This window comes from Gordonia terrae (assembly GCF_051789125.1).
Taxonomy (GTDB): Bacteria; Actinomycetota; Actinomycetes; order Mycobacteriales; family Mycobacteriaceae; genus Gordonia; species Gordonia terrae_A.
This window is the reverse complement of record NZ_CP196527.1, coordinates 1-56,658: the sequence shown is the minus strand read 5'-3', so window position 1 is coordinate 56,658 and position 56,658 is coordinate 1. Positions and strand designations below refer to the sequence as shown.

Sequence of the window (56,658 nt, the reverse complement as noted above, 5' to 3'; positions counted from 1 at the left end):
GTGTCATGGTGCGCCTTTCCTCGGTGGGTGTTGTGCTGGTGTGGTTGAACATTCGGTGTTGTCGTCGGGTGCGCGGATGGAGTCGGTGGTGGGCCGGTGACGTAGTCGAGGCTGCCTGTCCCATTCACCACTGCCCGTCGAGGTAGACCGTCGCCCGGTGCTGCACGCCCAGGCGCGGGTCGCGGTAGGTGGTCAGGGTGTGGGTGAACACCTCACACCGTCGCCTCGAGTTGAGCGCGTAACCGGTCGACTTCGGCCGGGTTCTCCTGCCGCCACCGCTCCCACGAGCTGTCGGTGAGCTTCCATTCCACCCATTCGGCCACATCAGGTGTCGGGTCGAACGGCGCTTCGCGGGCGGCGCACCGCGCGCAGACGCACGCGAACGCATCGTCATCGGCATCCGGTGCGTCTTCCTCCCCTTCGCCGAAGTAGACGTAGGTGCGGTGGGTGTCGCAGAAGAACAGGCCACAGCCGTACTCCCCACCACCGGGAGCGTCGCCGCAGATGAAAGAGATCCCCCGATTGATGTTCTCGGCGCACCCGGGGTGATCGCACCCGGCTGGTACTCCATAGCCGACGTCGCGGCCGTTGATAACTCCGAGTGACCATCCCATGGGTTATCTCCTCCTATGTGCAGTCGATGTGTGCTGAGAGGTGGAATTGCTGGCCGGGCCCGTAGGGGGAGGTCCAGGTGTCGGGGACGATGGCGTGTGCGGCGATGTCGACCTGGTTGGGTTGGGACCAGTCGATCTGTGGTGTGGGGGTGGGGATCTTGGCGGCGTCGAGGTCGGCGTCGAGACCGCGGTCGGCGTTTTCGACGCGCATCTGCTGAGATCCGTGGGCCAGCAGGATTTTCCAGCCGTTGGTGTCGGTGATCTTGACCTTGAGCTGGTCGTCGCGGCCGGTGCAGGTCACCTCGAGGTCCTCGGGTGTGGGGTGGGTGATCTCGTTCGGGTCGAGTTTCTGGCCCCAGCCGAGCACGATCGCGTCCAGATCGGCCTCAGTTGAGGGCACCGTCGACGGGCTGATCGCCTTGGCGCTGCGGCTGTCTGGCGCGTCGTCGCCGCATCCGGCCACCAGCACTATCGCCACCGCAGCAGCGGCGCCGAGTGTGGCGGTGTGTACTCGCCTCATGGTTGGCACGTCGTGATGTCCTTTCGTGTGCAAACACTGTGGGGGTGGGCGTCTTTCGTCGCGGAGGGGAACGAGTGGATGCCGAGGCCCGAGCCGCAGGTGGCGGCTCGGGTTCCCCGGCATCCGTGGTGCGCCCGCACCCCTCGATTACTGGCGGGCGTGTCTGGGACCGGGGTTGGCCGGCTTCTTTTCCTGGGGCCAGGCGACGTCGATGCCGGGCACGACCTGCTTGAGCTGGTCACTGGCCTGGCGGGTCCACTGGTTGATCGTCTTCTCGGCCTGGTCCTTCGCCGCACCGAGCGCGGCATACGGGGCGCGGGCCTGCTCGCCGCTCCAGTTCGCTTCCAGGTTGCGGCCACCAACGTTGACCTGCGCGTTGACATCTCCGCGCATGTTGACCTGGTAATGCACGGCCGGCAGACCGGCTTTGGCCGCCTGGTCGGCGGGCAGATGCACCTCGTACTGGTTGGCGCCGGGGTTGTCGATCACAACCTGCTGCTGCGGCTTGCGCGGCTGAGGGCGGACCGGTTCGGGCTCCCCCGGGAGTCGAGGGCGGTCCGGGCGTGCACCGGGGTCACCAGCGCCCAGGGCGTGTGCGATCACGCCGCCGGCGACACCTCCGACCACACCACCGGCGATCGCTGCGGGGATGCCCAGCAGCGCAGCACCGGCCGCAGCGCCGATACCCGCGCCCGCGGCGGTACTGACTCCGGTCTGCGGACCCGGTACGGGGACAGAGCCGACAGCGAAACCGATGCCGGCGCCGATCGCGGCGCCACCGAGACCGCCGACGACCGCGGCGGGGATGCCCGCGGCTGCTGCACCGGCGGTGCCGCCGAGCGCGACGCCGATGATGGTGGCCGCGGCCTGGCGGGACGCCTCATCCTCCGGGACGCCGACCGAGATCAATCCTTGGGCGATCTTGGCTTCGCCGTAGGCCGCCCAGGCGTTGATCGAGTTGCGCTGGGCGTTGGTCAGCCACGGTGCGTCGCGCTTGAGTTGGTCTTCCTCGACAACGATGTTGCCCACGCGCAGCGTCTTGGGCGGTGGGGCGATCGGGCGGACCGGTGCGACCGGGCGTGGCAGGGTGTAGGCCCGCGGCGGGGCCGGGTTGTAGGCCTGGTCGTAGGTGGGCTCGTTGTAGACCTGCGGTTCGACGTAGGGCTGGTACGGCGCTTCCTGCGGGGGTGCGGGGATCACACCCGGGCCTGGGTTGTAGGTGGGCGGGGCTTGCGGCGGCGGCGACACCGGGGGCGGTGTGACCGGCGGCGCTTCGGGGGTGACCCCACCCTGGTCGGGCGTGGATTCCGGGATCACGCCGCCCTGTTCGGGATCGGCCAGCGCGGGCGCGGCCGAGAGCACGGCGCCGGCCAGCGACGCGGCGACTGCGGTGGAGGCGATCGTGGTGCGCAGTGCCCGCCGCGCGGCACGCGGCGGTGGTGCTGCGTGGGCGCGCGTCGCGGCGCGGTCCTCGGTCAGGGTGTTCATCATCGGTGGGGTTTCCTTTCGCGGGAATGGTGTGTCTGAGGGACGGTTTCAGGGTTTGGGGGTGTCTTTTTCGATGGCGGCGATCCAGAATTTGCCGCCGATTTCGGTGGTGGTGATCTTCTGGTTGATCACCCGGGGCTCCCCGATGGGCGGGATTTCGGTGAGTTCGACGCCGTAGACGCCGCGGCCGCGGTCGGTGATGGACAGGCAGTAGCGCAGGTCCTGGTCGAGGACGTCGATCGCGGACTGGATCTGGATGGCGGGGGCGACTTTGCCGTCCGAGGACACCATCGCCCGCGCGGCGGTGCCCGAGCGCCAGGTGTAGTAGGCGTAGTCGAAGGCCTTGATGACGTTGGCGCCTGAGGTCTGATTACCGGGGTCGCGGCCGGTGGTGGTGGCGCCCTCGGTGCGGGTGGGGCATTCGACGGCGTCGGAGGTGGGGTCGGGGGTGGCCATTGCCTCGACCGGATCGGTCGGGGCGGTGGAGTCGCCGCTGGAGAACAGGCCACCGGCCAGTAGCCCTGCGGCCACGGCGAGGGCCAGCACCGCGCCGGCGATCACCAGGATCGGTCGGCGGTGGTTGGCCCACACCTGACCCAGCCGACCGGCCCGTCCCGCGTCGTGCTCGGCCGGGGCGGGAGCGGATCGCGGTGGGCGAGGCACGTGCGGACCCGCACTGCGTTTCCCGGCGGGCTTGGGGCGGGGTGGGCGGGGGGCTTGTGTGGGTTCGGGACGGGCCTGCGGCGCGTCGAACCCGTGCCCGCCGCCGGGAACTTCTGCGGCGCCGCCGGTGGGCACCTGTACCGGTCCGGTCGGTGTGGTGGCGGGCCGGGGGCGCGGCGATGCCTGAGGGGCCGGCGGCGGTGCGATTGGTTCGGGGGCAATGGGCTGGGTGGGGATGGGCTCAGTGGGTGCGGGGTCGTTGACGGTGAAGTCAGCGGTCTGGGTGACCTCGTCGTGGATGGCGTCGTTGTGGGAGGCCTCGTCAACCACCACATCCTCGAGGAGCGTTTCGACGTCGTCGACGACCGGTTCGGTGGTCTCGGTCAGGAAGCCGTCCTCCCGTAGCTCGGTGGCGGGCACGACGGTGCCGTCATCGGTGAGGACCATCTCGGTGGCTTGCCGGTCGCCATCGACGAGCAGAAGACTGCCGGCGGCGCCGTCGCCGCGGCTGGTACGCACCAGCACCGGTGTCTCGAACAGACGCGCTTGCTCGGCGACGTAATCACCGACCGCTGCTCCGAGATCGCCGTCAGTGGTGACGGTCAGCTTCCTCACCACGCGGCCTTGCGGCGTAAGCACATCGGCGCTCAGATCGTCGTGGATGACGACATCGATCGTGGGGGTGGCCATCGCCTACGTGCCTCCTTTCCGTGGTCGTTGTCTGTGCCGGCGCCGGTCAGACGGTGACGCCGTTGTGCTGGTGGTGCTCGCCGGCCTGGTGAGCACCGCGCTCGCCGGGGCCGAAGTTCAACTCCGCGAGGAGCTTTTTGGCGGCGTCGGCGGCCTCGGTCGCCGCGGCGTGGGCCTTGTTGCGGTGCTCCCCTTCCGGCAGGTGCGTGAGGGTGGCGGCCTTGGTCTCGGCGGCGTCGATGATCTCCTGGAGGCGGTCGGCGGCGATCCCACCGCCGTCGCGGGCTTTGCCGATCCACGCCGGACCCGCGTAGAGCACCTCGCGTAGCTCGGAGATCAGCGGGTCTTTGGCGCCCTGGCGACGGAACGGGGTCTCCATGGCCTCCCACTCCTGCTCGGTGGGGTTGATGGTGAGGTTCAGACGTTCAGACATTCACGTGCCTTTCTCTAGGGTTGGTTGGACGGAAAGCGGTGGGTAGCTCGGCAGCTATGCGGGGACGGTGGCGGTGGTGTCGGCGGCGGCGAGGAACGCCGGCTCGTGTGGGCGGTAGCGTTCGGTCACCACTTGGCGGGTGCCGGCGATCTGGGCGCGAATTTCGGTGGCGCCGGTGTCGGTGGTGGTGACGGTCAGCACGGTGGCCTCGGTGAGCTGGCCGTCGATGTCGACGAGGATTGCCGTGCCCTCGGTGAGCTGGTTGGCCGGTAGCGCATCGGGCAGATCGTCGGGCGTGGTGTCCAGCGAGCGACCGCCGATCAGCATCGGTTCCGGTGCAAACTCTTTCTGCATCGACATCTGTTGCTCGTCACGCAGCAGCTCGGCGAGTTCGCTTGAGTAGCAGGTGACCGAGGGACCTTCGTCGGGGGTGAGGCTGGTGATGAGCGCCTGGTCCTTCGCGCTCATGCGGTTCCATTTGTTGGGGTGGCGGTCGAGGTTGGGTGTCCACCACACCTGCGCATCCATCGGGTTGCCGTCGAGTTTGGTGGCGGTCGCGCGACCGGGGACCGAGGCGTCGACGTTGCGGCCGACCTGCGCGTCGCCCCACAGCATCATCGCGCCGTCTTGGGACAGCGAGGCCAACGAGGCGCGGGTCTTAAAGTTGTCGCGCACCGAACCCGAGTTGGCGCCGAAGATCTGGGCGTCGGGACGCTGCACCCCGACGAGCATGCGGATACCAGAGGACCGCGACAGCGCTCCCAGTTCGGCGATCGCGCCCAGCGGGTCGAGGCTCTTGAGGAGGTCCTTGGTTTCTTCGTCGCCGGACTTGAGCATCCGCTGCCAGGCTGCGGACAGGATGAAGAACTCGTCGAGGACCACCACGAGCATCGGTAGCTCTTTGGCTTCCATTTTGTTGATGCGCACGTAGTCCATGCGTGCGTGCATCTCGGTGCACAACGCCCGCACCAGCATCGCCGCCCGGACCGGGTTGATGATGACCGCGGCGACGCCGGGATGGTCATGGATGCCGTCGAGTTCGATCTTCTTCGGATCGACCCCGATGACGGGCACGTTGCGGCGGACGAGTTCGGTGATGACCGACAGGATCAGGGTGGTCTTACCGCCACCGGTCGGGCCGATGACGAGCATGTGCGGGGCCGAGGACGAGGTGGAGATGTTCCACACCGCCAGCTGGCCAGCCTCACCGGTCGCGTACGGCACGTGCAGCCGCTCATCATCGGCGATGTCGAGGGGATGGTCCACCCGGGTGGGCAGCGGCGCTTTGAGTCCGAGGTCGACATAGCCGCGGTCGACCCGCCACGTCACATCCCACAGGTGCCCGGACTCGTGGACACCGGCCAGGGTCACCAACGCGTCAGCGACTGTGTTCTGGTAGGACTCGTTGCCCGTCTTGAGGTTCGGAGTGAACGCGATCCGATACCCACTCTCATGCCCGGCCTCGTCATGGCCCAGGACCGCGACCGCAGCATCGGGCAGGATCGAGTTCGCGTCCAACGCCGCCTGCAACGTGCGCTGCCGCTGCGACCGGGTATCGGGCACCACCGGCGTACGCGTGATGAACAACCGATCCCCGCGATGGGTGACGGTGTACTCCCACCGATGATTCTCGTAGCGGTGTTTGACCGCCGCGGTGAGCCTGCCCATCGGGGCGTCGTCGATCACCGAGCCCGCGACGAGCTTAATCCGCGCCGACACCAACCGTCCGGGGCGTACCCACCACGGCACCCGCACCCACACCGGCTGCTGACGAGTGGCCTGCCAAACCATGCGGTGCACCGCGCGGCGATGACGAAACGCGTTGAACCGCAACCCATCGATAATCGCTATCGCAATCAGCGCAGCGATCACCAACGGCTGATGGGCGATCACCCACGCCACCACCGGGTGGGCGAGAACGCTCGCCAGTACGGGGATTGGAGCGCTGATTCCAGCGGTGTAGCGGAGCAGCCCGAACACAACCGCCGGGACCACTGAAATCGGGATGAAGCGTGCGTTGTCGACGCCGTTTTGGCTATCGGTTCCAGCGTTGTTCGGAGCCTTCGACGACGAGGGTCCAGCCGAGAACATGTCGCGCACAGTCGCTTCTATCTCACGCGACACCGGATCGGTCACACCCACTCCTCATCAGATCGGTCGAACTGATGTGAAAAGTAGCTTGGCTTTCAGGTTTTGCAACGAGCACTCGGTGCGCTCGCACAACCGCCGAAACCTGGCGCGCTTGAAGCCTCATCCGCCCGCGTGTTTTGGCGCGTGAGGGCGTGCCTCCGGAGGCCATCGAGCGGCGGCGATTTCCCCCAGAACAGGCCCGCCCCCCTACGGGGGGCGGGCCTGATCCCCGAAGGGGTTGGTGCTCAACGCTTTTGAAAACCTCGTCGCGACTCACTCTCCCTCGACCCCTCATCGAGCACCCCAAAACCGCTCGTTGCAAAACCCAAAATCCGGGTTAGCGTTCGCAACGAGAGGCTGCTTCCGGACCCATTCCCCGGCCGGGCCGGAAAGTCCCACCGCCGCAGCGCACCCCCGAACGATTGGACCGTGATGATCGAAACGCTTCCCGATGCAATGGTTTTCCTCGCTTCTGCGCACGCACCTTCCGGTGGTGGTGCAGGCCTAGCGGTTCACAGCACCGATTCGCTACTCCTGGCGGCCGAGGGCGAGGTCGGCACGCAGACGCTGACGTCGTGGATCAAAGAGAACGTGTTCGCGGTGATCATTCTGGCGATTGCGTGCGTCGCTGGTGTGGGCGCTATGCGGTCAAACGCCTCGAAAGTACTCACCGTAGCGGTGTTGACCGTGGTGGTCCTGATGATCGTCGGTATCGCCGGCAGCGCCGCGACCCAGCAGACGGTGATGTCGTGGGCGCTGAGCATGTTCGGGCTCTGAGGACGGCGCTGCGCGATGTATCACACCGATGATCTGCTGCACCGGGTCGATCGCATCTACCTTGGCCCGCCGGGGAAAACCGCTCCGGTCAAGATTCGCTACACCGCCTACGGTGTCGGCGCTCTGGTGTTCGTGACCACCACTGTTTTCCTGCGCGGCCTGCTGTCGATCCCCTGGTCGTCGAGTTCGACGCTGATCCTGTTCGGAATCACGATCTTCATCACCGCCCGGCTGATGCGCTTCATCACCGGCGATGTGACCGTGCGCTCGGTACTGACCGCCGCCTTCAACGACCTCGTCGCACCGCGCCCACCCAAGACCGGAATGGCAGTGCCGGTGGCGCCACTACCTGCCCATCGGATGCGCCATTTCGGCACCAACGACCCCAACGCACCTGCCGACTTGTGGAGTGATGCCGCGTGAGTGACGATTTCGCCGATCTCTTCGACCCCGCCCGCCGACGGCCGGCGCCACCGAGTGGTCTGCCGCCTCGCGAGCTGGCGGTCACGCTTCCGCCGTCGTGGCGCGATGCAGAGAAGCGCAAACGCGCCCAGGAACGCGAACAAGAGCAGGCTGCTGCCATGCAGTCGCCGAACGCGTCAGCGTCGCCGCGGCATTCGGTAGACGAACCGGTCGAGGAATCGTTGACCGTCGTCGGGGAGTGGACGACCGCCGGCCATGATGGCGCCGAGGATGTGTACGCCGGTGACGACCTCGAGATGTACGACGAGGTCCCCGACAACGAGGCCGATGCGGCGTCGCCTCGCCGACGCCGGTGGGGTCGACGGGGCGGGTCGAGCAAGGCGACGGAGAAGTCCTCGGGCGCAGTGCGTAAGCGCCGTCAGGCCGATGTCGCCGACGCTAGCGACTACCAGGTGGCGCCCGGTCGGCGAGCGTTGAAGCCGAAGATGACCGGCACGCTGGGCCACGTCACGTTCTCCAAGACCGAGGCGATCGCGTGGTTCGTCCAGCCCCCGGGGGCGTGGACGATGCGTGAGAACGCCCGCCAGCGCCAGATGATCGACACCGAAGCGCGGGTGATGGCACGACTGGCGGACCTCGGCGTCGAGCAGCTGCACCGCCGGACCGTACGCACCACCTGGCCGGTGCAGCAGTGGGCGCGTCAGCACAACAACTGGGCCTACGGCCGCGACCCGCACTCCGATGCCGGCGAGCCCGGGGCCCAGGAGCTGTCCTCGCCGCTGCCCGATGTCGCCGGCGCCCTCTCGTGGGATGAGTACCTCGCCGGGCAACAGACCGCCCTGCTGTATGAGCACCCGACGGTCAAACTGCGGTTCTGGGGGATCTACCTACCCACCCGACCGACGACGTCACGGATGGTCGAACGCGCCGCCGCCGCGACCGGCCAGCGGCACGGTTTTGGGGCGTTCGCCTGGCTTCGGCGTTTCGCTGACAGCGTCGCCGACACCGAGTTGCAGTCCCGTCGCGAATACCTCGCCGAGATCGAACGCGTCATGGCCGCCAGCGGGTTCGGTGCACGCCCGGCCCAGCCCGGGCAGCTCGACTATCTGCTGCGCCGCTCGGCGAGTCTGGGATTGCCGCTGGAAGCGCCGCCGAGCCGGTCGGCCGGCACCGCAGGGGATTGGTCGGTCAACGATGTCGCCGCGCTCGCTGATCTGGCCGATCTCGCGATCGTGCCCGGTGACGACTACGTGCAGGTGAGCGGAACGGTCAACGGCCGGCGCCACACCGGGTTTGTCATCGTGGTCACCGTCGGCCGCATGGGTGCGCTGCCCATCCCTGAACGCATGCTGCCCTGGCAAGTTCTCGGCGATGGAGTCGACGCCACCCTGGAATGGTCCGAGCGGGTGCGGTTGCTCGATGCCGGTGAGGCCCGAAAGGTCATGCAGCGCCAGGCCGACAAGATCAAAGCCCAGTTCGATCACTACACCGTCGAACACGACGAAGACCCCCCGCAGGCGCTGCGGGAGCAGTACCAGATGAGCAAGCAGGTCATCGAAGAGGCCGATCACGATCACACCGGGTTCGTCACCCGGGTGCACGGCTGGTGGCGCATCGCTGTCGTGGGTTCCTCCCCGGAAGAGGTGCGCAACAAGGTCGCCCGTTTGCGGGAAGTGTACGAACCGACGATCGAGCTGCACGTTGAGCACGGCCAGGTGCAGCTGCTGCGCGAGTTTCTGCCGTGCGAGCCGCAAGCCAACACCGCTCACCAGCGCCGCATGCCGGTCCGCACCGCCGCCTCCGGGATGGCCGCCGTGGGTGACCGGGTCGGTGACCGTACCGGCATCATCCTCGGCCGCACCGCATCGATCGCGGCACGGCCGGTCGCCTGGAACTCGTTCGCCGCGATGGAAGATCCCCTGATCCAGAAGTCCGGTCTGACTCCGATTGTCGGCGGTCTCGGCTCGGGTAAGACGTTCATGGCCGCGATCTGCGTCTACCAGATGGTTCGGGCCGGGGCGCACGGCGTCATCCTCGACCCCTCCGGGCCGCTGTCGCGGCTCAAGCTCATTCCGGAGCTCACACCGTTCACCCGCGTGTACGAACTCACCGGCGCGCGTTCACAGCCGGGTGCGCTCAACCCGTATCACGTCATCCGCGACCCTGACCCCGAGGACTGGGACTACAACCCCGACAACGACGAGAACTTCGGCACCGAACCCGACTGGGACTCCCGGGTGGCCGCCGCGCGTAACCGCCTCGCAGCCGACCGTCACGCCGCCGAATCCGAACGGATTTCCACTGTCGTCACCGTGTTCCGGATGATGCTCACCCCCCAAACCCGGGGACTGCGCACCACCAACCAGGTGTTGCAGCGTGCTGCGACCGAGGTCGGCGGCAGGATCGATCACTCCGCGCTCGAACCCTTGGAGATGATCGGGTGCTACGCCCAGGACCTCAGTGGATCGACGAGTGAGGAATTTCGGGAGGCCGCCCGCGCGATCTTCGACGAGCTCGAGGCGATGCGTCAGTTGCCGTCGGCCCGAGTGCTGTTTCCGCCGTCTGGGTCGACCGGTCGCGTTCCCCAGGCCCACGGCAGCGACCGTCTGACCATCCTGACGATGCCGGGTTTGCAGCTGCCCTCGGATCGCATCCCCGAGGAGCAGTGGTCACCCGAGCAGCGCATGGCCGGACCGTTGATGCACCTGGCGGCGTGGCTGGCCAACCGGATGATCTACGACATGCCGCGCTGGGTGCGCAAAGTGCTGTTCCTCGATGAGAACAAGTACCTCAAAGAGACCGGCGCCGGGGCCACCCTCAACCAGCGCATCAACCGCGACACCCGCAAGTTCAACGTCCGCGCGCTCGTCGGTTCCCAGCTCGCCGATGACTTCCTCGGCCTCACCGACGGCGGCGACGATCAATCCGCCCTGGCCTACGAGGTGTTCGTCGGCGACGTCGGCTCCAGCGAGACCGCGATCGCCGGCGCCCTCAAACTCCTCGGTCTGCCTGTCGGGCAAGGTTATGAAGCGGTGCTGCGCGGGATCGGTGGCAGTGAGGATCAAACCCACGACGAGGATGTGCGCGCCGCCCGCCGCCAGGGCGACCGGCCACGCCAGTTCGTGGTGAAGATGGGTGACGATATCGAGCTGATTACCGCCGACTGGTCCAACTTCACCCACCTCGCCCACGTCTTCGACATCCTGCGCTCGGACCCCACCGCCTCGCGCACCGCACGGCCCACCACCGCGCGTGGAGTTGCCTGATGCCGCGCCGCCAGATCCGGCCACGCCCCACCACCAGCACGTCACGCGTGGGCTGCCGAGTACCCGTGGCGCAACGGATGTCGCGGTGGGTGCGGTTGGTGCTGGTGGTCGGGATTCTGGCGATGACGGTGTTCGGCCCTCAGGCCTCGGCGAACGCGATCCCGAATCCACTCGACGCGTTGAAGTCGGGCTATGAGTGCAAAGAGTCCCCGCGGCCGCAGATGCCGCGCGAACCCAATGAGGCGTGGTTCGACGAACAATCCAAGTCGCGCAATAACTCTGGCAACGGCGACCCGCAGCATCCCTACGAGGTGTACGGGTGGGCTGGGCTGAGCTGGCACACCTACGACCTCGGATGCGGCCCTGATCCCACCCGCGCTCCCGATGCCGTGGCCGACACCAAGCTCGGCAACGGATTCCTCTCGATCGGTAAGCACCTGATGGCGATGGCGTTCTGGCTCGATGACCAGGCCGCCACCCCCGCCGAGGCCCAGGCCCGCGGGATCACTCCGATGTGGAAGAACTTCGACAACATCGTCACCGCCGTGGCCACCACCCTCAAGGACCGGGTGTTCAGCCCGTGGGTGGGGCTGGCATTGCTGATCGCCGCCTGTGTCGCCGGATACCGTGCCCTGCAACAGAACACCGCAGCGGTGATGAAGGTCGTCATGCTGTGCGGGGCGACGATGCTGCTCGGCGGGCTCATGATCGGCGCGCCCCAGAAAGCCATCGGAATCGCCGATGACACTTTCGCGTCCCTGATCACCGACACCCAGTCGACGATCTTGCAGGTCGGCGGCGGCATCACCGCTGATGACCCCCGCAACGTGATGATCGAAAACGTCCTACTCCCCGACTACTACAAAGGCTGGTTCGGCCCCAACCACGACCCTTCCTCCACCGAGGGGCAGGCCATCGATAAGGCGTTACGCGAGTCGTTGGCGTTCAGCTACGACGAGCAGCGCGAGGTGTTGAAAACGGGCACCAACTCCATCGATGGGGAGAAAGCGAACGAGAAGGCGAACAAGAAGGCAGAAGACTTCGGCAAGATCGCTACGACACTGGGCGAGAGAGACACTGGCGCGTATCGGCAGTTTCAGGGCAAAGAGTCCGGGCGCACCAGCACTGGGTTCATGGCGATGGTCAAGACCGGTATGCCGTCGTTGGTGTGGGCCGGCGGATCGCTGTTGAAGATCCTGGGCCTGCTGGTGATCCGGTTTGCGATCCTGTTCGCCCCGATCTGGGTGCCATGGGTAGCGATGTCGGGTGGGCTGCTCGAGCGGGCGTTCCGCATCATCATGGGCGCCTGGCTGTGGGCGATCGCCGCCGCCGGCATCCTCGGTATCTACCTGGTCGCGCTGGTGCGCCTGTATTCCGGAGTCACCCCAGGTATCGACGGCGCATGGCGGTTGTGGTTCCTGCTGATCATGACCGTCATCGCCTGGTCGATCATGCGGCCATTCAAACGGATCTCGACCGTTGCGCGCAGCGACGCCACCTCCATCACCCAGAAGACGTTGCGCCGCGGCCGCGGCGCCGGCAGCAAGCTATGGAAGGGCGCTCAGTGGGCCGGCGGCCCGATCCAGGGCGCCGCCGAAGGCCTCGGCAACGCGATCGGCGACGAAGTCGGCAACGTGAAACAAGGTTTCAAGGTCATGGGCGGCTACCAGCCGTCGGCGCCGTCGACGTGGCGCCCCGAAGGCCAATTCGACCGGATGCGGCTGTCCCAGGGCGAGACCAACCAGGGCTACATCAACTCGGTCAACAACCCCGACTCGGTCTGGAACAAGACCGGCCGTAGTGGACCGCGTATCGACGACCCGGTCATCGTCGACGGCGAAGTGCTCTCCTCCCACCTCGGCGGATCAGGGGGGATGTCGGCCGACGAACATGCCGGCGGGTTCACCAACACCGCAGTCCCCCACCGCGACCGAATCGACACCCACACACCAGCACCCGTGCGGGCACCGGATGTGTGGGACGGCGGCGACGACTCCCCCATCGCCCCAATGCGCCTCTACCGACCCTCCCAGGACCAGCTACAACTCCCGGCCGGCAGTCCGGCCCCATCGGGCGCCACCTCGTCGGCAACGCCACCGGCACGGCTGCTGCCCACCATCTCCATCAACCGCCCCGCACGGGAGGCCTCGGCCCCTCGCCCGCACGTCTGGGACAACTCGACGCTGACCGATCGAGGACACCTCGATGGGTAGCAGCCGCCGCACCCACAGCGGCTCGCACGCGATCCTGACCCCGATCCGACGCTGGGTGCTCTACTCCCCCAAACGCCTGATCGGCCTCGCCGCCAGCCTCATCGGGGTATGCATCCTCATCGGCCAGCTCATGCCCGACCCCGCGCCCGGCGCTCTCAGCAGCGCGACCGCAGCCGACGGGGCGGCCACGAGCACCACCGCCACCCGGCAAGTCCTCAAAGCCGGCGATGAAGTGACCCGCGACGATGCGCTCGCCGTCACCGACGACACCCAGGCACGCAAGAGCCCGCAGATCGTCGCGATGAAGTACGCCATCGCCTACACCGACCTCGACGCCACCACCGGCGAATGGATCACCGCGCTGTCGGCGTTCGCGGCACCGGGTGCGGTGGCCGGGGAGGTCGTCGCCGCACGACCCGTCGTCCCGATCGCGATCTCCGGACCCACCTCGAGCAACTCCCGCGGCGAACTGGTCATCGTGCCCACCAGTGCCGGCCAGCTCACCGTCAACCTCGAATCCACCGCCGCCGGTTGGCAAGTCACCACCCCACTGCCCCAACTCGACCTTCCTGAGTACACCTCGACCACCACTGAGGACGCCGTCCCCGAGACCACCGAGGCGCCCACCACCACCTCCTCGGCCGAACCGTCGCCCTCGACACCGGCCACACCGCCGCCGACGCCCACGTCCACAACGCCGGCCCGCCCGGCTGATCCCACCCCACAAACCGGGCCCATCCCCATCCCACAGCTCGAAGGCCCATTGCCTGGGCGCCGCTGAACCCCACTCCGTTGAGCAAAGGAGCCGACATGGCCACCCCCTCCACCACCTCCTCGGCCCGGCGTCTGCTGCGGTGGATCTACACCACGGCGGCCTCCGCGGTACTGGTCCTCGCCGCTCTCGCGGCCGTGCTGGTTCTGACGACGACGAGCCCCGCCGACGCCGAACCACCGCTCGATGTCCCGGCCGCGTTCACTGCACCACTGACCGAGTACGGAACACTCTGCGACGGTGTTGATCCGGCGCTCCTGGGCGCCCAAGTGCACATCGAGAGCAGCTTCGAGAAAGGTCACGTGTCGGCAGCCGGCGCCACGGGCTACGCACAGATGCTGCCGCGGGACTGGGCACAGTACGGCCACGGCGGTGACCCCAACAACCCGCGTGATGCCGTGCGGGCGCTCGCCGAGCTGGACTGCTCGCTGCTGGCCGTCGCCCACGCACGCGGATGCCTGGGCGAGGATGCGGTCCGGGTGATGCTGGCCCTGTACTACGCCGGTGAGGCCGCGGTCCGCGGCTGCACGGTCCCGGCCAACGGCGAAACCGACCGCTACGTCGCGCGGGTGCTGGCGCTGCGATGACCCACCTGTCCCGGCCCTCGCGCGCCACCCGCCTCGCGCAGCTGCTCGCCGCGCTGTGTGCGGTGCTGATCCTGGCCGGCTGCACCAGCGGTGTGGTCGTCATCCGGGACAACGCTGAGGGCAACGGTGGCGGTGGGGCTGGCGGCGGGCTGAACACCGCGGCGGTGCCGGCCGAGTTCGTCGGACCGCTGACCGAGTTCGGTTCCATGTGCGAGGGCATCAGCCCACCCCTGCTGGCCGCGCAGATCAAAGCCGAGTCCGGATTCCGCAAAGGTGCGGTCTCGCCTGCTGGTGCGATGGGATACACACAGTTCATGCCCGGCACCTGGGCGGCCTACGGGGATGGTGGAGATCCGAACAACCCCCGCGACGCGGTGAAGGCCCAGGCCAAATACGACTGCGCCATGCTCAAGATCGCCGCCGACCGCGGCTGCACAGGTGAGGCCGCGGTCAAGGTCATGCTCGCCATGTACAACGCCGGCCCCGGCGGTGTCTCCGGGTGCGAAGTGCCGGCCAACGGCGAAACCGAGATCTACGTCCCCCGCATCCTGGCCTACGTCGAAGAGTTCACCGCCGCCGACGGCGGACTCACCGGCAACGCCGAAACCGGCAGCCCCCGCGGCCCGTTCCGCTACGACCAGTCGAAGACACCCGGGCAGAACGTCGTCTTGGCCGCCATGTCTCAAATCGGCTTGCCCTACGCCTGGGGAGGCGGCTCGCTGACCGGACCGTCGAAAGGGATCACCGACGGAGGCACCGCCGACAGTCACGGCGACTACAACAAGATCGGATTCGACTGCTCCGGACTGAGTCGCTATGCCATCTACCAAGGTTCACGCGGAAAGATCGAGATTGGCCGCCACACCAGCGCCCAAGAGGCCGGCGGCACCCCCGTTCCCCTCGACCAGCTCCAAGCTGGCGACCTCATCCTCTGGCCCGGGCACGTCGCGATCGCCCGCGGCGACGGCAAGACCATGGTCGAAGCCCAACAATCCGGGACGCTCATCAAAGTCTCCCCACTGCGTCCCGGCGGCGTCGGCCGCCGCTACGTCGGCACCGGCACCAACGCCGGCCATCAAGACGCTGCCTAGCAACCGTGTTTCGAGAAAGGACACCGCTCTCATGATCCGCACCCGCATCACCCAGATGGTGGCGGCCACCGTAACCGCGGCCGCACTCCTCGCCGGCTGCGGCGCCGGCAGCGACGACACCGATCAGTACCCCTCAGTTGTGACCTCTACACAGGTGCAGGTCGAAGGCAGTGTCACGCCCTCCGCAGGGCCGAAACCCTCAGCCGCGAAACCCGACTCGTGCGCGAAGCTGCCTGAACCGTTCACCGATGTCGATGCCTGCAATGAGGAAGCCGTCGCGCTGACCGCACTACGCACCATGTACTCGACCAACCCCACCCGCGACACCTCCACCCAGGACGCCGTCCTGCGCGCAGTGCCGCTGCTCTCCTCAGCCATGATCGGCCGAATCGTCGCCCCCACCAAGGGCGCCCAGAACACCGAATGGGCCAACTTGAAGGCCTCCCGTAAACGAGTCGTGGCCACCGTTACGATCCAAACCGAGAACCAGTCGACCTACTACCAAATCAGCAGGAAGGCGGTGCCCGTTGGAGCAGACAATGACGCACCCGGAACCACCCTCGACACCATCGCCGTCTCAGCGACCCTCACCGTCGTCGACGGCATGGGCTACCGCCTCGACACCCTCACACCAATCACCTAGACCCGTGCGTGCCATCACCTGGGCGGCCGCAGCGACCGCCACCGTCGCTCTCGCCCTCACCGGGTGTGGAACCTCTAACTCAGATGGAGGAATCGGCGGAAACAGCGGGAACGGGGACAGCTACGCCGGGGTCGTGTCGACACTTGACCCTGATGACCGGGACCAGGTTCTCGTCGGCGTAGGTGATGACAGCCATCTCCCCCCGCCTTACCTCACGATCACCGCAGGAAGCAAGGTCGCAGCCACCTGTCACGGAGTGAAGGGGGCGCCACCGAAATCTGTCACCGTCGTCACGACAGACGGGTGGAAGATCGAGCTCACTCGCGGCTCGCAGACCTTCACCGCTGAAAATCCCTCTATCGAATTTCCCGCCGGCCAAATCACGATTCCTCCTCAGTCGACTAACGAGTATCTGGAGGAAGTCGGCATCGTGACAGGTATCAACTGGGACTACCCCAGTTCTGGACACGTCGACGTGGACATCACCGTGCACGAGGACAAACTTCCCTCAGAGTGGGACCAGACCCCTGAGTTCAAAATGGACATGCATATCAACTGTGGCGGCGGTGAGTGATTCGGCCTAGGCGATTCGAAAGAATCGGGTTTCACCAGGTCAATCGCCCCGCCGCGCGTTAGCCGCGTCGCCTGGAATCGATGGTTCGAATCGACACCAGGTAGGTTGTCGTGTCGGCACATGCAAGGTCCTTGCATTTAGTACGACTTACATGATGGTGGGAGCGCAGCGTGTGGGGCAGCACACATCGACAACGACTTAGGGGGTCAGCGTGGTGGTGAAATGGCTGCACGAAATTGCGGAGTCCTTTACGAGAGTCCCGGGGAGGAACGATGCACGTTCTGCCGAACAGGCGAGATGCAGCAGCGTGATCACACGGGCCAGCAGTGTGGATCTGACCCAGCCGCCGCTGAAAGTGAGCACCCCGACCCCGATCGATTTCCGGTTGGAGCCGTTGCTCTACGACGATCAGCGTGCGTGGGCACTGGCCCACACCGTGGATGTGGTGTGGCGACCGGTCTTGACCTCGGTGGGCATCGGGGTACGCGCGGACCTGTTCTTCCAGGCCTCTGCGGTCGACCCTGATGTGTTTGTGGCGATTGTGACCGGTGCCCGCAAAAGTCGAAGGTCATGGCGGCGAGCTGATCTCGAGCAGATGGCTACCACCACCGGCATTCCGGTCGCGACGATTGCCGCGTTGAACAAGCACATGGCGGGCCGCTGGAATGACGTCGTGAATGGACGCCAGTTAGACACAGACAGGCCCGAGTAGGTCGAAACAACCAGCGCGCGGCGGTTCGCTGGTCAGATCTCGGAGTCGCACGCGTGTTACCGTGGTGACTTCTCCGGGCCTCGATGCTCTTTTCGGCACTGGATGACGACTACGAGTCGCGCGCGCCCTCAGTCCGCTGAGGTGTCACGCCGCGACTATCTACCCGACTCGTCATCAAGGTGGTTGCCATGTCGAATGTTGCGCAGAGCGTCCGTACCGAGGACCTCACCGAATCGGTCCGCTCCGATGTCGCTGCTCTCGAAGCTCGATGGTCCGGCGCCATGCTGGCCGCAATGCCACCACGCCATGCGACGAGGGTTGTCGCAGCCGCTCTAGGTACCCACGTGGCCGATACCTCGGTGTGCAAGGAATGGCGCAACGCCTCGCGCGGTAGTTGGCTGCCAACCGTCGATCCTCAACACGCTCTGCATTGTTGGGCCGTCATGGAAGTGGCCGGAGCGGTAGCCGAGCAGATCGACGACGTGGATGTGTGGTCGACAACTGCCGAGCGGGATCAGGTTCGTCGTGACCTCGATGCCGTACTGAGCGAGATCGGCACGACCTTGCTGCGCAGCGCCCGCAGGGTCGTCAACATCCTCGGCACACCTGTCCCCGGCAGATGGGATGAGGTTGACGACCAGATCGTGCGTATCGCCGCACTTCGCGGCTACCTCACCCAGGACTCATCGGGTGCCCAGCCCGCCGGCGGGCTCGCTGAACTGATCGAAGATTCTCGCCTTTCGGCTTCCGGTGCGCAGAGCAGTCACAGCAGGTAGATCGCTCGGCCGGTTGCCCTTGGAGTTGTCCATGTCGTCTTGAAGGATGGGTTTTCGGCGGTGCTCCCACAGATCGGATCGATTCGTCATGTTCACCACCTCAACTGCGGGACCTTCACACCTGTGGGCATTCCTGAGTGCGTCACCCACATCCTTGCCCTCGAGTTCGATCACGGCCTGGTCCTCGTCGACGTCGGCCTCGGACAGCAAGACGTCGCCCACCCCATCCGGGGTCTGGGACAAGCACTGCGGGCGGTACGGCCCCGTTTGAGAGGGGCCGATACCGCCATCCAGCAGCTCGCCGGCCTCGGTTTTACCGCCGACGATGTCGTGGGAATCATCGCTACTCACTTGGACTACGACCACATCAGCGGCGCGCTCGACTTTCCCGCCGCTCCCGTCCACCTCACCGTGACGGAACTGTTCGCGGCCGCGCGCCGTCCTGGCATCCGCGGCCGCATCCGCTACCGCCCGCACCACCTCACGGCGATCACCAGTCGTGCACACACCTACGCGCCCGATGACGCCATCCCGATCATGAACTTCCACGGACACCCGCTCACCGACTCCGGCGATCTGTTCCTGATCCCGCTGCCCGGTCACACAGCCGGACATGCCGCCGTCGCGATCCGAGACCCGCACCAGAGGGACCGATGGCTAATCCATGCCGGAGACGCCTTCCTGCACCACACCGCGCTCACGTCAGCGTCTGACGCCTCCATGGACAGGGTCGAAAGAATGCTCGCGATGGACCCCAGTAACCTCGCGCACAACCACGCGGCACTCCGCGCCGCAGCCGACCAGGGGCATCTCGTCATCTGTTCGCACGATCGCGGCCAGTACGAGCACCTAGCGGCCGCCGGTAGCCCGCGCCGGTAGCCACCGGACACATGGAGTAAATTGTTGATTCAGGATCATGCATAGAGCCGCTAAGAAGCAGTGGGCTCGGGGGGTTGTTTGATGTCACATTGGATTGTTGTCGAGACGATGGGAATCGGCGCCCGCGGCGAGGTGGAACCCTCGGTGGTCTTCAAGGACGGCCGACGCTCCCAATACACCTCTGTACAGAGGTTGCGGCAGGAGGTGCCCAACGGCGACTACGCCGTCTACGCACGTGTCCTTGATGTGCTGGGCAAGGCCGCCGCGACCGGGCGCCCGCAGTCGATGGTGGTCTCGCAGGTGCGGATCATCGCCGAGCCGGTGTTCGGGCCCAGCCAGGTGGTCTTCGCGGTGCAGCTGTGGATCGGCGATGCCGACACCACTCCCCCACCGCGGCGCCTCGTCGGGGCTTTCGAGTTCATCTATGACGAAGACCGCGATGTTGCCCACATCCACGACGGCCCGAACATCGAACGCGACATCCTCGGCATGGACGACTCTCCTGGAGAGGTCATCCGCGTTGCACCCGAGGTCTTCCAGTACTTCTACGACTTCCCCCGAGAATCAGACATCGGGCCCTTCGTCCGCGATATGAACACCGGACGCCTGGACAACGGAGCTACTTTCGACTCCCCACTCACCGTTCGACATGCGCGCGACAGCGACGACCAGCTGCGCTACCGCTGCTACATGACAATGCGAGCTGTGCACTTGTCCTCGCGATGGGCCCTGCGCGGTGTTGTGCACGACATCAACGATGTCGAACCCGCCGAGTTCATTGCTTTCAACCGGCACACCGCCCGTGTCATCGCCAACCTCGAGGAGCGCGAATCCGGCTTGGGGCGAATCGATTTCGCTACCGGATTGGTGACTGACTGGCTGCGGACACCTCCCCCACCACTCGACTCGTGGCTCACCGACAGCCCCATCTTCCATGAGGACGATCGGGAAGAGATCGCGGCGGCACAGCTTGCACTGCTCACCCGTCGCCAAGAGCGAGCAACCTATCGCGCTCGGGTCAGATTCGCCGGCAGCCCGCCTGACCTGTGGCACATGGCCCAGATCACGATCACACCCGACAAGCAGGGCGAAGACGGCCTGGGGTTCCTGACGGTCGAACCACTGCCAGAAGTCATGGCCTCCTAACCCCGAGCCGCGGCGACACCACGAGGCCCGCAAACTAGTACAGCTCCTCGCTCTGGTGTTATGCTCCGAGCTACAACGCGCACCCTCACCGGTGGAAGTTTCCCAGTCCCTGACGAACCCTTTCGGGTCTGGTCGCGAACACAGAGTGCAGTTCATCTAGCCAATCGGGCGATGCCCGAGGGGCTTATTCACTGACTCGTTCGCCAAATTTCCAGTCACCCCGGGGAGGGTTTTCGTGTTTCCACCACCACTACTCACAGAGGTCGGACTGCCCCACGCCTGCAAGCGGGGGTACCTCGACGAGCGCGCCGCCGGCCGATTCAGTTCACGCGGGAGTCCCCGGCGGTCGGCTACGCGCGCGCTCGTAGGCCGCTCGGTATTCGTCGACTGGCATCTCCAAAGCCTGAGCGATCACCTTTGCCGTGGTATCAGTAAGCGACATTTCGCCTCGCTCGACGGCTCCGACCGTCGACGTGCTCAGACCAACCAGGCGTCCAAGCTCGGGCTGCGTCAGCGCTCTCAGAACCCGCCAGTCTCCCGGGAAACGTCCTTCGGCCGGCACATGGACAACATCCTCGATCGACCCTCCGAGTACGTTCGTCAACTGTCGGAGCAAATCAATCTGCGGGCTGACCGCGCCGATCTCCCAGTTCTCGATCGTCCTCTTACCGATCCTCGCGAGGCGAGCGGCGTCAGTACGGCTGATGCCGGTTTGCTCGCGCAGGCGAACCAGCTGTGCTGGCTGAAACCCGCGCAGCACGCGTCTACTCACAGTCTCTCGTCTCGCCGGGCGCTCGCCATGTCTAGACACTGTGCAGCAACACCCCTAGTATCGTCATCAAATGCGTCTATGCCCCGCGTCAATACAAGCGAATATTACATTGCCGGTATAGATTGCGGAGAAGCCGCTACGACCACGCACAGGAGGGGGTCACCAGGACGGAAGTAGTCCGAAAGCCCGCAACCCTCGGGGATCAGATTTGACAGTCAAGACCCCAAGGGCCGCGGGCATTAACCGAATCCGACATGGCCGGACAGAAGTAGTCGCGACCAAGACCGGACGAACGCGACCTTACGCGCGCTCCCGGACCGTCGCTACATAACTCGGCCTGTCGACATCGAACCGTTTCGATCATCGTCGACCTTTGGGGGCCGTACATGACCTATTCTCCTCATTTCCGCGAAGACCAGTGCCTCAGCGCCACCGATGCCGGCGTGCGCGCATCCTGCTACGGCCAGCCCGAGCCGTGGGATCTCGAGTTGATTCTCCGATCGTGGGACCCGCTCACTGCGGCTCGCCGCGCCGTGGCTTCTTGCGGGACCTGCCCGCTGTTCAACGAGTGCAGAAGCCAAGCTCTGACCCGCGCCTCGGATGGGACGCCACCTCTCGACGTCATTGAAGGCGGGATCGCATGGAGCCCATACGGACAGCAACTGGACCTCTCCACGTCAGCCTCGCTCGTGGCCTCGGCGAACGCCCGCCGCGGGCGCCGCGATCGGGCACTTCTACCCACCCGGTTACCAGCCTCTGACACGAGGGTCGCTTCGTGACCTCCCCTGGCCTCGGCCTGTGTCTGGCTTACGACTTACGTCGGCAGCCGGACCAACGCCCCGTCGGATGCTCAGGACGGCGGGCGCGCCTCCATCGCCGAAGGTCACGGTCGTGAAACGATCACGCTTGGACCTATGTCTACACCCAACGAGGAGGCCTCTGTCATGTAGCGGACAACACGCGAATGTCTTGCGCCGCAGCCGTTTTGCCCGTACCGGGGCGGAATGGGAGCCGCCGTAGGACACCAGCGAACGAAATAACTACACAGCGATGGAGACACCGGTCCCCCCGAAGGGGAGTACACGGATTTTCGAGTGGGGAGCGAAGTTACCGCTTCGCTTCACCCCGAGAACTGGTTCGGAATCTAGTTACCAGCTAGACCCCGGAAGCCTCCCAAACAGGAAGGAATTGCCGCTCCAGGCACTTCTGATGGTAAAGCACACCCTCGACACGGGCAACTATCGCCGCCGTGTCGCGCCATTCACACCTCCCGTAGAGACATCACCGCAGGTCCCAACGCCCATTGGGGCGTTGGGTGAGGTCCGTGCGGGAACGCTCCGACCACCTATCCGGTGACTGTCGGGGCGAACGCCCCTACCAGCGTTGTCTTCGACACCCCCCACAGAGCCGCACCAACGGATGCGGCGACGTGCGGGAGTAACCGTTCATCTCGGCTGGACGGGGGCGCACACACCACACCTCGAGCGGCGATCGTCCGCGCCGAGCGCGTGATTGCCGACATCCTCGCGCGGTGCTGCACGCTGAGCCTGGCTCAGCTGATCGCAGCTGTTGACGCACCACCATCGGTGGTGATCGACGCCGTACTCGGGCTTGTCGAGGCCGGCGCAGTCGATTTGTGGAGCCATCACGTCGACACCCGCCTCGTCGTCGGCCTCCTGGACGGCCACGGCGATCGCACCGGATCTGGTGCCACACAGGCCGGGGTGGTGATCCGGTGACCGCGCCGGGACTGATTGCGGCCGAGCAACAACCGGCCGAGCAACAACCGCCGGGGCCGTTCACCGCGGCCATGGCCGCGCTGCTTGAGCCGTTGTGCCTGACTGCCCGGGTGTCTCTCGCGTTCGCGGTCACCTGTCGACTACTCGACGCGGTAGAAACACGGCAGCGCAACGAGATTGAAGGCCTCAACGCCGAGCAACGAGGCAGGCGGACATGGCAACGACCTACCCCCGAACGCACAACCGACGGCCGGGCCCCGGCGCAGGTGCCGTGCTGGACGAGCAGAGAGGCCTGGCTTAAAGCGGTAGCGGCCCTCCTCGCAACAGCCGAGGGCACAGCTGCTCGCCGACGTCATCACCGCGTGGCCGCGGCGACCGTCCTGGCCGCAGCCACGGCACACGCCCACTACGCCGAGACCAGCACTGGTCGACACATGACGGCCTCGTTGAGAAAGCTCGCAGGTAAGGCGGGACTCAGCCTCGACCAGATCAAGGACGGCCGCCGCGTACTGCGCACCCTTGGCCTGCTCGTCGACGTGGCCTACGGACAGCGGCTCACGGGGATCGAGATCATGGCCGCCCGCGCCCACCACGGCGGCACGCAGCTCCGCGTGGCCTCACAGATCTCCCTCACCATGCCCAAGGACGCCGTCGCAGCTGTTGCCGTCCCCGAGCCCAACCGGCCATCACAGGGGACGGACCAGGGACGTCACCAGCAGCCGAAGGGTTGCCCACCCCTATCCCGTCAGGGGTCAAGTAGAGCTTTTTCTCTTTCTAAAAGTTCTACTTTTTCAAGAGAAAAACGGACATTCCCGTCGAAGAACCGGGCGCGAGGACGCTCGTTGCCGATCCAGAAGCTCGCGGCCGGGATCGTGGCCCGCTGCCGCGGGCTCGACCCCGATACCGACGCACTCGCCTCACCCCGCAGGGTCGTACCGGAGTCGTGGCGTCGCCCCGACTTCCAGCGCAAACACCACCTCGGCCGGATCTGCGACGTCCTCACCGACGCTGGCATTGACCCGACCACCTGGACCCCGGCAGCTGTAGTCGCACGACTCAACGACCACGGCCGCAACGCCAACCTGAGCTGGCCGAACGCCATCGACAACCCCGCGGCCTACCTGCGGTGGCGCCTCGGACAAATCGACTGGGCCACACCGAGCTCTACCCCCGCCCAGACCCCCCGAGCCGATGAGAACGGTCACCGATCCCCCGCCGCCCACAAACCCGCAGCCGACAGCGCGCTACGCGCCCACGCCTACGAGATCGCGGCCGCCGCCTGCGGATGGAACAAAGCAGCGGGAGGTGCCAACGACTAATCGACTCCCCCACCGCCACAACACAAACCCATCGACAGTCAACCCAAGGAGCATCAAATGAACGTCACCGTCTACACCAAGCCAGCCTGTGTCCAATGCAACGCCACCTACAAAGCTCTCGACAAGCAGGGCCTTACCTACGAGATCGTCGACATCTCCGAAGACGCCGCGGCGCGGGATTTCGTGATGGAGCTGGGCTATCTACAGGCCCCGGTTGTCGTGGCCGGCGCAGAACACTGGTCCGGCTTCCGGCCCGATCGGATAAAGGCGCTCGGTGCCGGCCAGCGCAACCAGGTCGCGGTTTCTGCATGAACGCCTACCGGGGCCGTCCAGGGATAGACTGCACGAGTCATGGAACGGTACCTATCTCTGAGCGAGTTTGCCGTAAAGGCGAACCTGTCCGTGAACACGCTCAAGAGTTACGACCGCAAGAGGATGCTTCCGCCCTACGATGCGCTCACCGGCTCAACAAGGGGCTGGAAGGAAGCGACCGTGGACGAGTGGATTCGCGACCGACAACCGGTCCCAGACGGCGAGTCTTTACCGCGGTAAAGTGCGCGTCCCTCGGCCTGTCGCCTTGGCGAGGATGGCCCCGTCAGTGGAACATGACCATGGACGCCGTAGGTCCGCGTCAGGCAATCCGCATCAAACCTCATCACGAGGGACCCCGCCCTGTATTGAAATACACCCGCAAGGGTGTATCCTCTGACACGAGGCGTCATCGTCTTTACCGCGGTAAAGACTCAACCGCCCTCGCCCACCGAAGTAGTCAATCGACGAAGCACACGGAGGCTCACCCAGAATGACCGTCTACACCTTCATTAATCAGAAAGGTGGCGTGGGAAAGTCCACCGCCACAGTCAACTGCGCCGCAGTCACAGCCGATGTGATCAACGACCCCACGTCAGAGTCGCAAGAGCAGGACTCCCCGGTCCTCGCTGTCTCTACCGACCCTCAGGGATCGGCAGTGTGGTGGGCAGACAGGGTTGACGATCTCCCCTTCCGCATCACCCAAGTCGATGGCAATCCCGAGCTACTACGTTCACTCGGCGACTTGCCCGGCGTCGAGCACGTGTTCGTGGATACCCCAGGATGGTTGGGCGATGACCCTGGGACGACTGAGAACGGAAACACCGGGCTGGTTCTGGATGCGCTGCTCTCTGTCACGGATCTTGCGGTAGTTCCACTTACTCCGGAAGTGCTTGCGTTCGACCCAACAGCCCGGACGATTGAGAAGGTACTCAAGCCTCGTGGGGTGGCTTTCAAGGTCGTGATTAACAACTGGGATCCACGAGACGGCCGAGCGGACTTAGAGGAAACGCAGCAATTTGCGCGATCGATGGGGTGGCCTTTGGCGAACACCGTCATACGCCGGTACAAGCTCCACACTCGCGCGGCCGCGGACGGGAAAGTGGTCACTGAGTACCCGACGAACAGGGTGGCGCTACAGGCCAGGGAAGACTTCCAACGCCTGTGCCTTGAGCTGAATGTGGGGGCCCGCTGATGGCACGCAAGAATGGAGGACGAGTCGATCTGAGTTCGCTCGCATCCTCAGTCGGTGTCAATTCGACTGTGGACCCCACCGCGGCGGTGGACGGTATCTATCGGTCGAACGTTCGTATCGACGAACTGGCACCAAATCCTCGTAACCCACGGTCTGATCTGGGGGACCTCGCCGATCTGGAGAGCATTCGCGATCGCCAGCTCCAGCCGGCGACAGCAATCTCTCGTTCAGCTTGGCTCCGGCTGTATCCCGAGGATCAGGACGTGATCCGCGACGCGCAGTACGTGATCGTCAATGGGTGCCGGCGTCTCGCCGCCGCTCGACAGTTTGGGCGCGAAGGCCTCGACATGGTGATTCGTGACGGGCTGGCGGCGGACAAGGCGACTCTGCTGTGGGCCGCGATCGCTGAGAACCTGGAACGCCAGGACTTCGACGTCATCGAAGAAGCGAATGCGGTGGAGGCGATGGTTGCCGAGCTGGGTAGCGCCAAAGCGGCCGCCGAACGTCTCAATCGCACCGAGGGCTGGGTGTCGCAGCGGCGGACCCTTCTCCAGTTGGACCCAGAACTCCAGGCGAAGCTGCGAAGTGGGGAACTAGCGGTGCGGCATGCGCGCACTCTTGCAAAGGTCCCGATGGAGGAGCAGGTCGCCGCTTGGCAGGCCGCGAACGAGAAGCGTGAAAAGCCCACAGGCGCAGGAGAGGGTGGTAAACAAGCACGAACCCCGGAACACTCCTCTGCTGCAATGAAACGCGCTTTGAAGAGGTTCAAGGCCGAACCGAGCACCGTGGCGATCGCAATCCGCGAGGTCTGGCCGCCCGAAGATATCGACGCACTCATCAAACAGCTCCAAGACCGCATCTGAGGCGTTCTTTACCGCGGTAAAGCGGGCTGAGTCGGTTTACCGCGGTAAAGAGAAGCCAGACTAAAGCGACCATGCGAACGCAGAGGTGACCCCGTGAGCGGCAAAACGGCCGACGATCACGCCATGATCATCACGTCGGACAAGGTGCTATCCCCGTCGGGGATTGTGTTGGTGGACAAGCCTGTTGATTCGGTCGACAAGCTCCTCAAGGTGCTGGAGTGGCGCCAGCGCAGGCAGCCACTGTCCCCGGCCGGCCTACCGGCGCAGGTGTGGATCATCGACGCCGCGTGCGCACAGCTCGGCTGGGGCCCGGACGATGTCGACCCCGGCGACGAGGCTGACTACTCCGATGAGGAGCTGCGTGAGGGTCGGATGAAGACCGACGTGATCGCCCGTCTCGATGACGCCACCCGCGAGCTGTTGGGCCCCCTTCTGACGCCCCAGGGTGAGGATGGCTGGCATCTGTACCAGCCGGGGGAGGAGATCGGTTATCGCCTGCACCTGTCCCACACGGCCGGGAACCGCAAACTGATGGTCGATGTGATCCTCGAGGGGTGGGCGTGGACTGCACGCATCAACCACGACCGTATGGGCATCCTCGGCTCCGAAACCGCCGGTACCCTCATCGATTTCGAGGATGAGATGGACACCGCCCGCGAGTTGGCCCGCCGCTTGTGCTGGCATGTCGACAATCTCGGCGTCCTGCCTGGGATTACCCCGGCACGTACCGGGGCGGTCATCCTCGATCGCATCTTCCGGGATCGCCGAAAGACTGGCCGCGGCATCATCGTCGATGCTCCAGTTCCGTTGCCGCCCATTGACATTAAGGATGCTGACGAACTCGAACCGGTCATCGTGTGGTCGCGCGGATGGATCGACACCGAAGAACTCGACGCGGCCGATGAGCTGGTAACCATCGACCAACGCGCCTCGTATCTGGCCAGTGCCGGCATGATCAACCTGGGGTACGGCGAACTCGTCCATCACAGCACCGGCGCCGAGGAACTCGCCCACACCAGCACCCCTCTGCCGTTCGGGGTTTGGCAGATCACCCTGCCGGCCGCCGACACCCTCGCCCTGCCGGACAAGCTGCCCTTGCCGCATCCCCGGATGCGCACCGACCGGCCCGTGACGACCTGGGTGACCACCGAAACGATCATCAGCCTGACCGCACCCATCCCGGATGGAGGAGCAGGCCTCGACATCGCAGACTTAGCGATCACCGAGGCCTGGACCACCACCGAACAAGGGCAGGTGCTCAAGCGGTGGAAGGAACTGCTTGCTGCCGCCCGCAAAGCCGCCGTGGAGGCCGATGACCCGACCCTCAAGTCAATGGTCACCGACATCTACAAGGGCTACCTCGGTCGCATCGCCGGTGACCGCAACTGGGATTCCCACATGCGCCACCACTACCAGCCGATCTGGGCCGCGGCCATCAAAGCCCACGCCCGCCACCGATCCCGCACCAAAGCCATGAAACTCGCACGCGAACACAACATCTGGCCCATCAAGGGCCTCACCGACGCCTGGACCTACCTCGCACCGGCGGGTGCCGACCTCGCCGACGAACTGACCTACCTCGGCAAGTTCGTGATCGAAAAGCGACGGCCGCTCGACGACGACGTCATCCTCGCTCTGCTGTCGGCCAGCACACCCACCGAGGTCCGCAAAGCCATCAACACCGCCTACACCGCCTCCGGCCAACCAGACGACGACGCAGACGGCAACGACAACGATGCAACAGACTCCGGTGCAGTCGATCTCACTCCTGAGGACGCGACGGTGACCAGCGAAGAAGCGGTTAGCTGATGGCCCAGTTCCGGCCGCGCCGTCGCGAACGGCGCGACGAACCCACCGCCACCACCACCGCGGCCGCCGGCCGGCAGGTCTCCGTCGCAGCCGGGACCGCGGCCGACCTCGCTCGTGCCGATGCGGGTCTCGTGGGGGAGCGCACACCCACCGATCACCTCGGCACCATCGGCTACGACGCCGCATGCAAAGCCGCACAAGACGCCGGCCGACGCTCACCCTCGCGACGAACCTTCCGCCGCTGGAAACAACAGGGACGCATCCCCGATGACCGCACCGCCGACCTCGTCGCTCGCCGCGCCGAGATCACCCGCATGGGCGGCGTCGACGGAGCTGCACAACAGCTCGGCCGATCACCGAGTGCGGTCTACGACTGGCGAGCCGGACGCACCAAGAGCTTGCGTCCCGACGCCCAAGGCCGCCTCGTCGATGCACAAGCCGCCCAACGCCTCATCGACAGCGGCGTCGACGTCTCCCGCATGCGACCGACCATCCACTTCACCGCCGACGTCCACGCCCGCACCGACGGCGGCAACTACGACTACCGCATGGCCAAATCCTTCGACTTCGGCGGACCCCAAGGCCTCGACCACACCCAGATGAGCCGCCAACAGATCGCCGCCCTCGGCGATGCGTTGGCCCGTGACGACCACGCACGCGTCGCGGCCATCCTCGAAGAGCACGCCTCGGTCAACTTCGCCGCTTTCGACGACTTCGACGACGACACCGGATTCCACTTCGACGGCGTCCGCGAGTTCCGCATCGACTGGAGCTAGGTGCGCCCCCGTCGGCGGTGCTCGTTGAGAAATACGGAATGTGCGTGAGACTTCGTTGCTAAGAGGAGTCGGGCGGTTCGGTGCCCCGGCTCACTGGCAGCGAGGGGTCTCACGTGAGGGGCGTTTTTCGCCAACGCATTACGCAGGCGGTCACCGTCAGTACCGCGTCTGTGGTGGTCGCCGTCTCAAGCGCGTCGATGCTAGCCCCCGTGGCGTCTGCGGCGCCGGCGGCTGGGTGTGCGCCGGTGACGGTCGTGATGATGGCCGGGACAGGGGAGACCCACGCTGCGGCCAATCCGAACCAGCCGGTGGGGATGCTCAAAGGCGTCACCGATCGTGTGAGAGCCTCTGTAGGCGACAACGTGTCGGTGATTTTCCCGGCCTACTCGGCGTCTGCATTCAACAAGGGACTCAACTACGTTCAGTCCAAGCAGACCGGCATCGATTCGCTCAAGCACACCCTGACCAGCCAGGTCAGTCAGTGCCCCAACACCCAGATGGTGCTCGGCGGATACAGCCAGGGCGCTGACGTAGCCGGGGATGTGGCCTCAGACATCGGCAACAATCGCGGCCCGATCCCGGCCGAGAAGGTGCTCGCTGTAGCCCTGCTGGCTGATCCCGGGCGCGGCACACCCGGTGAAGCGCTCGTGGGCCCCAACGCCAATCGTGGTGTGGGAATGGGCGGTAACCGTCCCGGCGGGATGGGCTCACTGTCCGGGCGGGTGGCCACGATCTGCGACACCGGCACGAAGACCACGCCCGGTGACATGTACTGCAACCTTGACCGGCAGAAGTACCCGTTGGTCTCGAGCATCTCGCAGATGCTGGCCACCACGCCGGCCGAAGCCGGGGTCAAACAGCAAAGCGAACGTCAGATGGCCGGCCTGCCCGGCGCCACGGGTGTGTCGCCGACCGGGCAGCAGTCACCGTCGCAGCTGACCTCGGCGATGACCACTGACTGGTCGAGTGCGGATCTGGGGCAGCTCGGCTCGAATGTGTCCACCCTGGCCCAATCACTGGCCAGCACCCCCAGTGGGGGACGGGCCGTCGACCTGGGCCAAATCGCTACCACCGCATCCTCGGTGAGCAACACCCTGCAACCGTTGCAGCAGCTCATCGGCTCGGGCACCGTGGACCCGACCACCACCAAGGACCTGTCTGCGGCGCCTGCGGGCTCAGCCGATCGGGCCGCGCTCACGGTCCTCAACAACGCGAACAAGGCCGATCTGTCCGGGGCAGTGTCGACCTCGCAGCAGCTCGCCACGACGGCGGGCACCCTGGCCCAGCAGTCCGGATCGAGCAGCCTCGACCCCGCTCAGGCTCAACAGCTGTCGTCGCTGTCGAGTCAGCTGGGCCAGCAGACCGCCCCGCTGACCGCCACCCCCGCGCCGACAATGGCCACCGCCAGCAACGTTTTGAGCGTCCTGGCGCCGCAGAAGGTGATCGAACAAGTCCTCAACGTCGTTGTGGGACTGGGTTCGACGAACTGGATCGGCATGGTCAACGGGTTGAGCATGACCGTGCAACGCGCTGTGGCTCTCGACGTCCCGGGTGTGCGTAAGAGTGCGCAGGAGATTAACGAAGCGATCGCACCGCTGGTGAAGATGGCCGCCCAGGTCGATTTCAAATGGATCGCCAGCATCCTGCGGATGATTCCCGACCCGTCGGGGTACACCCAGATCGCCGCGACCGTCCTGGATTTCGTCGGCAACCTCGACATCATTCGGCTGGTCAACAACGTCCAGCGCATCGAGGGCATCGCCTTCGACGTCCTCGAGCAACGCAACCCCGTACGCTTAGCCGACCTCGTGCCGGTCGGCCTTGACTTGGCGACTGTGGCCTCCGGAGTCCTCAACGGCGGCACCAAGACCCCCGCCTCGGGATATCAGCCCAACCTCGTCGCCGGGACGACCCTGTCCAACCAGGTCGCCGGCGCTGACTTCCTGGGCCTGACCAACTCCATGATCCAACTCGTGTCCTCGGAAGACGCCAACAACCTCGCCGGGCTCGTCGACGCCGGTGTCGAGGTGTCCCAATTCGTCGGGGGCGCCACCCGCAACCACGTCGCCTACGGCAACTACAAAGTCGACAACTCCGGGCGCTCAGCCATCGAATGGCTCGCCGAGTGGATCACCCTCAAAGTCCAACGCGTACAAGCCTGAACAGCGAAACGAGACCTCCGATGAAGCGCTCAGCCAGAGACGATCACGAAGCCGACTTCTACGACCACCCCCACACCACCCAGTCCTGGCGACGCCGGATTGGCGTAGGTGCGACCGCGGCCGTGCTCGGTGGGCTGGTCGTGGCCACCACCGTCGGCTTGGCTCACGCCGACGAAACCACCACCACACCGAGCACCAGTGCCAGCAGCTCGACTGGCGCCGACGTTTCCACGGTGATCGCCGAGGCGTCGACCGACAAGATCGGGCTGGTCTCGATCTCCCAGGTCGCCGCCACCGGCGGGCTGGTGCCCAACGCCGTCATTCACCTCGAACGCCGCGTCGACACCGCCGCACCGGCCCCGTCGACGAGCATTGAGCAGTCGTCGACAAGTGCGCAGACGACCACATCGGCTCAGCTCCCCACACCCGACGAAGCTGGTGGGGGAGTGGGCGCCAAACTCGCCTTCCCGGTCGGAACGAGCCTCGACGTCATCACCACCACCACGCCGATCGTCCTCGCCCTACCCGAAGGCGCATACACCCTCACCCACCTCGGCACTGCCGGCACCGACAACACGGGCCCGGCGGCTGACCCGGTCACCCTGCGCATCACCGCCGGCGCCCACGCCAACGGCGCACTACGCGAACAACCCACCAGTAGCGCCCCGGCCACGCCCGCACCGGCCACCAACTGACCGCGAAGCACCAACACACCCGCCGACACCGAAAGGACGACCTGGACGTGGCTGACCAGCCCTCTTTGCCGCAGCTGCATTCGTGGCTGGATGCCGCGATCGCCGTGGTTGTCACGGTGGGCGGGCTTCTGGGGTTTGCCGCGGTGTCGTTCACCGAGCCGTGGCAGAGTGCGGTGACGATGCTGCTCATCGGCGTCGGAACGGCACTAGCGGTGCTGCTGATCGTTGCGGTGGGCTGGGACAGACGACATCTGCTGCGCCCGGCCACCGTGTGGCTGGCGACGCTGGCCGTGTGGGTCAACGCTGTCTCAGGGGCGCTGTACTTCGCAATCCTGGTCACCTTGGCGACCCTGGTTCTCGCGCAGCGAGTGGTGCGGTGCCCTCAGGTGCACCACACCGCACCTGAGGTAGTGACGTCGTGATGATCGTGCGCAGGCTGGTGGCGCTACTCGTGGGTGCGATCGTTGTCGTAGGCCTCGGGGTGGCCGGCGGGGTGATCCGCACCGAATCCACCGACGCCGCCAAACACACCGTCACCTCGTGGATCGACGACACCGTCGCTACCCACGCCCCGCCGGTGACAGCTCAACCGGTCACCGCCGCACCACACCACCCAGCCACCAGCGCCGAGGTCGACGAGCTGCTCGCCACCGTGCGGGTGGTGGGCTCGCTGCCCGAACAATCCGGGTACGAACGGTCCTGCCGCAGCGGTAAGGCGTGCGTGTTCGGTCCGGCGTGGACTGATGACTCGGAAGCGGCGATGTCGCACAACGGATGTGACACTCGCAACGACATCCTCAGGTCACAGCTCACTCGTGTGCAGCTCGACCCGAAAACCCGCGGCTGCGAAGTCCTCTCCGGTGTCCTAGACCCTGACCCCTACACCGGCGCGGTGATTGAGTTCCGTAAAGGCACCACCAGCAGTGACATCGAGATCGACCACGTGTTCCCGCTCGAGGCGGCCTGGCATGCCGGCGCCCACGACTGGCCGCTGGCCACACGGGTTAGCTTCGCCAACGATCCCGCCAACCTCTTGGCCGTCGACGGCTCACGCAACAGTGCCAAAGGCTCCAAGACCCTCGCAGAGTGGTTGCCGCCCAACCGCGCCTACGTGTGCACCTACATCGCCACCTACCTACGCGTCGCCGCGGCCTACCAGCTGTCCATCACCACCGCCGACCAGGCTGTCGCGGACCGAACCTGTTGACCCCCAGCAGGACACACAAACTTATGAGGAGACCACAATGACCACCACCAAACACATACCGTTGCGCCGCGCCGCTACCGCGGCGCTGCTCGTCGGCTCGATCGCCATCGGCCTCGGCATGACCACCGCCGCACCGGCTTCGGCTGCGGTCGCCCCGATCGGCATCGTCGACGGGCACCGCGCATTCGGAGTCGGCCCGCACGCCAGCGCCGCGCAGTGCGCCCCCACCGCTGACCGGCTGGCCAGCTTCGGCGCCAAGAGGTTCGGGCCTCGCTTCGGGACCTGCTACCGCGCGGGCAACGGCCAGTGGTGGGCCATCAGCCCCTGGTCGGCATAACAAGACTCCTCCGGATGCAAAGGCCAGTACCCCTCCCGCCAAGAGGGGGGATGCAGACGGAGAGAAATAGGGGCCTCGCGGTTCCTGCCCACTCGGATTCCGGGGCGGGCTGGCCCCCAACCGTCTCCTCGCGAACCAGTCGAGGCGGGAACCGCGAGGACCCCACACCACGTCCACCGGCGCGACAACGCCGCCCGAGATCAGGAGCAGGTCAGCGCATGAACCTCACCCACCATCGACGCCGTCAGCCCACGTCGAGGAGCGCACTCGCTGAGCTGCTCGACCTGCCCGACGGTCACGAAGTCGACCTCGACGGCTTGGCCAGAGAACTCGAGGACGCCGGTATCGACATCACCGACCCGGACAACACCGACCGCATTCTCACCCTCGCCGAGGTGTACCAGTCATGACCAACACACCCCGCCCCGAACCCGCCCCCGACGCCCGGCCGGTCGCCTATTCCGCTGAACCCGATCCCGCCGCCGTGGCCTACGGCCGCGTCCCGGCACCCACCACCGCGTTTAGTCAGACTGAACCCCACCACCCAAGTGCGGCGCCGACCCCGCCGTGGCTCACGCCCGAACCGACCCCGGGCGCAGGCCGTGACGAGTACCTCGGTGAGCCCGAGCCGGTGCGGCCGGGCCTGTTCGTCGGGCATCCGGGCAGCTTCGCCGCTGGTGTCGCTGTCACGGCCGTAGCTGTGGCGTTGACGGTGTGGCTTGCGGTGTACTGCGCCAATTCCGTGCTCGCCCAGATCGACCCCGCCAGCGTCTGGTCCCGTCTGCCGCTATCTGTTGGTGACGCCGTGGGTTGGTCGGTGGCCGGGGGTATCGCCGCGGCCGGGCTGCTCCTGGGGTTAATGGCCACTGTCGAACCACCGCGCACTTACTACCGATGGCTGTTCATCCTGCTCACCCTCGCCACTATGGCCACGGTGTACACCACCACCGGTGTCGTGCACTGGCAGCATGCGGTCGCACCCCTGATCGTGGTGCTCGTCGCGGCGATCGCCATCTCCGTCGGCATCGGATTGGTCGGCTCCGACCGCGCTTTACGCTCGGTCAACCAGCGCACGCCCCTCACGCCAACACGGCGCTGGCAGGATCAGCGATGACGACCGCGGCGATGCCCGACGCACTCGAGTGCCGCGCAGATGAACTGACCGTCGGCGACATCCTCCTCGACGGCGCGCAGCCGGCACACGTCACCGCGATCCACACGCTCACCGACACAGCCTCCGGGGAGGGGTTCGTTCGTATCACCGCTCGCTGCTACGACTCCTACAGCGACACCGACGACTTCACCCTCACCCAACGCACCAACACCCGCCGGCTCATCGCCCACCACGACGACGGCAGTGACGTCGACATCGACACCGACGAGATCCTCGACGTCGAGACCTTCGCCGACATCTACGACGAGGATGTTGACGCCGACCTCGCACTCACCCGCCGAGCATTGCGGGCCGTGTCGCGCTGAATGGGTAGACTCGCCAGCACTTCTCACATATCAGGTTCGCCCGCAGTATCGCGTTCGCGACAGGCCCGGCAGCCGACGAGGTCCCAGACCCGCTCGGCTGCCGGGTCTCCTGCGTTCACGGCCTGGACCGCCGCCGGCCGACCAACCCCACCCACTGCCGAGCTGCCCGGCCCGGGGCAGTGGTGCTGCTGCTGCGGGGCCCTCGACCTGCCGCTGGTGGCCGCGCTGTCGGTGGTCTCACGCAAGTTCACCGACGCCGAATCCTGGGTGTACGGCGGAGACTGGCTGTGCGCGGCGTGCGCATGGGCCTACAGCACACCCGAACTGCGCCGCACCGTGTACGTCGTCAACCAACGACGGCCCGCCCGCACCACCGTTGAGCGCCCCGAACTGGGCGAGCTGCTGGCCGCAGGTCCGCTGCCGGTCGATCAGATGGCGGTGGTGCCCGTCCGCGGGCGCCGCCACATCCTGCCCACCGCACGGTGGGGGCATGTCTGCACCGACGACACGGCCATCCGGTGGGATGATGCCGCAGTGGCGATGTTGACCGACCTGCGATGGCTGCGCACCCTCCCTGGGGTGCGTGCCGTGGTGCTCACCGGCCCCGTCCCACCGATGACCGTGATGCGCGCCCTGCCGGCCGACCAGTGGCCGCAGCTGCTCACCGCCTGGGACGCCCTGACGGTGTGGCGCACGCACCCGGGGGCGTGGTGGGACGCCGCGATCGCCCTGTCCACACCGGGCGATGCGGCGACGGCCACGGCGACGAGGCGGACAGAGTGATCACCCACGACCCAGGCCCGGTGCCGACGTCGCGGTGGCGGGCCGCGGTCCCGGAACTGCCGGCGCTGACCGACTCCGCCGCCATCTGCGCCGAACGGTTGCTGCTGCTGGTGCACTACGACCTGGACTGGAACTCCTGGATCGGCGATCACCGTCACCGCTACTGGGACGAGCTGCTCCCGGCCCGGGTGCGGGCTGCGACCTACCGCGCCGACAGCCTGGCCACCTGGTGGTCACTGCTGGCCCAAGCACTACCCATCGAGATCACCGACCGGGCGCGGCGCCTTGAGGTCGCCCAGCTACTCGCCGAACCCTCCACGCCGGTCCTCAACCTGCTTCGCGAGCAGCTACCCGCTCTGATCCTGCGGGTACGGATCATCGCCGAAGCCGTCGCCGACAATCGCCGCGCAGCTGCCGAATCCGCGGGTAGAGGGGAGGGCTGATGGGGGAGCCGTTGATCAGTGCGGTGTTCGATTTCGACATCACCGCCACGACGTCGATCGTGCACCGCGACGACACCCGTAACGCCACCTCGGTCCAGAGCCTGTTCCGTCGCGAAAAGGTGCTGACCCCGGCCGGGGAGGTGGCGGTGGTGCCGATCATCTCCGGCAATGCCTGGCGCGGCGTCCTGCGCCGCACCGGCGAAACACTGCTCGCCGAGGCCCTCGACTACAACGGGCAACTCACCCCCGCCGCCGCGCATCTGCTGCGTAACGGCGGTTTCCTGCGCAAATCGACCCGCGAGATGACCCCCGAACAGGAACGCGAACTCAAGACTCTGGTGCCGCTGATCGGGCTGTTCGGCGGCGCCGCGAACGCGCGGGTCATGTCCGGAAAACTGGTCGTGTCCAAGGTCGTTCCGGTCGCCGCCGACACCCTGCACCTACTCCCCACACCGCCACCGGATGGTCCGATACCGCCGTCGGTGCACACCATCCTCGGCCAGGAATCCACCAGCCACAGCAACGACCTGCCCGCCACCAACCCCGCCACCGGTGGCGAGACCGGCGAGGGGTTCAGTCCGATCCGCCTCGACACCGAAACCCTCATCGCCGGCACCCGCCTGTCCGGGCAAATTCGCCTCACTCACGCCACCGGCATCGAGTACGCGCTGCTGGTCGACCTCCTTAAGCACTTCGCCACCCACGGCCACCTCGGCGGACGCACCGCCGCCGGACACGGCCGAGTCCACGCCACCCTCACCCCAACCATCACCACCGGTGAACCCGCCGAATCCGATTGGCGGACCATCGCCGCCGCCGGGCGTGACGGCGCGATAGCCGCCCTCAATACCCTCACCTGATCGATGCCGCGCGCCCCAGGGCGTCGCCGGAGCCAATCTCGGTTCACACGGAAGACTGCAATCCCGTGGGCGGATGACCGCGACAGCACTGGCAGATCTACCTATCGCAAGATCCTTGCGATCACGATTTCGGTCGACTTGGAAAGTCGCCATAAAGGGGGAACGAAAGGCGATTCTCCTTAGAATCGGGTTGGGATAAATCGTAGAAGTGCTCGATAGGTACTCCACACTCAGATCAACTTCATACCGGGGTCCGCTACCAGAATGCTCGGAGAGTAAATGACAGCCATGTCACCGGGAATGATTACTAAATCAATAGTCAATCAACCGTTGCGGGTTGGCAAATACGTGCGGTAGCGTGTCGAAAACCACAGCAAGAAAGGAGGTGAAAAACATGACTGTCACGACAAGCAAGAAGACCTATCAGGCGCCGAAGCTGCGCGTGATCGGCTCCTTCCGCCGGGCGACTCGCGGAACCGGAGCATGGAGCTCGGACGGCGACCACATCGGGCGTTCGCACGGCATCGGCTGATGAATCGCCCGGCTCGATTCGATAGATTGGTGGATAGGTGCTCGGCCACAGCGTATTTGGATTTGTCGTGCTACCGGACGCGCGGGCGTCTGACGTTGCGGCCGAGCGCTTATCTCGGTGGGGAACGGTCGTGTCAACGTACTCGTCAGGCCGACCGATGATGATCTCTAACCGGGACAGCAGCAAACTAACTGATGCGGGATTCTGCGATCGGCGTGCCGTTGTCGTCGGCCAACAGGGCATTAATCCTGAGGCGCTGCAATGTGCATTGCGGTCAGTGTCCCATGATGATGGGTGGGACAGTCTCGTGCACACCACGAGAGGGTCATTTCACCTCATCGCAAGCGACGACCAATTCCTGAGAGCTTATGGGTCGGCGTACGGCAGCCGCCGCCTGTACTACACGCGACATCAGGGAACGATACTGATTTCTGACCGTGCATTTCTCCTTGCCACAGCCTCGAACGCGGAGATTGACACATCGAACCTCTCGTCCTATCTGATCGAAAGCACACCGTTCCGGCTCGCGGAGCAACCGCTGTGGACCGGCGTGATCCCTGTTCCCCCGGGACGGTCGATCAAAGTTCGACACGATGACGCGGCCGCCGACATCCGCCGCTGGCGTGAACTCGGAGTGGTGGGGCATCTCGGGCCCACGACAGCAGCCCGCGTTGTCCGGAGGGAACTGGTCTCAGCTGTGGAAGTACGACTCTCGGGTGGCGGATCGATAAGTTCGGAAATGTCAGGCGGCTTCGATTCGACGTCGATCACAGCGATCGCATCTCGATACACGCCACACCTGGTTGCGCACACAACCGTCGGTCGGGATCCACTCAACGAGGACGTCCACTGGGCAACCACTGCGGCGAAGTCGCTGCCAACGATTGAACACGACATGATGCCGCCCCACGAGCACGCGCTGTTCTTCGACGGCCTAGTCGAAGACAGCGTCCCGCTCGACGAGCCGTCGATAGCGTCAGGCGGCACGACACGAGTAATGAACGTTTACAGGCGCCTTCGCAGCAAGGGATCGACCCTGCATCTGACCGGCCACGGCGGTGATCAACTGTTTAGCCATCTACCCGTGGTCTTGCACGACCTAGTTAGACGCAGACCGATCTCTGGAGCACGCCGCGCGCTCCAGACGTCGGCCTACGGGAACTGGAGACCCGGTGATCTCGCGCGAGTATTCCTCGACTATCGCCCCTATCACCGCTGGTGGGCCGACGAGGCCCAAAGCCTGACAGTCGCCAGCGAACCCGGCCCGCTTCTGGGGTGGGGCGTGTGGCCCCGCGTCGCGCCGTGGGTAGCCCAGCCAGCGGCCGAGACCATCAGAGACAACATCATGACCACCCTGATACCTCAAGGGCCTCTCGCACCTACGCGCGCACAGAATCAACGCCTGGAGTTCATCCTCAACGGCGTCCGGCTAGGTAGAACGCTCAACCAGATGGCCACCACGCTCGGGATAGACCTGGCTACCCCGTTCTATGACGACGCGGTCATCGACTCAGCCCTGTCGGTGGACCCGACGTCAACATACTCACCCGCGGCGTACAAGCCACTGCTCGCACAAGCCATGCGCGGAATCACTCCAGACCCGATCCTCACACGAAAAACAAAGGACGAAGGATCAATAGACCTTGTCCAGGGATTCAACAACAACCTCGCAGAAATAACCGGAATCTTCACCGACTCACGTCTCGAACAGATGGGACTCATCGACTCTGAGATGCTACGGCACGTGTTGAAAGACCCCACCAGTCCGTTACTCGACGATGGTTCCATTTTCGCGACAGTGGCCTGCGAAATGTGGGTGCGAACATACGAGGCGCATTCGTGCCGGTAGACGATGGAGGTGCCCCATGTACTCATTGAGTAGCTCAGTTGTTGTGACCCACACCGAATATGGGGCAGCAATACTGAACGCCGACACCGGACTGTACTTCACGGTCAACGACACCGCAGCAGACATCCTCAAGCTTGTATCCGAGAACGTTCCCTCCGCAGACTTGCCACGCCGCATCGTGGACCTCTACGACGTGACTCTCGACGAAGCCGAGCGAGGCACCAAAAACATCGTTGACGAGCTGGTCAGCAACGGAGTCATCGAACACCGCAGCGAGTAGCGCCGACCGCCCAGGCGGCGGCAGGAAAGAGGGATATGATCCGGCCGGATAGTTGGGCACTTGACGCCCGCGCAACAATAGCCGCTGCGCGGCTTCTGTCGAGATCATCTCCGCGGACGCTGGAGAGGGTTCTGCGCCTAGCGAGTCGCGGTGCGCAAACCGCCACTACCGAAATTGCCACCAGAGCGCACTCGGACGTCGTCGACTCATCCATCGGAATGGCTGGCCCTAATAGTTGCTTGCCACGATCTATTTCGGTTGCCCTGCTCTGCCGACTGCGGGGATACTGGCCACGTTGGTGCGTCGGGGTGAGAACTCATCCTCCGTTCGCCGCCCATGCCTGGGTCGAAGCCGAGGGCCATGTGGTCGGAGAGTTCGCAGGCCCCAACGCCTATCAATCAATGATCTCAGTTCAACGGCCCTAACGTGGTCGAAGAAGAGATAAGACAAGGTGGAGGTTCGTGGGGCACATCCGTAGCTTCTTCTCCTGGCCTCGTCGAACACCCGAGGATGGGTTTTCGGCAACTCGTGCGATCCTGCGCATCGTCGCTCCGCAACGCGTCCCGGTTGCTGTAGGGCTCAGCACAGCTATCGGCGCGGTGGCGCTGGCACTCGTGCAACCGCTGGCCGCCGGCCAGGTTGTGGCCCACGTGTCAGAACCAGCGTTCGGTATGTACATCGCCCTGCTCATCGGGCTGATGGTCGTATACGCCGCAGTGGAAACAGTCAGCGGCTACTTCCTCGATATTGCCGGCGAACGCGCGACGCTCAATCTCCGGCGTGACTTCACCAAGCACATCCTCGCGCTACCCATGCGCACCATCGAAACAATGCGGCTGGGTGACCTCATCTCACGCGCCACCGCCGACACGACACTGGTCAAAAATCTCGCGTCCTACGGCCTTGTTCGACTCACCACCGGGGTGCTTGGCGCTACTGGCGGTGCAGTCCTGATGTTCGGGGTCGATCCACTTCTCTGCCTGGTCGCCCTGGGCAGCATGGCCGTGGCAGGCGTCGTTTTGGGGTTCGTCGCCCCACGTATCCAGAAGATCGCGATCCGCAGCCAGGAGTCGGTGGGGGAGATCACCGCCGACCTGGAACGAGCACTGTCTGAACTTCGCACTGTGAAGGCCAACCAGACAGAAGAGTTCGAGGTCGAACGCATCACCCGATCCATCGACAGAGTGTTTGGGCAGAACCGGCACAGCGCTCGACTCGTGGCCCTGGGTAATCCCGTAATACGCCTCGCGACAACAGCATCGCTTGTCATCATCCTCATCGTCGGTGGGGCGCAGGTGGCCTCAGGGGAGGCCGAACCGGCCCATCTGGTCACCATCATGCTCTATGCGATCTACCTGGCCGGGCCCGTAAGCGACGTCTTCGATGCGATCTCCCAACTACAGCGGGGGCTCGCGGCATTGCGGCGCCTCGCCGAAGTCGAAGCGATCGATGTCGAATCTGTGTACCCGCCCGCGGAAGGCAACCGTGCGTCTTACCTGACGCACACCCTGGATGATGCGCCACCGCATCAGCGACCCCGCGAGCCCAAGGTGTCCAACGGGCTGGCGTTCGATTCGGTCAGCTTCTCCTATCCCGGCGGTGCCGAGAAGGTCCTGGACACCGTCACATTCGGCGTGGATATCGGCGAACACGCAGGGCTGATGGGAGTCTCAGGTGCTGGAAAGTCCACGGTCTTCGCCCTAGCTTGCCGCCTGTACGAAGCCGACTCAGGAACCATCAGCATCGCCGGATCGAACCTCAGCTCGATCAGCCTTCGTCAAGCGCGGTCCCTGGTGGGGCTGGTCGACCAGCACGCCCCTATCCTGTACGGCACTCTGCGCGAAAATTTCCGGTACGGAAACGACACCGCCTCCGACGCCGACATCGAAGAAATCGCCGAGCGGGTAAATCTCACCACGCTTGTCCGCAGCCTCCCACAGGGACTCGACTCGCCAGTGGGTGAACACGGTTCGCTCGTTTCGGGAGGGGAACGCCAACGGATCGCTCTCGGCAGAGCTTTGCTGGGATCACCAACAGTCCTGCTACTCGACGAGCCCACCGCCATGCTGGACGCTGAAGCCGAGGCATCACTCATTGACGTGCTGGCAGATGTACAACGTTCGTGCGCAATTCTGACCATCTCGCACAAAAGATCCACGCTCAAAGCATGCGACACACTCTGGAAACTCGAGAACGGAAAGCTTGAGCTGTCGACAACGCTGGACCACGACGCCCCGGCTTACGGCATTGTCTGACTACAGGTTAGATATCCTCGCTGCGCCCGTCACAACCTGCGTGAACACACCGAACTCCCACTCGCACAGGTCACCTGGAAGGGGCCGGGGCCATCGAGACCCGTGAACTCAACACCATCGGTATGTCCTGGTAGACCCCACGACGCCCCGGCTGCGTCTCGCTCCCAACCTGATCGCCGCGCTAGTGGGGCTTCCTGCACTGATCCCCGGTGTCGGGACTTGGCGCTGCCGCTGGTGGTGGTGCTGGCCGGCGGGTTCGCCGTCGCTGCGGCCATGTACTCGACGACACGAACCGATCGTCGTTCGGCTGCGCTCGCCTGACCGGCCTCGGCATTGGCATCCTGGGTGGGGTGTGGACCTGGTTTCGGATCGACCGCAACGCCCTTGATGCTGGCGACGCTCTCAGCGCTGTGCTGGCGCTCATCGCAGTCCTCATGCCTGCCCTCTTCGGGGACTGGTCGGTGTGGGACATCGTGATCTTCGGGTGCGGGATAGCGATCCTGGCGATCGTCGCCCTGCGAGTCGTTCTGCACCTCACCGACCGACTCCCGGCCCGCCGCCGGCACCCGCGCACATGACCGCCACCGGAATGGTGCCGCTACGGGTGACCGCGGACCTGCCGCACGGGGTGTGTGTCGGCACCCCGTGGGGCATCAGCCTCGACGGGCTGCTGGCCTCGGTGCTCTGGCACCGCCGCAAAGCCACCGCTGCCGACCGCGGTGAGATACTCACCTACGACCCCCTCGGCGTGCCGGAGGACCTGGAGCTGCCCCTGGCCCGCTGCGACCTCGGACAGCCGTGGCACTGGATGTGCACCTTCGCGCATACTCACCCTGCCACCATCCAACCGGAGGCGCGGATGAGGTCGGGCCGCACCGATCACGCTGATCTGCAACGTCTCTCGCCCTCGGTGCCCTCTACGGTCTCCGATACGCGGGGGCACTATCGCAAACGCTTGATCCCCGCCGTCGCGACGATCACTGCGATGGCGACGTGGCGGGCGGTCGGAGACCCAGAGAGGATCGCCGAGCTGCTCGCCGAGGTCACCGAGATCGGTAAGTACCGCACCAGCGGCGAAGGCCGCGTCAGCGCCTGGTCTGTCGAGGCCACACCCGGTGACGACGTCTGGTCCGCCGGCCACGAACACCACCCCGGCGTCCTGGGCCGCAGCGTGCCGATACCGTGCGTCGCCGACCACCCCGACATCGCCCACGGTGGCCGTTCCCGGACCGCGGTCCGCGCCCCGTACGCTCACCCCAGCCGCCACGCGATCGCGGCGTACCTACCGGCACCCGACGAGGCGCAGCGGTGATGTGTCGGGGGGTGAGCGCATCATCTGTGGTGGGGCCGAGAGTCCATGCGGCACGGGGACATGATGTGGTCCGATAGCACATACCAGGCCTGCTGATCGACTCAGCGTAGGAGGGGGAGAGCGCGTGGGCGATACCGGACAAGCTGGCGATCCGAAGCGGGGTAGTTCTCGAAAGAGGTACTACGGCAGCATTTTTGTGATCGTCGTGGGGTGCATCATGGCCCCGTTCGTCTTGTATGGCGTGTGGAGTAGCACTTTTCCGAGTTGGCAGTCGTCGTTGTCGAGTTTGCTGATCGGCGCGGGCACCACGCTGGGGCTTGCACTGTTCGTGCCCGTCGTAGAGCGAGAGATCGCCCGCAGAACAGGCGAGATCGCCCGGCAGAGCGCGGAAACGGCTGCGCACACGGTCGCCAAACAGGTGCACACCGACGTTGCCGAGGTCGCCGACCGTGTCACCAGAGTGGAACAACGCCTCGACGATCAGCTGACCGCAGCGCTTGCCGATCACGATGCCGAACGTACTCTGGCGTTAGACAATCTGGCCAGCGCGTCTGGGTTGGGGACTGTGGAGTTTCAGGACGTGGCGAGCGCACTCGACACGCTCACCGAGACAAGACTTGTCCCCTCGCAGAGGCTCACGGTCCCATTGAACTCCCCGACACGCGCGGAGCGTGTCACGTTCGATTGGGGTTCTGGTGAGGACGGGGTCAGCGTTATCGGCCTGACGGTCCTTGGACGCCGTGTCTCGAGTGGCAGCCTCGCCGAGACGCAGCGGGTCGAATGGGAGGGTGAGTCGACCGCAGACATACTCGCAGATCTCGTCCGGGCGATGCGGACTGCGGGGCTGGCGGCCGAGGTCGTGGGTGAGCCGATGTTCGTCAACGTGGAGAAGGCGTTACGGCAGCTCAGGCGGTCCTGGACCGGCGAGGAGACGTGGTTCGAAGGACCCGTGCTGGAGTGGCTCAACGACGATTGGGTCATCACTCAACAAGGGCTGGTGAGAAGAGGCCACGGCCTGTGGCTGCGGTACGCCGCCCAGGCCACATTCGGCGTCGAGGTCCTCGGCGGGCCAAGAGAACGGTTCCCGATACCAACCGGGTGCGACGAGGACTTCTGGGCTATCGCAGTAGACCGAACCTATGCCCATCTGGGTCGAATGCGAAAGCTGGTTCCTGCGCGGTGACCAGCAGGCTACAGTGGCGGTGAGGGCGAGACAGCAGGTCTGCCCCGACGATTCTGAGGAGATGCGCGAGGATGGCGCCGATGACGATTCATGATGTTGATGCCGCACAAGTGCGGTGTGCCCGCCTGTCGGTCGGTGTACGCGAGCTGGAAGTCGAGCGGCTGCTAGACCTCGACGCGGGCGCGGTGGCCGCCTGGGAGGAACGACGGGGCCCGATCGCCGAAGGCGTCACGGAGCTGCTCGAGGACCTCGCCGCGGCAGCGGCCGCCGAGACGGCCCGACTGATCGAGCACGCCCCCCAAACAGGTGAAATCGAGACGTTCGCCGAGGATCTCGACGTTGTCACCGCGACTGGGGGACGGATGAGTTTGGCCAGCGTGCACCGGGTGTGCGCCGGCCGTGCGGCGATCGCGGTCCCCGACACCCGCGTGGTGGTACGAGAGGCCGACGGCGAGGCCCGTGATGGCTGGACGGTGTGCGTCACCGCCGCTTGCGGTATGGGACTTGGCCAGGTGCACAAGTGGTTCGACGTGCCGCGACGCTTGGCCCAGTACTGGCTGAGCGGCGCCCGGCCGACACCGCCGGGCGTGCTGGCCGAGCTGGGTGAGATCACCGAAGCCGTCAGGGCGCACATCGACGAACTAACCGCCGGCGTCGACGTCGACGACCCGATCGTGTGGGTGTGCGCGACCGAGGAGCAGATGGAAGCGCACTGGCCAGCGCACGCCGATCTGCCGTTGCCTACCCACCAGGTGTGCGCGGCACGCGCCGCTGCTGTGGTTGACGGCGCGCGGCTGGTGTTTCTGCCAAGCTGAATGTCGTGAGTTCCACGCGGACGGCTTACACCGGGCACGGGGTGATCGACCTCGAGGCCGGGCCGGTCGACGATGCGGCGATCAAGTCCGCCGGGCTGGTGGCGGAGAAGTTCTACGACGCGATGGAACAGACCCGCATCGACGCTGAGCTGGCCGACCGGGTCCTCGAGGACGACACTTCCCGCAACCGTGCCGCCCGTGATCGCGATCGCGCGTTCCCCCGGGACACCTCGGCGATCGGCGATGACCGCAAACGCCGGCAGCTACCCGATCGGGGCGAGTTCCGCCCCGATCTGTCCTCGCGCCAGCGCAAGGAACGATCGGTGGCCAAACGCCGGTTGATCGACACCGCCCCACGCACTCAGGTCCGGGAAGTGCAGCGCGCCATCACCGAACCTGACCGGTGGCGTCACCTCAACAGCTCCCTGCGCGAGGCCACCGGCAACGCCCAACAACTACCGGAGTCCGATCGGAAGTCGGTGCAGCGCATCGATCGGCTGATCCAGAGCTACGAACGCGACAGCGGGCGTGGGCATGTGGTGTACGCGGTCGTCGAGCTGCCTACCGACACACCGGTGAACCGGCGACGTGATGTCCCGGAGACGTTGCAGCCAGGGGCGCGGATCTCGTTCGACCAGTACACAATGGCCACCCACACCCTGCACGAAGCCGCCGCTGCGGCCGCGCACCGCCGCGCGCACGGCGCTGGAGCGTCGACGGTGATCCTGGAGATCGAAACCTCGCGCGGGATGTACCTGGGCCGCTCGGACAGCGTCAACGACACCAGCCACCTGCTGCCCCGCGGCCTGGGGATGCGGGTGGCCGGCATCGACGAGCACGCCGACTACGCCCGCCCGGGTGGGCATGACTCCACACTGGTGGTGCAGCTGCGCGACAGCGCCCGCGACCCCGACTACCAGCCGCCGGTCACCGGTCGCCGGCTGTTCCGTGACCGCAGAGCCGACGCCGCCGCGCGCGCCGCCGCCCGAGAAAAGGAACCCAGACATGGCCGATGAGCGCAAGAAAGCCAAGCCCTGGCCGCCGCCGATTCCGCCTCGTAGAAAGACTCCAGGCGGACGTGGCCGGTGGGTCGACCCGCTCATCGTGCACGACGACATCCGATTCGGCGTTACCAACTTCCGCTCGATCGAGCCCGGTGACTCCAACGCCGACAACGAAACCCCCGAAACTGCGACACCGAACTCAGCCACCTCGCGCCGCCGGCGGCGCACCTAGACGGTGAGCGGGCCCGACGGCACCGATCCGGGGTTGGACCTCACCCGGCTGCGTGCGGTGCGTGGTGCGCGCCTCGACCCCACTGCGGTGCTCGAGCAGATCGCCGACTACCGCGACCGCCACGGCGGGATGTGGGTGGCCTGGTCGGGCGGCAAAGACAGCACCGTCGTGGTCGATTTGGCTCGTCGTGTCGACCCGACGGTGCCGGTGGTGTTCTACGACTGCGGCCTGGACTTTCCCGAAACCCGCACCTACCTCGTCGATCTCGCCGCGGCATGGAATCTGGACCTGCATGTGGTGCCCACCGAACCCGATCTACTCACGTTGCTCGTCGCGGCCGGCGACTTCGACCCGGCGGCGCCGACCCGCCGGTTCACGATCGATATGCGCGTGGCGATGATCGCCGCACCGGCATCCCGCGCCCACACCGTGTTTGGGCCGGCCAACCTGTGGGGCGTGCGTGCCGAGGAATCCGCCGGCCGCCGCCACCTGTACCGCACCCAAGCCGCCCGCAACGGCGACGTACCTCGCGGTATGGTGCGCCGTGGCGGCGGAACCACCAGCTTCGGGCCGATCTGGAACTGGAGCACCGAGCAAGTGTGGCAGTACAGCGCCGCCCGTGATATCCCACCGAACCCGCTCTACGCCAAACTCGCATCCCTGGGCGCCGACAACCACACCGCCCGGGTCAACGCCATGATCGACCCCTCACGCCTCGACAACGGTCATGTCGCCCGCCTGGCCGCCGGCTGGCCCGAGCTCTACCACCGGCTCGCCGAAGCACTACCGCGACTACGCGACTATCGCTGACGCTCTTGATGAACCGATCGCGACCACCGAGGGCGTGATGCTGCGCGAGTCCAACATGGACATGTTCAGTGCGCACGAAGTGGGGGTCACCGGTGAGAACGCGCGTCCTCGTTCATCCACACAGCTGAAGAGCGGCGCTGCCCGGGGCGCTGCTAGGTGCGGTCGGCGCGCCAGCTGTAGATGTGTGCGGCCAGCAGCGACCATGCCCATCCGGCGATCTCTGTACGGCGGGTTGAGCTGTGGGGGCGTCGTGGGGTGCTCTGGTCGGTGTGTGCGGTGCCCCATGTAGCGCGGCCGCTTGTGCCGGCGGCCGGTGGCGGGGTCGACAGTACGATTCCATTGCGGGAGAGCTGATCGCGGTAGGTGCGGTAGAGAGCGCTGACCTGTTCGCGAGTGAGTGCGGGGTCGTGTTCCATCCGGGCGAGCATTCTGGCGTCGGCCGAGGCCCACGCCGCTCGCCGGATCGGGGTCAACTGGGTTGACTGGCCGATCCGGCGAGCGCGATGGTCCAGGACCTCAGACCACGATTCGGTGCCGGTCAATTGATGCTGAACGTTCCCTTCACGGTGACACCGTCCTTGTCGTAGAGCTGAACTTGGCGGGGACTGCGATCGGAGGCCCCGTCATGGCTTGACGACGGCTTGGGCAGGTCACTCTTCTTGACGTAACCGACTTCTCCGTTGGTGCCGATGCTAGCGATCAAGTCGGGAACGTTCTGGTTATCGGCGCCTGAGCCGTAGGTTTGTCCGCGCGCGTTCCTGCCGGATTCGGCCCGCACGTCGGTGGGTGCGCTTGAGGACCGGGCCGCCGGTGCGGTGAAGTTGAGCGGGTCGGTCGGGAACGTGGGGTAGGTGACGTAGTTGGCGCCGTTCCACACCGAGATGAAGCCATGACTGTTGTACGACCCGGTGCCGCAATCACCGCTGGTGCGGTCGGTGAAGGAGTTGGTGGGTGCCGAGTTGTACTTGAAGTCGTTGATCTTGCACATCACACCGCTTTTGAACAGCCGGGACTGCACGCCGATGTCGTGGGCGGGCACCACGGTGCCCAGTTGGGTGTAGACCCGGGTCTCGGCGTAGAGCGGGGTGTTGGAGACCGTCGAGTAGTGCAGGAAGACCGTTCCGTTCGAGGGAGGTGTCGGGCCGATCCAACCCTGACGCGTTGCTGCCTCCGCGGGGCCGGCGCCTGTCGCTACTAGTGCTGCACATGCCACAGCGGCCAGTACTGACCGCGCTGCGGCCCGTTTGCCGAATCTGAATGTCATCGCGATGAAACCCTTTCTCGTGGGAGTGATTTTCGTACTGTCGCCACGAACGAACCTCGCGGCGAGATCGGGAAGGCCTGCCACCGCCGGGTGGGTCAGCCGGCGTTGGGGCCGCAGTCCTCGCGCAGCTGGTAGCCGGGGTTCACTCGGGGTGCGCGACCGGCACCTTCCGACCATCCATCAGCCACCGGGTAGTAGTCGTAGAAACCGCGTTCGTGATTGCACCGCACATAGAAGTAACTCGAGAAGTACGAGTTCGTCGTGGGCTGATCAGGGTAGGTGACCCAACCTGAGTATCCGCGAGGGCCGCTCCATGACGACCGCCACAGTTGGGTGGAGACGTCTTGTACCACGAAATTGCCGATACAGGTCTGTTCGTAGAACCAGACGAAATCGGTGATACCGAGCAGCTCGAACTCGGTCAGCTCATTGCGGCAGCTCGTGACCACCTGCCGAGTTCCCGGTCCTGCCGGCGGCGCTTGGAGCTGTCGGGAGTTGGCGGGTGCCGCGCTCAGGGTGCCCTTGTCAATGACGAACCAGCGCTGTCCGTTGGGCTCGGTGCCCCACTGAGACGCCGTGAGCACCTTCTTGTTCTTGATCTGAGAGGGCGGGGGACCCGATCGTGCAGACGGGGCGGTGATGCCGGGTTTGTCCAGTGGCGGCCCTGGCAGTTGCGGCTCTTTAGGCGCCGCAGAGGCGATGCCGCCGCCAGCCACTAATCCGATGATGGCCACGATCACAGCGCCGATTCGCATGCCTGATTTCACTGTGCCTCACCCGCTCTGTTTCTCCATACCCAGGGAGTCTGGATATTGCTGCCTCAGGGGGTTCGTCTATACCCGCCTGTTTGAAACGCTAACGGTAGGTGAGAACTGTCAGCCTGTCTGCCGTATCGGGTAATCGTTCCCTATTTACGAGGACATGGTTGGCGATTGTCTCTAGCGTCATTTGACCTAATACCGGCGGACCCCGGTATTAGGTCAGCCCGTTGTATTGCGTTGGTGCAGAACGTTAATCGTGTCGGTGTGGTGACATAGTGTGTGGGTTAGTTCCGGTGAGCCAGCAGGGCTGCCGGGCGTTTTCAAGAGGAGTCCCGAGATGGGGATGGATGTGTTTGGGCGGGCGCCGAATGCGCCGGTGGGTGAGTATTTCCGCAACAACGTGTGGTGGTGGCGGCCGTTGGCGGGTTTCGTGTGTGAACGCTATCCGGAGTTGGCTTCGGGGTGTGAGTTCTGGGCAGTCCAACGACGGTGACGGCCTGGACGCGCAGACCTCGGCGGCGCTGGCGGCGCGGTTGCGTGCCGATCTGGCCTCAGGCGCGGTGGCCGCCTACGAGCAGGCCCATACGGCCCGGCTGGAGGCGTTGCCGGATGAGACGTGCTGGTTGTGTGAGGGTGCGGGAGTACGCACCGATGAGGTTGGGGTGTCGATGGGCCTGGACCGGCCCCGCGATCCGGAGACCGGTCAGGGGGGCTGCAACGGATGCGGCGGTACCGGCATGCAACGACCGCGCGAGACCAGCTATCCGTTCAGCGCCGAGAACGTGGCCGAGTTCGCTGAGTTCCTCGCCGCCTGTGGCGGATTCCGGATCTGCTGAGAGGGCGGAGATGATGAGGACACCGCAACAACAGCGCCGTGACGAGCCGCGGACACCTGAGCGGGCAGTACTGGAACTGTCCAGCGACGGCGACGACGATGAGAGGTTGCGCCTGACCCTGGACAGGTTCGAGACCGATGTGACGTTAGTCATCGACGGCGCCTACTACGGGGTATTGAGCATCCGCCCGCATCCCACACGGCACGGCTGGCAGGTCGAGCTGGGTCGGTACAGTCAGGCGACTCAGGATTGGGCCAGGCGCAATCCGATCGGGCGGTTGGGTGGCTGGATCGAGTTCGGCGACAACGGCTACTACGCGGTGATCGACGGGGCGCCGGCCTTCACCGAGGACGGTGGGTGGCCGATCGCCTTCGGCACCGCGCAGGAGGCTCACGTGTCGTTGGTGACCGCGCTGCGTCAGCTCGGTCGTGACTACACCAGCGTGGTGCACACCGACGTGATCGACGTGCGGCGCGGCGAGGACCGCGACGACGACCCTGGGGATGTGCCGCTGAACCTCTGACCGGAAGCAAGCCGTGTCGGTGGGCCGGGGCCACCTCGAGGGCGTTGCCCCGACCCACCGACACAATGGCGATACCGGGCGGACCCCGGTATCAGGTCGGCCCGATGTATTGCGTTGTGGCGGTGTTGGTTTGTTGTCGGTGGGTGCCGCTAATGTGTGGGTTAGTTCCGGTGAGACACACGGTCTGCCGGGCAGATTCCCGAAGGGGTGTTGTGGCGATGGATGTTGCCGAGTTGTTCGCAGAGGTCCGAGATTCGTTGGCGGATGTGTTCGCCTCGATCGAGTGGGCCGAGGATGAGATCGCGGCGGCGCAGCGGCGCTGGCCAGCTCGCGCGGATGCGCTGTTCCATTCGTTCTCACTGATCCGGCCGCCGGTCGAGTTAGCCGAGCGGTTGAGTGTGGAACCGGTGTACCGGGCCTATGCGCGGGAACTGCTCGATCGGGTCGGCCAAGAGCAGGACACCCGCCCCGGTACGGCGGTCGAGGTGTGCTTGGGGCTGCGGGAAGCGAGCTTGCGGGCGCCGCTGTCTCATGACGGGTTCGGGCTGTATGCGCGGATGTGGGACGCCGCCGGGCTGCCGGAGGTCGACGGAGTCACCGATATGCGCGCCCATTACGAGGCGATCAGCGCTGACGCCCTGGACGAGGCCGAAACCTACGCCCGCCGCCACATCAGCCGCCCCGACCGCGTCCTGGAGGTGGCCGGGTGCTGCGGACAGCATCACGGCGTGGACGTCGCGTGCGTCTACGCCGACATCGACCAGGCCAGCACCGACGGCGAGGCCGCCGCATGAGCGCCCCCGACATCGCGCCGGTGTTCACGGTGGAAGTCACCGAAACGACCACCACCCGCTACCGCGTCCGTGCCGCCGATGCCGATCGCGCGCAGGACGTCGCCACCGGCCACAACATCGACGAAGGGAGCGAGGGCGGCGAGATCGTCGCCTACGAGCGTGAGGCCGAGGCGTTCCCCGAGGCCCCCACCGAGGCCCGCAGCGCCCTGGCGGTGATCACCGACCCCGACGCCCCACTGTCGGTGACGGTGGGCGAGATCGCTGATCAGATCCCGACCCGCGCCGCGCAGCTGGCGTGCGCACAGATGATGACCACCCTCGGCGGTCAGGCCCAGTGGACCAGCGACACCATCGAATGGGTAGCGGCGCACCTGGTCCGCATCGCCCCGCCCTGGGTGCCGACGTTCACCGACTCCGGAAGCGCCACCGATGGCGCGGTCGTCTTCTGGCAGACCGTCGACCTGGCAGACACCGACAGCGCCGAGGTCGACGCAGACGCCCAGGACAGGGCCTGGCTGGCGCTGAATGAGGCGCTCACCGATCATCGGCGGTTGGCCGAGCAGATCAGTGCGGCGTCGGAGGTGTGCGACACAGGGCTCCTGACAGCCCTGGAGATGGACGAGGTCGACTACCTCAAACGGGTGCGCGACGCTGCTGAGGGGGTGCGTCGTGGCTGACGCGAAGTACCCGCGCCGCGACGGCGAGGACCCGGGCGCGCACTACATCGAGGAAGCGGTGTCGGTGTACCTGATGCGCCACCCCTCGCAGGACCGGTGGGTCATCGACCCGCTGACCATCGACGGCTGCGCGTTGGATTCGACCCACGACACCTACCCGTCCAACCCCAACTGCCGTTGCGGGGACGAACCGGTGTGCGACACGGTCACCGACCGGATGGCTGAGCAGCCGTTGCCGACGGGTGAGGAGCTGATGGTGATGCTCGCCGACGCGCTCGGTTATCAGGTGATCGTGGGTGAGCTGCTATGACCATCGACCAGCAGCAGGCGGCGTGCCCGGTGGTGTTCAGCGACACAGGGGAGCGGGCGCGGGCGGCGTTGTCGTCGCATCTGACGGTGCGCAATCTCGTTGAGCGCCATACCGAATTGGCGGCGCTGCGCACCCTGTATGAGGCGATGTGCCACAACGGGTGGGTAGCGATCCACGTCGACATCTCCGACTGCTCGGCGATCGAAACCCTGGTCCTGGCCGACGGCGAGCGCTGCTATCTGGGTGCCGACAACGACTTGGACGCCATCAACGATGTGATGTTCGAGGTCGTCGGCAACTGCCCACGACGCATCTTCCGCTACCTCGACGGCGAGTACTGGGCCGATCGCGGCGACGTGCGCGCAGCGATCGACTCGGCGCTACGCGCCCAAGTGCCCGCCGGGTGGCCGCCTATCGGATAGCGCGACTGTGACCCCGGTTGTGGGGGAGGCGATACTCTGTCGCCTCCCCCAAAATCGCAGGTCGACAGAGGCGATACCGGGCGGACCCCGGTATGAGGTCGGCCCGGTGTATTGCGTTGTGCGACAGCTAGAAAGTTGTCGGTGGGTGTGGTTAGTGTGTGGGTTAGTTCCGGTGAGACGCACGGTCTGGGCCGGATTTCCTGAGAGGACAGTGTCATGACTGTTGCGCAGTGGGATGGACGTTCGTTGGCCGCGGATCTGGCCTATGTGAAGCGGGTGACCGGGTTGTCGGCGCGCCGGGGTGTGTTGGCGCCGTTGAGGACGGTGACGATCGCGGCGCTCGGCGGGGTGGGCACGCTGACCCACTACAACTACGACGCCGGCGTGGTGGTGCGCGCGCAGGTGCAGGGCGGTCTGGAGGCGACCACTGTGGACTTCCCCGAACTCGCTGCGGCGGTGAAAGCTGCGGGGCGCGGGACGGTGGAGCTCGAGCGCGACGGGGACCGGCTCGTGGTGGCCGGCCCGGACGGGCGGTCGTCGGTGGCGGTGTTCGCCAAGGGTGAGGACGTGCCGGTGATGCCCACGGTCGGCGGTACGGCGGTGCTGGTGGCCGATACCGCTGTGTTCGCCACGGCGGTTGCCGCGGTGGCACCGGCGGCCGGTGACGACGAGACGTTGCCGATGCTGACCGGTGTGCATATCGACGCCGACGACGCCGGGGTGGTGTCGCTGGCGACGACCGACCGGTTCCGGCTGGCCGCAACGGAGTTGGCCACAGCCGCTCCCGCGATGTTGGAGGCGCCGGTGTTGGTGTCGGCGAAGGTGCTGGCCGCGGCCGCGGCACGGGTGGCCAAGCGCGAGGGTGCGGTGGGTGTGTACGTCGACGGCGGGCAGGTACGCGTCAGCGGCCCCGACAGTGACGTCGTGGTCCAGGCGCTCGATTGCCAGTTCCCGCGGTGGCGGAACCTGCTCCCGGGCGCCGGTGATGACCGGATGCGCGCGCGGATCGCCGCGCCGGATCTCGCGCGTCGGCTCAAGAAACTCACCTCGGTGTTCTCGGTGCGGGTCACGATGGCGGCGGCAGGGGTTCGGGTGGAGGCCGGCGACCTCGAGGCCGGACAGGTGTCAACGACCTTTGACGTGCCCGCCCATGATGTCGACGAGCGGGTGGTGGGGGTGGTGGCCGGCTACAACCCGGAGTATCTGGCGTCGCTGCTGGCGTGCGCCCCGGGCGAGGTCGAGTTGACGTGGTCACCGACCGCGCCGACGACGCGGCCGCTGACCATCGAGTTCGATCGCGTGCGTCATCTGCTGATGCCGGTTCGGCTGCCCGGCGCACAGCCCGCCGCGGCCGCGGCGTAACCCACCCACGGCCGGGCGCCGGCACCCACCGATTGGGGTGCCGGCGCCAAGCCATATCCGCATGTCGACAGAAGGCGATACCGGGCCGACCCCGGTATGAGGTCGGCCCGGTGTATTGCGTTGTGGCGGTGCTGGTTTGTTGTCGGTGGGTGTGGTTAGTGTGTGGGTTAGTTCCGGTGAGACGCACGGTCTGGGCCGGACTTCAAACCGAGAGGGGCCGTCATGGCTACTGCTGATGTGTCGGGTGTGCGGATCGATACTGAGGGCGCGGTGTCACAGGTGATCGCCGAGGGTGGCGACACTCTGAGCATGTTGCAGGCCGGTGTCGGCGGGTACGTCGATGTGGTGCGCCTGCCCGCCGGGATTGATATGTGGGTCGGGGATGAGGCCGCCTACACCCAGCCCGTCAACGCCTGGGCGTCGCTGCTCAACGATCTCTTGGGCGGTCAGCCGGTGATCTGGGGGCCGGTGGTGTTCGCGTCGTCGACCGAGGACGGCGAGACCGTCTCACTCAGTGGCGAGCAGGCCGCGCGGCTGGCGGCATGGTTCGCCGATGAGGTCGAGGCTCCCGACGTCGCCGCCGCGATCGCCGGTCTGGGCGGCGTCGAGACCCCGGCGGGGGTGTTGTGATGCCCGCCCCTGCTGCGCCCGCCACACGTGGCGTTGCCGCTGCGCCTGCTGCGTGTGTGTGCTGGCGGGTGGGCGCGGTCCCACATGCGGGGCACTGCTGTTTCGACGGGCCCGCCGAGGCCTACCAGGGCGACGCTGTACTGCCCCCGTGCGGGCACTGGCACCCCGTTCTGTCTGTCACTGATGTGACGGGCGAGAGTACGACCACCCGGCGAGACACACGGTCTGCCGGGGAGATGGGAAGGAAAGTCGCATGACGACAATGGAAGTCAGCCACGGACTCAATGGGCACGCTGCCGAGCAGGTGTGGCCGTCGATCGGTGAGGGTGTGTTGAATTTGCCGAACCCGATCACCGACGCGGGGGCGTGGGTGCCCGCCGATGATGTGCGCCGGGTCGAGGCCGAGGTCGAACGGTTGCGGGCCGAGTTGCGGCGGGCCGAGCTGGACCGGGACACCGCCCGCGAAGAGGCGTCGTGCCTGGCGAGAGAAGACCGGGCACGCAACGAGGCGGCATGTGAGTGGGCCGATGACAACGATCTGTGCAGCCAGTTCGAGCAGTTCTGCGATCAATTCGGCTGGCAGGGCCGCGTCGACGACCTCGAGGTGACCGTCGATGTGACGGTTCAGGTGTCGGTGTTGCTGTCGGATGTCCCGCGCAACGAGCAGGAGAGCTATTGCTTGGATCAGCGCATCGACGACGAGGCCGTGCGTGAGCGGCTACGTGAGGGCAGTTTCTCGCTGACATCGACATCGGTCAGTGATTGGGACCGGACCTAGGGTTACGTCAGGTATCCGATTCCGCGCTGAGTTCGGGACCTCTTTAGTAGGTGTTCCCTGCTCCGGATGTGCGGGTGGGGCCGCCGCCGCCCAGCGACAGCGGCGGCCCCACGTAGGCCGTCTTGTAGTGGACGCGCCACTCGTCCCAGCACATGAAGCGATCCCCGGCCTCCTCGCGATACCGGCGATACTGCTTGCGCGCTGTGAGGGTGAGCGTCTGCTGCGCCTGGCGAGCGAGAATGCCTGCTCTGCGAATGGCCCGGTTTCGCTCGGCTTCGGTCAACTCGGGTCCGACGTCCCGGTATATGTCTCGCCTGCCGAACATGGGGGCTCCGCCCTTCGTGTGAAGTTGAAGAACTCGGGGAGTGTCACACCACAGGTCTGTCTCGGCAGACGGGGAGGGAGGGGCAGGCTTCGGGGGGCTCCCCTCCCTCCCCTGTGCGAGCGTTCTCTCGTTGGGTGTGGCAACTCAGAGCAACGCGACGGTAACGATAGCAAACCTATGATCCGCTGTCGTCACGGGGCGGCGCCGGCCTTTTTGGTTGCATGTGCGAGTATCGGTCGCGGCGGGCGTAGATTCCCGTAGGGAATTCGTTGTGTGGCAATGGGTTTTAATTCTGTTGTGCGGTAATATGTTTCATATGGAGTTTGAGAGCGCCCGTAGGGCGGTCGGTGGGTGTGGGTGCAGGGTCGGCCGCAGGCCGACACGGCGGGGTCCAGGCCCGTTGCGCGGCGGGAGTCGTGATAGACTGGGCGACATGAAACACCGTGCACCACAACCACCTTCCATCCAATCGGCCGTAGGCCGATGGGGAGCGGGACACCGAAACGCACGCCACCACGGCGCCGCTTGCGGCGCCCCTTCGGGCGCGCTTGCGCGCCCG

The 56,658-nt window shown here is 65.8% G+C and carries 64 protein-coding genes (1 of these 64 only partly in view); 52 read left to right on the top strand and 12 right to left on the bottom strand.

The features are described from left to right. The 7 genes from ACSUZC_RS24225 to ACSUZC_RS24195 form a co-directional block, all read right to left on the bottom strand. On the bottom strand, positions 1–7 hold the 5' portion of the coding sequence (locus tag ACSUZC_RS24225) for a hypothetical protein (RefSeq protein WP_439033303.1). Its footprint begins 479 nt before the window's first position; 7 of the gene's 486 nt are visible here — the first part of the coding sequence; the start codon lies at positions 5–7; its stop codon lies off the left edge, out of view. Positions 8–212: 205 nt separating this feature from the next. After that, entirely contained in the window at positions 213–614 is a 402-nt protein-coding gene (locus ACSUZC_RS24220; RefSeq protein WP_439033302.1) for a hypothetical protein, read from the bottom strand. Between the two features lie 13 nt (positions 615–627). After that, complete coding sequence (locus ACSUZC_RS24215; RefSeq protein WP_439033301.1) at positions 628–1,134, bottom strand: hypothetical protein; 507 nt, start codon at positions 1,132–1,134, stop codon at positions 628–630. Between the two features lie 147 nt (positions 1,135–1,281). Further along, a complete protein-coding gene (locus tag ACSUZC_RS24210; protein ID WP_439033300.1) occupies positions 1,282–2,625 on the bottom strand; it encodes a hypothetical protein in 1,344 nt (447 codons plus the stop codon). A gap of 45 nt (positions 2,626–2,670) precedes the next feature. Next, the gene (locus tag ACSUZC_RS24205) at positions 2,671–3,975 is read right to left on the bottom strand and encodes a hypothetical protein (protein ID WP_439033299.1); all 1,305 of its coding nucleotides are present in this window, start codon (positions 3,973–3,975) and stop codon (positions 2,671–2,673) included. A gap of 46 nt (positions 3,976–4,021) precedes the next feature. After that, on the bottom strand, positions 4,022–4,408 hold the full coding sequence (locus tag ACSUZC_RS24200; RefSeq protein ID WP_439033298.1) for a hypothetical protein: 387 nt from the start codon (positions 4,406–4,408) through the stop codon (positions 4,022–4,024). Between the two features lie 54 nt (positions 4,409–4,462). Further along, complete coding sequence (locus ACSUZC_RS24195; protein ID WP_439033297.1) at positions 4,463–6,199, bottom strand: FtsK/SpoIIIE domain-containing protein; 1,737 nt, start codon at positions 6,197–6,199, stop codon at positions 4,463–4,465. A gap of 768 nt (positions 6,200–6,967) precedes the next feature. Here ACSUZC_RS24195 and ACSUZC_RS24190 point away from each other — a divergent pair. The 13 genes from ACSUZC_RS24190 (at position 6,968) to ACSUZC_RS24130 (ending at position 20,397) form a co-directional block, all read left to right on the top strand. Then, positions 6,968–7,315 carry a hypothetical protein gene (locus ACSUZC_RS24190; protein WP_439033296.1) on the top strand — a complete coding sequence of 116 codons (348 nt, stop codon included), beginning with the start codon at positions 6,968–6,970 and terminating at the stop codon, positions 7,313–7,315. Between the two features lie 15 nt (positions 7,316–7,330). Then, entirely contained in the window at positions 7,331–7,738 is a 408-nt protein-coding gene (locus ACSUZC_RS24185) for a hypothetical protein (RefSeq protein ID WP_439033295.1), read from the top strand. Next, a complete protein-coding gene (locus ACSUZC_RS24180; protein ID WP_439033294.1) occupies positions 7,735–11,004 on the top strand; it encodes an ATP-binding protein in 3,270 nt (1,089 codons plus the stop codon). Before ACSUZC_RS24185 ends, ACSUZC_RS24180 begins: the two co-directional genes overlap by 4 nt. Continuing rightward, positions 11,004–13,217: a hypothetical protein gene (locus ACSUZC_RS24175; protein WP_439033293.1), complete on the top strand. Its 2,214-nt coding sequence runs from the start codon at positions 11,004–11,006 to the stop codon at positions 13,215–13,217. Before ACSUZC_RS24180 ends, ACSUZC_RS24175 begins: the two co-directional genes overlap by 1 nt. Then, a complete protein-coding gene (locus ACSUZC_RS24170; protein ID WP_439033292.1) occupies positions 13,210–13,998 on the top strand; it encodes a hypothetical protein in 789 nt (262 codons plus the stop codon). The genes ACSUZC_RS24175 and ACSUZC_RS24170 overlap by 8 nt, the downstream gene beginning before the upstream one ends. Positions 13,999–14,027: 29 nt before the next feature. Further along, positions 14,028–14,576 carry a hypothetical protein gene (locus ACSUZC_RS24165; protein ID WP_439033291.1) on the top strand — a complete coding sequence of 183 codons (549 nt, stop codon included), beginning with the start codon at positions 14,028–14,030 and terminating at the stop codon, positions 14,574–14,576. Further along, a complete protein-coding gene (locus ACSUZC_RS24160) occupies positions 14,573–15,667 on the top strand; it encodes a C40 family peptidase (RefSeq protein WP_439033290.1) in 1,095 nt (364 codons plus the stop codon). The genes ACSUZC_RS24165 and ACSUZC_RS24160 overlap by 4 nt, the downstream gene beginning before the upstream one ends. 31 nt (positions 15,668–15,698) lie before the next feature. Then, entirely contained in the window at positions 15,699–16,310 is a 612-nt protein-coding gene (locus ACSUZC_RS24155) for a hypothetical protein (protein ID WP_439033289.1), read from the top strand. Between the two features lie 4 nt (positions 16,311–16,314). After that, positions 16,315–16,884 carry a hypothetical protein gene (locus ACSUZC_RS24150; RefSeq protein WP_439033288.1) on the top strand — a complete coding sequence of 190 codons (570 nt, stop codon included), beginning with the start codon at positions 16,315–16,317 and terminating at the stop codon, positions 16,882–16,884. Positions 16,885–17,191: 307 nt separating this feature from the next. Next, positions 17,192–17,596: a hypothetical protein gene (locus ACSUZC_RS24145; RefSeq protein WP_439033287.1), complete on the top strand. Its 405-nt coding sequence runs from the start codon at positions 17,192–17,194 to the stop codon at positions 17,594–17,596. Between the two features lie 344 nt (positions 17,597–17,940). Further along, positions 17,941–18,372 (top strand): hypothetical protein, encoded by a 432-nt coding sequence (locus ACSUZC_RS24140; RefSeq protein ID WP_439033286.1) that lies wholly within the window; start codon positions 17,941–17,943, stop codon positions 18,370–18,372. A gap of 123 nt (positions 18,373–18,495) precedes the next feature. Further along, entirely contained in the window at positions 18,496–19,251 is a 756-nt protein-coding gene (locus tag ACSUZC_RS24135; RefSeq protein ID WP_439033285.1) for an MBL fold metallo-hydrolase, read from the top strand. 81 nt (positions 19,252–19,332) lie between these two features. Next, positions 19,333–20,397 (top strand): GAF domain-containing protein, encoded by a 1,065-nt coding sequence (locus ACSUZC_RS24130; RefSeq protein WP_439033284.1) that lies wholly within the window; start codon positions 19,333–19,335, stop codon positions 20,395–20,397. Between the two features lie 325 nt (positions 20,398–20,722). Here ACSUZC_RS24130 and ACSUZC_RS24125 read toward each other — a convergent pair whose 3' ends face one another. After that, positions 20,723–21,169: a helix-turn-helix domain-containing protein gene (locus tag ACSUZC_RS24125; protein ID WP_439033283.1), complete on the bottom strand. Its 447-nt coding sequence runs from the start codon at positions 21,167–21,169 to the stop codon at positions 20,723–20,725. A 1,508-nt stretch (positions 21,170–22,677) separates the two neighbouring features. Here ACSUZC_RS24125 and ACSUZC_RS24120 point away from each other — a divergent pair. The 30 genes from ACSUZC_RS24120 to ACSUZC_RS23975 all read left to right on the top strand — a co-directional run bounded on the left by ACSUZC_RS24120 (position 22,678) and on the right by ACSUZC_RS23975 (position 47,417). Continuing rightward, complete coding sequence (locus tag ACSUZC_RS24120) at positions 22,678–22,908, top strand: hypothetical protein (protein WP_439033282.1); 231 nt, start codon at positions 22,678–22,680, stop codon at positions 22,906–22,908. After that, a complete protein-coding gene (locus ACSUZC_RS24115; protein WP_439033281.1) occupies positions 22,905–24,227 on the top strand; it encodes a hypothetical protein in 1,323 nt (440 codons plus the stop codon). Before ACSUZC_RS24120 ends, ACSUZC_RS24115 begins: the two co-directional genes overlap by 4 nt. A 57-nt stretch (positions 24,228–24,284) precedes the next feature. Continuing rightward, the gene (gene nrdH / locus ACSUZC_RS24110) at positions 24,285–24,539 is read left to right on the top strand and encodes a glutaredoxin-like protein NrdH (protein WP_439033280.1); all 255 of its coding nucleotides are present in this window, start codon (positions 24,285–24,287) and stop codon (positions 24,537–24,539) included. Between the two features lie 490 nt (positions 24,540–25,029). After that, positions 25,030–25,731 carry a ParA family protein gene (locus ACSUZC_RS24105; RefSeq protein WP_388059800.1) on the top strand — a complete coding sequence of 234 codons (702 nt, stop codon included), beginning with the start codon at positions 25,030–25,032 and terminating at the stop codon, positions 25,729–25,731. Next, entirely contained in the window at positions 25,731–26,594 is an 864-nt protein-coding gene (locus ACSUZC_RS24100; RefSeq protein WP_439033279.1) for a ParB/RepB/Spo0J family partition protein, read from the top strand. The genes ACSUZC_RS24105 and ACSUZC_RS24100 overlap by 1 nt, the downstream gene beginning before the upstream one ends. A 93-nt stretch (positions 26,595–26,687) precedes the next feature. Beyond that, complete coding sequence (locus ACSUZC_RS24095; RefSeq protein WP_439033278.1) at positions 26,688–28,403, top strand: hypothetical protein; 1,716 nt, start codon at positions 26,688–26,690, stop codon at positions 28,401–28,403. Beyond that, entirely contained in the window at positions 28,403–29,179 is a 777-nt protein-coding gene (locus ACSUZC_RS24090; RefSeq protein WP_439033277.1) for a hypothetical protein, read from the top strand. The genes ACSUZC_RS24095 and ACSUZC_RS24090 overlap by 1 nt, the downstream gene beginning before the upstream one ends. A gap of 245 nt (positions 29,180–29,424) precedes the next feature. After that, complete coding sequence (locus ACSUZC_RS24085) at positions 29,425–31,341, top strand: cutinase family protein (protein WP_439033276.1); 1,917 nt, start codon at positions 29,425–29,427, stop codon at positions 31,339–31,341. A 20-nt stretch (positions 31,342–31,361) separates the two neighbouring features. Further along, positions 31,362–32,036, top strand: a complete 675-nt coding sequence (locus ACSUZC_RS24080; RefSeq protein WP_439033275.1) for a hypothetical protein — start codon at positions 31,362–31,364, stop codon at positions 32,034–32,036. Positions 32,037–32,083: 47 nt separating this feature from the next. Further along, entirely contained in the window at positions 32,084–32,458 is a 375-nt protein-coding gene (locus ACSUZC_RS24075; RefSeq protein ID WP_439033274.1) for a hypothetical protein, read from the top strand. Then, positions 32,458–33,243 carry an HNH endonuclease family protein gene (locus ACSUZC_RS24070; RefSeq protein WP_439033273.1) on the top strand — a complete coding sequence of 262 codons (786 nt, stop codon included), beginning with the start codon at positions 32,458–32,460 and terminating at the stop codon, positions 33,241–33,243. Before ACSUZC_RS24075 ends, ACSUZC_RS24070 begins: the two co-directional genes overlap by 1 nt. A 37-nt stretch (positions 33,244–33,280) precedes the next feature. Next, positions 33,281–33,580 (top strand): hypothetical protein, encoded by a 300-nt coding sequence (locus ACSUZC_RS24065; protein WP_439033272.1) that lies wholly within the window; start codon positions 33,281–33,283, stop codon positions 33,578–33,580. A 218-nt stretch (positions 33,581–33,798) separates the two neighbouring features. Then, on the top strand, positions 33,799–33,990 hold the full coding sequence (locus ACSUZC_RS24060) for a hypothetical protein (protein ID WP_439033271.1): 192 nt from the start codon (positions 33,799–33,801) through the stop codon (positions 33,988–33,990). After that, a complete protein-coding gene (locus tag ACSUZC_RS24055) occupies positions 33,987–34,694 on the top strand; it encodes a hypothetical protein (RefSeq protein WP_439033270.1) in 708 nt (235 codons plus the stop codon). Before ACSUZC_RS24060 ends, ACSUZC_RS24055 begins: the two co-directional genes overlap by 4 nt. Continuing rightward, positions 34,691–35,059: a hypothetical protein gene (locus ACSUZC_RS24050; protein ID WP_439033269.1), complete on the top strand. Its 369-nt coding sequence runs from the start codon at positions 34,691–34,693 to the stop codon at positions 35,057–35,059. The genes ACSUZC_RS24055 and ACSUZC_RS24050 overlap by 4 nt, the downstream gene beginning before the upstream one ends. A 216-nt stretch (positions 35,060–35,275) precedes the next feature. Next, on the top strand, positions 35,276–35,842 hold the full coding sequence (locus ACSUZC_RS24045; protein ID WP_439033268.1) for a hypothetical protein: 567 nt from the start codon (positions 35,276–35,278) through the stop codon (positions 35,840–35,842). Continuing rightward, positions 35,839–36,285 carry a hypothetical protein gene (locus ACSUZC_RS24040; protein WP_439033267.1) on the top strand — a complete coding sequence of 149 codons (447 nt, stop codon included), beginning with the start codon at positions 35,839–35,841 and terminating at the stop codon, positions 36,283–36,285. Before ACSUZC_RS24045 ends, ACSUZC_RS24040 begins: the two co-directional genes overlap by 4 nt. Beyond that, positions 36,285–37,145 carry an RAMP superfamily CRISPR-associated protein gene (locus tag ACSUZC_RS24035; protein WP_439033266.1) on the top strand — a complete coding sequence of 287 codons (861 nt, stop codon included), beginning with the start codon at positions 36,285–36,287 and terminating at the stop codon, positions 37,143–37,145. The genes ACSUZC_RS24040 and ACSUZC_RS24035 overlap by 1 nt, the downstream gene beginning before the upstream one ends. Before the next feature lie 394 nt (positions 37,146–37,539). Then, positions 37,540–37,677, top strand: coding sequence for a lasso RiPP family leader peptide-containing protein (locus ACSUZC_RS24030; protein WP_439033265.1), 138 nt, complete (start codon positions 37,540–37,542; stop codon positions 37,675–37,677). Positions 37,678–37,984: 307 nt separating this feature from the next. Then, positions 37,985–39,526, top strand: a complete 1,542-nt coding sequence (locus ACSUZC_RS24025) for an asparagine synthase-related protein (protein WP_439033264.1) — start codon at positions 37,985–37,987, stop codon at positions 39,524–39,526. A 16-nt stretch (positions 39,527–39,542) separates the two neighbouring features. Beyond that, on the top strand, positions 39,543–39,806 hold the full coding sequence (locus ACSUZC_RS24020) for a PqqD family peptide modification chaperone (RefSeq protein WP_439033263.1): 264 nt from the start codon (positions 39,543–39,545) through the stop codon (positions 39,804–39,806). Between the two features lie 35 nt (positions 39,807–39,841). Beyond that, the gene (locus ACSUZC_RS24015) at positions 39,842–40,231 is read left to right on the top strand and encodes a lasso peptide biosynthesis B2 protein (RefSeq protein ID WP_439033262.1); all 390 of its coding nucleotides are present in this window, start codon (positions 39,842–39,844) and stop codon (positions 40,229–40,231) included. A 36-nt stretch (positions 40,232–40,267) separates the two neighbouring features. Continuing rightward, entirely contained in the window at positions 40,268–42,061 is a 1,794-nt protein-coding gene (locus ACSUZC_RS24010) for an ABC transporter ATP-binding protein (protein WP_439033261.1), read from the top strand. Between the two features lie 350 nt (positions 42,062–42,411). Continuing rightward, on the top strand, positions 42,412–42,639 hold the full coding sequence (locus tag ACSUZC_RS24005; protein WP_439033260.1) for a hypothetical protein: 228 nt from the start codon (positions 42,412–42,414) through the stop codon (positions 42,637–42,639). Further along, complete coding sequence (locus tag ACSUZC_RS24000) at positions 42,636–43,373, top strand: hypothetical protein (RefSeq protein WP_439033259.1); 738 nt, start codon at positions 42,636–42,638, stop codon at positions 43,371–43,373. Before ACSUZC_RS24005 ends, ACSUZC_RS24000 begins: the two co-directional genes overlap by 4 nt. Before the next feature lie 124 nt (positions 43,374–43,497). After that, positions 43,498–44,556, top strand: coding sequence for a hypothetical protein (locus ACSUZC_RS23995; protein WP_439033258.1), 1,059 nt, complete (start codon positions 43,498–43,500; stop codon positions 44,554–44,556). A gap of 80 nt (positions 44,557–44,636) precedes the next feature. Further along, positions 44,637–45,371 (top strand): hypothetical protein, encoded by a 735-nt coding sequence (locus ACSUZC_RS23990; RefSeq protein ID WP_439033257.1) that lies wholly within the window; start codon positions 44,637–44,639, stop codon positions 45,369–45,371. 5 nt (positions 45,372–45,376) lie between these two features. After that, positions 45,377–46,387: a hypothetical protein gene (locus tag ACSUZC_RS23985; protein WP_439033256.1), complete on the top strand. Its 1,011-nt coding sequence runs from the start codon at positions 45,377–45,379 to the stop codon at positions 46,385–46,387. Beyond that, on the top strand, positions 46,377–46,607 hold the full coding sequence (locus tag ACSUZC_RS23980) for a hypothetical protein (protein ID WP_439033255.1): 231 nt from the start codon (positions 46,377–46,379) through the stop codon (positions 46,605–46,607). The genes ACSUZC_RS23985 and ACSUZC_RS23980 overlap by 11 nt, the downstream gene beginning before the upstream one ends. Before the next feature lie 3 nt (positions 46,608–46,610). Next, on the top strand, positions 46,611–47,417 hold the full coding sequence (locus tag ACSUZC_RS23975) for a phosphoadenosine phosphosulfate reductase domain-containing protein (protein WP_439033254.1): 807 nt from the start codon (positions 46,611–46,613) through the stop codon (positions 47,415–47,417). Between the two features lie 152 nt (positions 47,418–47,569). Here the strand turns inward: ACSUZC_RS23975 and ACSUZC_RS23970 are convergent, their stop codons facing one another. The 3 genes from ACSUZC_RS23970 to ACSUZC_RS23960 all read right to left on the bottom strand — a co-directional run bounded on the left by ACSUZC_RS23970 (position 47,570) and on the right by ACSUZC_RS23960 (position 49,436). Next, the gene (locus tag ACSUZC_RS23970) at positions 47,570–47,833 is read right to left on the bottom strand and encodes a hypothetical protein (protein WP_439033253.1); all 264 of its coding nucleotides are present in this window, start codon (positions 47,831–47,833) and stop codon (positions 47,570–47,572) included. A gap of 122 nt (positions 47,834–47,955) precedes the next feature. Further along, complete coding sequence (locus ACSUZC_RS23965) at positions 47,956–48,765, bottom strand: hypothetical protein (RefSeq protein WP_439033252.1); 810 nt, start codon at positions 48,763–48,765, stop codon at positions 47,956–47,958. A gap of 11 nt (positions 48,766–48,776) precedes the next feature. Beyond that, a complete protein-coding gene (locus ACSUZC_RS23960; protein WP_439033251.1) occupies positions 48,777–49,436 on the bottom strand; it encodes a hypothetical protein in 660 nt (219 codons plus the stop codon). Between the two features lie 470 nt (positions 49,437–49,906). On the opposite strand from ACSUZC_RS23960, the gene ACSUZC_RS23955 reads away from it, so the two are divergent. The 9 genes from ACSUZC_RS23955 to ACSUZC_RS23915 all read left to right on the top strand — a co-directional run bounded on the left by ACSUZC_RS23955 (position 49,907) and on the right by ACSUZC_RS23915 (position 55,774). Further along, entirely contained in the window at positions 49,907–50,278 is a 372-nt protein-coding gene (locus ACSUZC_RS23955; protein ID WP_439033250.1) for a hypothetical protein, read from the top strand. A gap of 106 nt (positions 50,279–50,384) precedes the next feature. Then, positions 50,385–50,801, top strand: a complete 417-nt coding sequence (locus tag ACSUZC_RS23950; RefSeq protein ID WP_439033249.1) for a hypothetical protein — start codon at positions 50,385–50,387, stop codon at positions 50,799–50,801. A 218-nt stretch (positions 50,802–51,019) separates the two neighbouring features. Further along, positions 51,020–51,595: a hypothetical protein gene (locus ACSUZC_RS23945; RefSeq protein ID WP_439033248.1), complete on the top strand. Its 576-nt coding sequence runs from the start codon at positions 51,020–51,022 to the stop codon at positions 51,593–51,595. Beyond that, positions 51,592–52,272: a hypothetical protein gene (locus ACSUZC_RS23940; RefSeq protein ID WP_439033247.1), complete on the top strand. Its 681-nt coding sequence runs from the start codon at positions 51,592–51,594 to the stop codon at positions 52,270–52,272. Before ACSUZC_RS23945 ends, ACSUZC_RS23940 begins: the two co-directional genes overlap by 4 nt. Beyond that, positions 52,265–52,582, top strand: coding sequence for a hypothetical protein (locus tag ACSUZC_RS23935; protein ID WP_439033246.1), 318 nt, complete (start codon positions 52,265–52,267; stop codon positions 52,580–52,582). Before ACSUZC_RS23940 ends, ACSUZC_RS23935 begins: the two co-directional genes overlap by 8 nt. Next, complete coding sequence (locus ACSUZC_RS23930; protein WP_439033245.1) at positions 52,579–53,004, top strand: hypothetical protein; 426 nt, start codon at positions 52,579–52,581, stop codon at positions 53,002–53,004. The genes ACSUZC_RS23935 and ACSUZC_RS23930 overlap by 4 nt, the downstream gene beginning before the upstream one ends. 216 nt (positions 53,005–53,220) lie before the next feature. After that, entirely contained in the window at positions 53,221–54,366 is a 1,146-nt protein-coding gene (locus tag ACSUZC_RS23925; protein ID WP_439033244.1) for a hypothetical protein, read from the top strand. Positions 54,367–54,588: 222 nt separating this feature from the next. Further along, a complete protein-coding gene (locus tag ACSUZC_RS23920; protein ID WP_439033243.1) occupies positions 54,589–54,996 on the top strand; it encodes a DUF3846 domain-containing protein in 408 nt (135 codons plus the stop codon). 253 nt (positions 54,997–55,249) lie between these two features. After that, complete coding sequence (locus tag ACSUZC_RS23915; protein ID WP_439033242.1) at positions 55,250–55,774, top strand: hypothetical protein; 525 nt, start codon at positions 55,250–55,252, stop codon at positions 55,772–55,774. A 43-nt stretch (positions 55,775–55,817) separates the two neighbouring features. On the opposite strand, the gene ACSUZC_RS23910 is transcribed toward ACSUZC_RS23915, so the two are convergent. Continuing rightward, the gene (locus ACSUZC_RS23910) at positions 55,818–56,099 is read right to left on the bottom strand and encodes a hypothetical protein (protein ID WP_439033241.1); all 282 of its coding nucleotides are present in this window, start codon (positions 56,097–56,099) and stop codon (positions 55,818–55,820) included. Positions 56,100–56,658: the final 559 nt, after the last annotated feature.

What these genes read in the sequence shown, in the direction of transcription:
- ACSUZC_RS24220 (WP_439033302.1), bottom strand. Translation starts at nt 614, where the DNA reads ATGGGATGGTCACTCGGAGTTATCAACGGCCGCGACGTCGGCTATGGA.
- ACSUZC_RS24215 (WP_439033301.1), bottom strand. Translation starts at nt 1,134, where the DNA reads ATGAGGCGAGTACACACCGCCACACTCGGCGCCGCTGCTGCGGTGGCG.
- ACSUZC_RS24210 (WP_439033300.1), bottom strand. Translation starts at nt 2,625, where the DNA reads ATGATGAACACCCTGACCGAGGACCGCGCCGCGACGCGCGCCCACGCA.
- ACSUZC_RS24205 (WP_439033299.1), bottom strand. Translation starts at nt 3,975, where the DNA reads ATGGCCACCCCCACGATCGATGTCGTCATCCACGACGATCTGAGCGCC.
- ACSUZC_RS24200 (WP_439033298.1), bottom strand. Translation starts at nt 4,408, where the DNA reads ATGTCTGAACGTCTGAACCTCACCATCAACCCCACCGAGCAGGAGTGG.
- ACSUZC_RS24195 (WP_439033297.1), bottom strand. Translation starts at nt 6,199, where the DNA reads ATGGTTTGGCAGGCCACTCGTCAGCAGCCGGTGTGGGTGCGGGTGCCG.
- ACSUZC_RS24185 (WP_439033295.1), top strand. Translation starts at nt 7,331, where the DNA reads ATGTATCACACCGATGATCTGCTGCACCGGGTCGATCGCATCTACCTT.
- ACSUZC_RS24175 (WP_439033293.1), top strand. Translation starts at nt 11,004, where the DNA reads ATGCCGCGCCGCCAGATCCGGCCACGCCCCACCACCAGCACGTCACGC.
- ACSUZC_RS24170 (WP_439033292.1), top strand. Translation starts at nt 13,210, where the DNA reads ATGGGTAGCAGCCGCCGCACCCACAGCGGCTCGCACGCGATCCTGACC.
- ACSUZC_RS24165 (WP_439033291.1), top strand. Translation starts at nt 14,028, where the DNA reads ATGGCCACCCCCTCCACCACCTCCTCGGCCCGGCGTCTGCTGCGGTGG.
- ACSUZC_RS24160 (WP_439033290.1), top strand. Translation starts at nt 14,573, where the DNA reads ATGACCCACCTGTCCCGGCCCTCGCGCGCCACCCGCCTCGCGCAGCTG.
- ACSUZC_RS24155 (WP_439033289.1), top strand. Translation starts at nt 15,699, where the DNA reads ATGATCCGCACCCGCATCACCCAGATGGTGGCGGCCACCGTAACCGCG.
- ACSUZC_RS24130 (WP_439033284.1), top strand. Translation starts at nt 19,333, where the DNA reads ATGTCACATTGGATTGTTGTCGAGACGATGGGAATCGGCGCCCGCGGC.
- nrdH (WP_439033280.1), top strand. Translation starts at nt 24,285, where the DNA reads ATGAACGTCACCGTCTACACCAAGCCAGCCTGTGTCCAATGCAACGCC.
- ACSUZC_RS24105 (WP_388059800.1), top strand. Translation starts at nt 25,030, where the DNA reads ATGACCGTCTACACCTTCATTAATCAGAAAGGTGGCGTGGGAAAGTCC.
- ACSUZC_RS24100 (WP_439033279.1), top strand. Translation starts at nt 25,731, where the DNA reads ATGGCACGCAAGAATGGAGGACGAGTCGATCTGAGTTCGCTCGCATCC.
- ACSUZC_RS24090 (WP_439033277.1), top strand. Translation starts at nt 28,403, where the DNA reads ATGGCCCAGTTCCGGCCGCGCCGTCGCGAACGGCGCGACGAACCCACC.
- ACSUZC_RS24080 (WP_439033275.1), top strand. Translation starts at nt 31,362, where the DNA reads ATGAAGCGCTCAGCCAGAGACGATCACGAAGCCGACTTCTACGACCAC.
- ACSUZC_RS24070 (WP_439033273.1), top strand. Translation starts at nt 32,458, where the DNA reads ATGATCGTGCGCAGGCTGGTGGCGCTACTCGTGGGTGCGATCGTTGTC.
- ACSUZC_RS24065 (WP_439033272.1), top strand. Translation starts at nt 33,281, where the DNA reads ATGACCACCACCAAACACATACCGTTGCGCCGCGCCGCTACCGCGGCG.
- ACSUZC_RS24060 (WP_439033271.1), top strand. Translation starts at nt 33,799, where the DNA reads ATGAACCTCACCCACCATCGACGCCGTCAGCCCACGTCGAGGAGCGCA.
- ACSUZC_RS24055 (WP_439033270.1), top strand. Translation starts at nt 33,987, where the DNA reads ATGACCAACACACCCCGCCCCGAACCCGCCCCCGACGCCCGGCCGGTC.
- ACSUZC_RS24050 (WP_439033269.1), top strand. Translation starts at nt 34,691, where the DNA reads ATGACGACCGCGGCGATGCCCGACGCACTCGAGTGCCGCGCAGATGAA.
- ACSUZC_RS24035 (WP_439033266.1), top strand. Translation starts at nt 36,285, where the DNA reads ATGGGGGAGCCGTTGATCAGTGCGGTGTTCGATTTCGACATCACCGCC.
- ACSUZC_RS24030 (WP_439033265.1), top strand. Translation starts at nt 37,540, where the DNA reads ATGACTGTCACGACAAGCAAGAAGACCTATCAGGCGCCGAAGCTGCGC.
- ACSUZC_RS24020 (WP_439033263.1), top strand. Translation starts at nt 39,543, where the DNA reads ATGTACTCATTGAGTAGCTCAGTTGTTGTGACCCACACCGAATATGGG.
- ACSUZC_RS24015 (WP_439033262.1), top strand. Translation starts at nt 39,842, where the DNA reads ATGATCCGGCCGGATAGTTGGGCACTTGACGCCCGCGCAACAATAGCC.
- ACSUZC_RS24000 (WP_439033259.1), top strand. Translation starts at nt 42,636, where the DNA reads ATGACCGCCACCGGAATGGTGCCGCTACGGGTGACCGCGGACCTGCCG.
- ACSUZC_RS23990 (WP_439033257.1), top strand. Translation starts at nt 44,637, where the DNA reads ATGACGATTCATGATGTTGATGCCGCACAAGTGCGGTGTGCCCGCCTG.
- ACSUZC_RS23980 (WP_439033255.1), top strand. Translation starts at nt 46,377, where the DNA reads ATGGCCGATGAGCGCAAGAAAGCCAAGCCCTGGCCGCCGCCGATTCCG.
- ACSUZC_RS23970 (WP_439033253.1), bottom strand. Translation starts at nt 47,833, where the DNA reads ATGGAACACGACCCCGCACTCACTCGCGAACAGGTCAGCGCTCTCTAC.
- ACSUZC_RS23960 (WP_439033251.1), bottom strand. Translation starts at nt 49,436, where the DNA reads ATGCGAATCGGCGCTGTGATCGTGGCCATCATCGGATTAGTGGCTGGC.
- ACSUZC_RS23945 (WP_439033248.1), top strand. Translation starts at nt 51,020, where the DNA reads ATGGATGTTGCCGAGTTGTTCGCAGAGGTCCGAGATTCGTTGGCGGAT.
- ACSUZC_RS23940 (WP_439033247.1), top strand. Translation starts at nt 51,592, where the DNA reads ATGAGCGCCCCCGACATCGCGCCGGTGTTCACGGTGGAAGTCACCGAA.
- ACSUZC_RS23930 (WP_439033245.1), top strand. Translation starts at nt 52,579, where the DNA reads ATGACCATCGACCAGCAGCAGGCGGCGTGCCCGGTGGTGTTCAGCGAC.
- ACSUZC_RS23925 (WP_439033244.1), top strand. Translation starts at nt 53,221, where the DNA reads ATGACTGTTGCGCAGTGGGATGGACGTTCGTTGGCCGCGGATCTGGCC.
- ACSUZC_RS23920 (WP_439033243.1), top strand. Translation starts at nt 54,589, where the DNA reads ATGGCTACTGCTGATGTGTCGGGTGTGCGGATCGATACTGAGGGCGCG.
- ACSUZC_RS23915 (WP_439033242.1), top strand. Translation starts at nt 55,250, where the DNA reads ATGACGACAATGGAAGTCAGCCACGGACTCAATGGGCACGCTGCCGAG.
- ACSUZC_RS23910 (WP_439033241.1), bottom strand. Translation starts at nt 56,099, where the DNA reads ATGTTCGGCAGGCGAGACATATACCGGGACGTCGGACCCGAGTTGACC.